This is a genomic window from Actinoplanes sp. 13, assembly GCF_056134165.1.
On sequence record NZ_JBVYOQ010000009.1, the window covers coordinates 54,566 to 112,236 of the forward strand.

General features: G+C 71.3%; 48 protein-coding genes and 1 riboswitch (2 of these 49 running past the window's edge). Of the genes, 24 read left to right on the forward strand and 24 right to left on the reverse strand.

Going from position 1 to position 57,671, the window contains the following annotated elements; genetic code table 11:
• The 3 genes from AC0NH5_RS19855 to AC0NH5_RS19865 all read left to right on the forward strand — a co-directional run.
• Positions 1-395, forward strand: the final stretch of a protein-coding gene (locus AC0NH5_RS19855; RefSeq protein ID WP_474405839.1) for a hypothetical protein. Its footprint begins 838 nt before the window's first position; 395 of the gene's 1,233 nt are visible here — the last part of the coding sequence; the start codon falls outside the window, past its left edge; its stop codon occupies positions 393-395.
• A 258-nt stretch (positions 396-653) separates the two neighbouring features.
• On the forward strand, positions 654-1,757 hold the full coding sequence (locus AC0NH5_RS19860) for an LLM class flavin-dependent oxidoreductase (RefSeq protein WP_474405842.1): 1,104 nt from the start codon (positions 654-656) through the stop codon (positions 1,755-1,757).
• Positions 1,754-2,368, forward strand: coding sequence for an FMN reductase (locus tag AC0NH5_RS19865; protein WP_474405844.1), 615 nt, complete (start codon positions 1,754-1,756; stop codon positions 2,366-2,368). Before AC0NH5_RS19860 ends, AC0NH5_RS19865 begins: the two co-directional genes overlap by 4 nt.
• A 137-nt stretch (positions 2,369-2,505) precedes the next feature.
• Here AC0NH5_RS19865 and AC0NH5_RS19870 read toward each other — a convergent pair whose 3' ends face one another.
• Complete coding sequence (locus tag AC0NH5_RS19870; RefSeq protein ID WP_474405846.1) at positions 2,506-5,532, reverse strand: tetratricopeptide repeat protein; 3,027 nt, start codon at positions 5,530-5,532, stop codon at positions 2,506-2,508.
• A gap of 172 nt (positions 5,533-5,704) precedes the next feature.
• Here AC0NH5_RS19870 and AC0NH5_RS19875 point away from each other — a divergent pair, with 172 nt between their 5' ends.
• Together AC0NH5_RS19875 and AC0NH5_RS19880 are read left to right on the forward strand one after the other, a co-directional pair.
• Positions 5,705-6,319 (forward strand): alpha/beta hydrolase, encoded by a 615-nt coding sequence (locus tag AC0NH5_RS19875; protein WP_474405849.1) that lies wholly within the window; start codon positions 5,705-5,707, stop codon positions 6,317-6,319.
• A gap of 123 nt (positions 6,320-6,442) precedes the next feature.
• The gene (locus AC0NH5_RS19880; protein ID WP_474405851.1) at positions 6,443-6,727 is read left to right on the forward strand and encodes a hypothetical protein; all 285 of its coding nucleotides are present in this window, start codon (positions 6,443-6,445) and stop codon (positions 6,725-6,727) included.
• A gap of 8 nt (positions 6,728-6,735) precedes the next feature.
• Here AC0NH5_RS19880 and AC0NH5_RS19885 read toward each other — a convergent pair whose 3' ends face one another.
• On the reverse strand, positions 6,736-7,551 hold the full coding sequence (locus AC0NH5_RS19885; RefSeq protein ID WP_474405853.1) for a CE1 family esterase: 816 nt from the start codon (positions 7,549-7,551) through the stop codon (positions 6,736-6,738).
• A 79-nt stretch (positions 7,552-7,630) separates the two neighbouring features.
• On the opposite strand from AC0NH5_RS19885, the gene AC0NH5_RS19890 reads away from it, so the two are divergent.
• On the forward strand, positions 7,631-8,215 hold the full coding sequence (locus AC0NH5_RS19890; RefSeq protein ID WP_474405856.1) for a TetR/AcrR family transcriptional regulator: 585 nt from the start codon (positions 7,631-7,633) through the stop codon (positions 8,213-8,215).
• Positions 8,216-8,572: 357 nt separating this feature from the next.
• Here the strand turns inward: AC0NH5_RS19890 and AC0NH5_RS19895 are convergent, their stop codons facing one another.
• The 3 genes from AC0NH5_RS19895 to AC0NH5_RS19905 form a co-directional block, all read right to left on the reverse strand.
• Positions 8,573-10,069 (reverse strand): Nramp family divalent metal transporter, encoded by a 1,497-nt coding sequence (locus AC0NH5_RS19895; protein ID WP_474405858.1) that lies wholly within the window; start codon positions 10,067-10,069, stop codon positions 8,573-8,575.
• A gap of 222 nt (positions 10,070-10,291) precedes the next feature.
• A complete protein-coding gene (locus AC0NH5_RS19900) occupies positions 10,292-11,170 on the reverse strand; it encodes a S41 family peptidase (protein ID WP_474405861.1) in 879 nt (292 codons plus the stop codon).
• A gap of 185 nt (positions 11,171-11,355) precedes the next feature.
• On the reverse strand, positions 11,356-12,660 hold the full coding sequence (locus AC0NH5_RS19905; protein WP_474405863.1) for a carbohydrate-binding protein: 1,305 nt from the start codon (positions 12,658-12,660) through the stop codon (positions 11,356-11,358).
• Positions 12,661-12,817: 157 nt separating this feature from the next.
• Between AC0NH5_RS19905 and AC0NH5_RS19910 the strand changes: the two genes are divergently transcribed.
• Complete coding sequence (locus AC0NH5_RS19910) at positions 12,818-14,269, forward strand: hypothetical protein (RefSeq protein ID WP_474405866.1); 1,452 nt, start codon at positions 12,818-12,820, stop codon at positions 14,267-14,269.
• A 10-nt stretch (positions 14,270-14,279) separates the two neighbouring features.
• Here AC0NH5_RS19910 and AC0NH5_RS19915 read toward each other — a convergent pair whose 3' ends face one another.
• Both AC0NH5_RS19915 and pgi read right to left on the reverse strand, forming a co-directional pair.
• Positions 14,280-15,347, reverse strand: coding sequence for a winged helix DNA-binding domain-containing protein (locus AC0NH5_RS19915; RefSeq protein WP_474405868.1), 1,068 nt, complete (start codon positions 15,345-15,347; stop codon positions 14,280-14,282).
• Positions 15,348-15,367: 20 nt separating this feature from the next.
• Positions 15,368-16,996 (reverse strand): glucose-6-phosphate isomerase, encoded by a 1,629-nt coding sequence (pgi, locus tag AC0NH5_RS19920; protein WP_474405871.1) that lies wholly within the window; start codon positions 16,994-16,996, stop codon positions 15,368-15,370.
• A gap of 105 nt (positions 16,997-17,101) precedes the next feature.
• On the opposite strand from pgi, the gene AC0NH5_RS19925 reads away from it, so the two are divergent.
• Positions 17,102-18,430, forward strand: a complete 1,329-nt coding sequence (locus AC0NH5_RS19925) for an SWIM zinc finger family protein (protein WP_474405873.1) — start codon at positions 17,102-17,104, stop codon at positions 18,428-18,430.
• A gap of 428 nt (positions 18,431-18,858) precedes the next feature.
• Here the strand turns inward: AC0NH5_RS19925 and AC0NH5_RS19930 are convergent, their stop codons facing one another.
• Positions 18,859-20,424, reverse strand: a complete 1,566-nt coding sequence (locus AC0NH5_RS19930; protein ID WP_474405876.1) for a CBM96 family carbohydrate-binding protein — start codon at positions 20,422-20,424, stop codon at positions 18,859-18,861.
• A gap of 174 nt (positions 20,425-20,598) precedes the next feature.
• Between AC0NH5_RS19930 and AC0NH5_RS19935 the strand changes: the two genes are divergently transcribed.
• Positions 20,599-21,756, forward strand: a complete 1,158-nt coding sequence (locus tag AC0NH5_RS19935) for a dipeptidase (RefSeq protein ID WP_474405879.1) — start codon at positions 20,599-20,601, stop codon at positions 21,754-21,756.
• 64 nt (positions 21,757-21,820) lie between these two features.
• Here the strand turns inward: AC0NH5_RS19935 and AC0NH5_RS19940 are convergent, their stop codons facing one another.
• Positions 21,821-23,356, reverse strand: coding sequence for an APC family permease (locus AC0NH5_RS19940; protein ID WP_474405882.1), 1,536 nt, complete (start codon positions 23,354-23,356; stop codon positions 21,821-21,823).
• Positions 23,357-23,708: 352 nt separating this feature from the next.
• Between AC0NH5_RS19940 and AC0NH5_RS19945 the strand changes: the two genes are divergently transcribed.
• Complete coding sequence (locus AC0NH5_RS19945; protein WP_474405884.1) at positions 23,709-23,975, forward strand: hypothetical protein; 267 nt, start codon at positions 23,709-23,711, stop codon at positions 23,973-23,975.
• A 149-nt stretch (positions 23,976-24,124) separates the two neighbouring features.
• On the opposite strand, the gene AC0NH5_RS19950 is transcribed toward AC0NH5_RS19945, so the two are convergent.
• Positions 24,125-24,796: a response regulator gene (locus tag AC0NH5_RS19950; protein WP_474405887.1), complete on the reverse strand. Its 672-nt coding sequence runs from the start codon at positions 24,794-24,796 to the stop codon at positions 24,125-24,127.
• Positions 24,784-26,028: a sensor histidine kinase gene (locus AC0NH5_RS19955; protein ID WP_474405888.1), complete on the reverse strand. Its 1,245-nt coding sequence runs from the start codon at positions 26,026-26,028 to the stop codon at positions 24,784-24,786. The genes AC0NH5_RS19950 and AC0NH5_RS19955 overlap by 13 nt, the downstream gene beginning before the upstream one ends.
• A gap of 131 nt (positions 26,029-26,159) precedes the next feature.
• On the opposite strand from AC0NH5_RS19955, the gene AC0NH5_RS19960 reads away from it, so the two are divergent.
• The 3 genes from AC0NH5_RS19960 to AC0NH5_RS19970 are packed head-to-tail and all read left to right on the forward strand — an operon-like array spanning position 26,160 to position 30,079.
• Positions 26,160-27,071, forward strand: coding sequence for an ABC transporter ATP-binding protein (locus AC0NH5_RS19960; RefSeq protein ID WP_474405890.1), 912 nt, complete (start codon positions 26,160-26,162; stop codon positions 27,069-27,071).
• Positions 27,068-27,841, forward strand: a complete 774-nt coding sequence (locus AC0NH5_RS19965) for an ABC transporter permease (RefSeq protein WP_474405893.1) — start codon at positions 27,068-27,070, stop codon at positions 27,839-27,841. Before AC0NH5_RS19960 ends, AC0NH5_RS19965 begins: the two co-directional genes overlap by 4 nt.
• Before the next feature lie 57 nt (positions 27,842-27,898).
• Entirely contained in the window at positions 27,899-30,079 is a 2,181-nt protein-coding gene (locus AC0NH5_RS19970) for a peptidase M6 immune inhibitor A (RefSeq protein ID WP_474405895.1), read from the forward strand.
• On the opposite strand, the gene AC0NH5_RS19975 is transcribed toward AC0NH5_RS19970, so the two are convergent.
• Positions 30,052-30,756 (reverse strand): cyclase family protein, encoded by a 705-nt coding sequence (locus AC0NH5_RS19975; RefSeq protein ID WP_474405897.1) that lies wholly within the window; start codon positions 30,754-30,756, stop codon positions 30,052-30,054. The two genes, AC0NH5_RS19970 and AC0NH5_RS19975, sit on opposite strands and share 28 nt — an antisense overlap.
• Before the next feature lie 83 nt (positions 30,757-30,839).
• Between AC0NH5_RS19975 and AC0NH5_RS19980 the strand changes: the two genes are divergently transcribed.
• The 3 genes from AC0NH5_RS19980 to AC0NH5_RS19990 all read left to right on the forward strand — a co-directional run bounded on the left by AC0NH5_RS19980 (position 30,840) and on the right by AC0NH5_RS19990 (position 35,472).
• Positions 30,840-31,601 (forward strand): MerR family transcriptional regulator, encoded by a 762-nt coding sequence (locus AC0NH5_RS19980; RefSeq protein WP_474405898.1) that lies wholly within the window; start codon positions 30,840-30,842, stop codon positions 31,599-31,601.
• On the forward strand, positions 31,598-34,210 hold the full coding sequence (locus AC0NH5_RS19985; protein WP_474405899.1) for a VIT domain-containing protein: 2,613 nt from the start codon (positions 31,598-31,600) through the stop codon (positions 34,208-34,210). Before AC0NH5_RS19980 ends, AC0NH5_RS19985 begins: the two co-directional genes overlap by 4 nt.
• An 80-nt stretch (positions 34,211-34,290) precedes the next feature.
• Positions 34,291-35,472, forward strand: a complete 1,182-nt coding sequence (locus tag AC0NH5_RS19990) for a ricin-type beta-trefoil lectin domain protein (RefSeq protein ID WP_474405901.1) — start codon at positions 34,291-34,293, stop codon at positions 35,470-35,472.
• 437 nt (positions 35,473-35,909) lie between these two features.
• On the opposite strand, the gene AC0NH5_RS19995 is transcribed toward AC0NH5_RS19990, so the two are convergent.
• Complete coding sequence (locus AC0NH5_RS19995; RefSeq protein WP_474405902.1) at positions 35,910-36,332, reverse strand: DUF2000 family protein; 423 nt, start codon at positions 36,330-36,332, stop codon at positions 35,910-35,912.
• Between the two features lie 50 nt (positions 36,333-36,382).
• Between AC0NH5_RS19995 and AC0NH5_RS20000 the strand changes: the two genes are divergently transcribed.
• Complete coding sequence (locus AC0NH5_RS20000; RefSeq protein ID WP_474405903.1) at positions 36,383-37,171, forward strand: helix-turn-helix domain-containing protein; 789 nt, start codon at positions 36,383-36,385, stop codon at positions 37,169-37,171.
• Positions 37,172-37,398: 227 nt separating this feature from the next.
• On the opposite strand, the gene AC0NH5_RS20005 is transcribed toward AC0NH5_RS20000, so the two are convergent.
• From AC0NH5_RS20005 to AC0NH5_RS20015, 3 genes are all read right to left on the reverse strand, one after another.
• Positions 37,399-39,999, reverse strand: a complete 2,601-nt coding sequence (locus tag AC0NH5_RS20005) for a molybdopterin-dependent oxidoreductase (RefSeq protein WP_474405904.1) — start codon at positions 39,997-39,999, stop codon at positions 37,399-37,401.
• Entirely contained in the window at positions 39,996-40,781 is a 786-nt protein-coding gene (locus tag AC0NH5_RS20010; protein WP_474405906.1) for an FAD binding domain-containing protein, read from the reverse strand. The genes AC0NH5_RS20005 and AC0NH5_RS20010 overlap by 4 nt, the downstream gene beginning before the upstream one ends.
• 73 nt (positions 40,782-40,854) lie before the next feature.
• A complete protein-coding gene (locus tag AC0NH5_RS20015; RefSeq protein WP_474405907.1) occupies positions 40,855-42,765 on the reverse strand; it encodes an ATP-binding protein in 1,911 nt (636 codons plus the stop codon).
• A gap of 371 nt (positions 42,766-43,136) precedes the next feature.
• Between AC0NH5_RS20015 and AC0NH5_RS20020 the strand changes: the two genes are divergently transcribed.
• Together AC0NH5_RS20020 and AC0NH5_RS20025 are read left to right on the forward strand one after the other, a co-directional pair.
• Positions 43,137-43,739, forward strand: coding sequence for a DUF6230 family protein (locus AC0NH5_RS20020; RefSeq protein ID WP_474405909.1), 603 nt, complete (start codon positions 43,137-43,139; stop codon positions 43,737-43,739).
• A gap of 13 nt (positions 43,740-43,752) precedes the next feature.
• A complete protein-coding gene (locus tag AC0NH5_RS20025; protein WP_474405911.1) occupies positions 43,753-45,159 on the forward strand; it encodes a DUF6114 domain-containing protein in 1,407 nt (468 codons plus the stop codon).
• On the opposite strand, the gene AC0NH5_RS20030 is transcribed toward AC0NH5_RS20025, so the two are convergent.
• A complete protein-coding gene (locus AC0NH5_RS20030; RefSeq protein ID WP_474405913.1) occupies positions 45,146-45,532 on the reverse strand; it encodes a DnaJ family domain-containing protein in 387 nt (128 codons plus the stop codon). The genes AC0NH5_RS20025 and AC0NH5_RS20030 overlap by 14 nt on opposite strands.
• Before the next feature lie 104 nt (positions 45,533-45,636).
• Here AC0NH5_RS20030 and AC0NH5_RS20035 point away from each other — a divergent pair, with 104 nt between their 5' ends.
• Positions 45,637-45,906, forward strand: coding sequence for a DUF2277 domain-containing protein (locus tag AC0NH5_RS20035; RefSeq protein ID WP_474405916.1), 270 nt, complete (start codon positions 45,637-45,639; stop codon positions 45,904-45,906).
• Positions 45,907-45,994: 88 nt separating this feature from the next.
• Here the strand turns inward: AC0NH5_RS20035 and AC0NH5_RS20040 are convergent, their stop codons facing one another.
• Together AC0NH5_RS20040 and AC0NH5_RS20045 are read right to left on the reverse strand one after the other, a co-directional pair.
• Positions 45,995-47,350, reverse strand: coding sequence for a sensor histidine kinase (locus AC0NH5_RS20040; RefSeq protein ID WP_474405918.1), 1,356 nt, complete (start codon positions 47,348-47,350; stop codon positions 45,995-45,997).
• Positions 47,351-48,031: a response regulator transcription factor gene (locus AC0NH5_RS20045; protein ID WP_474405921.1), complete on the reverse strand. Its 681-nt coding sequence runs from the start codon at positions 48,029-48,031 to the stop codon at positions 47,351-47,353. It lies immediately after the preceding gene.
• A gap of 152 nt (positions 48,032-48,183) precedes the next feature.
• Here AC0NH5_RS20045 and AC0NH5_RS20050 point away from each other — a divergent pair, with 152 nt between their 5' ends.
• The gene (locus tag AC0NH5_RS20050; protein ID WP_474405923.1) at positions 48,184-49,362 is read left to right on the forward strand and encodes a LolA family protein; all 1,179 of its coding nucleotides are present in this window, start codon (positions 48,184-48,186) and stop codon (positions 49,360-49,362) included.
• 334 nt (positions 49,363-49,696) lie between these two features.
• Here the strand turns inward: AC0NH5_RS20050 and AC0NH5_RS20055 are convergent, their stop codons facing one another.
• The 5 genes from AC0NH5_RS20055 to AC0NH5_RS20075 form a co-directional block, all read right to left on the reverse strand.
• Positions 49,697-50,791, reverse strand: coding sequence for a hypothetical protein (locus AC0NH5_RS20055; protein WP_474405925.1), 1,095 nt, complete (start codon positions 50,789-50,791; stop codon positions 49,697-49,699).
• A 54-nt stretch (positions 50,792-50,845) separates the two neighbouring features.
• Entirely contained in the window at positions 50,846-52,162 is a 1,317-nt protein-coding gene (locus tag AC0NH5_RS20060) for an ATP-binding protein (protein WP_474405927.1), read from the reverse strand.
• Positions 52,163-52,323: 161 nt separating this feature from the next.
• A complete protein-coding gene (locus tag AC0NH5_RS20065; RefSeq protein WP_474405928.1) occupies positions 52,324-53,292 on the reverse strand; it encodes a C40 family peptidase in 969 nt (322 codons plus the stop codon).
• A 16-nt stretch (positions 53,293-53,308) separates the two neighbouring features.
• Positions 53,309-53,438: riboswitch (cyclic di-AMP (ydaO/yuaA leader) on the reverse strand.
• A gap of 82 nt (positions 53,439-53,520) precedes the next feature.
• On the reverse strand, positions 53,521-54,417 hold the full coding sequence (locus AC0NH5_RS20070) for a M56 family metallopeptidase (RefSeq protein WP_474405931.1): 897 nt from the start codon (positions 54,415-54,417) through the stop codon (positions 53,521-53,523).
• Positions 54,414-54,761, reverse strand: coding sequence for a BlaI/MecI/CopY family transcriptional regulator (locus AC0NH5_RS20075; protein ID WP_474405934.1), 348 nt, complete (start codon positions 54,759-54,761; stop codon positions 54,414-54,416). Before AC0NH5_RS20075 ends, AC0NH5_RS20070 begins: the two co-directional genes overlap by 4 nt.
• A gap of 72 nt (positions 54,762-54,833) precedes the next feature.
• Here AC0NH5_RS20075 and AC0NH5_RS20080 point away from each other — a divergent pair, with 72 nt between their 5' ends.
• The 3 genes in view from AC0NH5_RS20080 to cydC are tightly spaced (at most 10 nt apart) and all read left to right on the forward strand, a layout consistent with a single transcriptional unit that may run on beyond the window.
• On the forward strand, positions 54,834-56,270 hold the full coding sequence (locus AC0NH5_RS20080) for a cytochrome ubiquinol oxidase subunit I (protein WP_474405936.1): 1,437 nt from the start codon (positions 54,834-54,836) through the stop codon (positions 56,268-56,270).
• Between the two features lie 10 nt (positions 56,271-56,280).
• Entirely contained in the window at positions 56,281-57,261 is a 981-nt protein-coding gene (cydB, locus tag AC0NH5_RS20085; protein WP_474405938.1) for a cytochrome d ubiquinol oxidase subunit II, read from the forward strand.
• Positions 57,258-57,671, forward strand: partial view of a thiol reductant ABC exporter subunit CydC gene (gene cydC, locus AC0NH5_RS20090; RefSeq protein WP_474405940.1) — the beginning only. The gene runs 3,252 nt beyond the window's last position; only the first 414 of its 3,666 coding nucleotides appear in the window; the start codon lies at positions 57,258-57,260; its stop codon lies off the right edge, out of view. Before cydB ends, cydC begins: the two co-directional genes overlap by 4 nt.

The window sequence follows — 57,671 nt, forward strand, 5'->3', positions numbered from 1 at the left end:
TCAACGCCTACGACGACTCGTCACCGCTCGACGATCACCACCCGCAGATCAACGGCTCGGGGTTCCTCGCCAGCTCGCACCACCTGCTGAAGGTCGTCAACCCCAGCTTTCCGACCGACCCGGACAAGTCGTTCATCTTCGTCTCCTACGGCAACCGGTACGACTACTCGCACCGGCCGACGCGCGGCGTGCTGTTCAAGAACCCGCTCGCCGCGACGTGGAGCTCCACCAAGACGCAGCAGCTCTACGACTCGAGCCACTACGACCAGGCCAACCCGAGCAGCATCGAGCGGGAGCCCGGCTGGTACTGGACGCTCGGCTTCAACGTCAACAAGAGCCACCCGGACTACGCCAAGCTCCAGTGGGTCCGCAGCGTGCGCAGCGATTTCGAGTAAGCGATCCGGCATCACCCGCGGGGCCCGGCCGTATCGGCCGGGCCCCGCGCGGCGTTGCCAGGAGCTCAACCCGGCAGCTCAGGCCGGCGTCGCCACCGAGGTCGCCGAGTGGCCCCGGGACCTGACGTGGGCGTACTCCCGCAGTAGCCGTTGATCTGTGACTCCCGCCGCAGCACAAGTTGTTTGAATCTGAAATAGTTGCCGCATCAAGCACGTTGTGCGGGGCAGTACCGAAGTCCGGGACGACAGGAGCGGGTCATGCAGTTCGGAATCTTCAGCGTCAGTGACATCACGACGGACCCGACCACGGGGCGGACCCCGACCGAGGCCGAGCGGATCAAGAACATCGTCACGATCGCGAAGCACGCGGAAGAGGTCGGCCTCGACGTGTTCGCGCTCGGCGAGCACCACAACGAGCCGTTCTTCTCCTCCTCGCCGACGACCACGCTCGCCTACATCGCCGCGCAGACCTCGACGTTGCAGCTCAGCACCGCCACCACGCTGATCACCACGAACGACCCGGTGAAGATCGCCGAGGACTTCGCGATGCTGCAGCACCTCGCGGACGGCCGCGTCGACCTGACGCTCGGCCGCGGCAACACCGGGCCGGTCTACCCGTGGTTCGGCAAGGACATCCGCGCCGGCATCCCTCTCGCCATCGAGAACTACGCGCTGCTGCACAAGCTGTGGCGCGAGCACGTGGTCGACTGGCAGGGCAAGTTCCGCACCCCGCTGCAGAGCTTCACCTCCACCCCGCGCCCGCTCGACGACGTGCCGCCGTTCGTCTGGCACGGCTCGATCCGCAGCCCGGAGATCGCCGAGCAGGCCGCCTACTACGGTGACGGCTTCTTCGCGAACCACATCTTCTGGCCGCCGTCGCACACCCAGCGGATGGTCCAGCTGTACAGGCAGCGCTTCGAGCATTACGGCCACGGCTCCGCCGACCAGGCCATCGTCGGCCTCGGCGGCCAGGTGTTCCTGCGCAGGAACAGCCAGGACGCGGTCAAGGAGTTCCGGCCGTACTTCGACAACGCCCCCGTCTACGGCCACGGCCCGTCGCTCGAGGGCTTCTCCCGGGAGACCCCGCTGACCGTGGGCAGCCCGCAGCAGGTCATCGACAAGACGCTCGGCTTCCGCGAGTACGTCGGCGACTACCAGCGCCAGCTGTTCCTGATCGACCACGCCGGACTGCCGGTGAAGACCGTCCTGGAGCAGCTCGACCTGCTGGGCTCCGAGGTCGTACCGGTGCTGCGCAAGGAGTTCGCCGCGCTGAAGCCGGCGCACGTGCCGGACGCGCCGACGCACGCCTCGCTGGTCGCCGCCCGCACCGCCCGCACGGAGAAGGAAGAGGTCACGGCATGAAGCAGCGCACGCTCGTCGTCGTCAGCGCGGGCCTGAGCCAGCCGTCCTCCACCCGCCTGCTCGCCGACCAGCTGGCAGCGGCCGCGGGCCGGGCCGCCGCCCAGCTCGGCGTCGCCCTCGACGTCCAGGTCGTCGAGCTCCGCGACCTGGCGCACGAGATCACCGACCACATGCTGACCGGTTTCGCGCCCACGTCGCTGCGGCAGGCCCAGGAGGCGGTCGCCGCGGCCGACGGCCTGATCACCGTCACGCCGGTCTTCACCGCCAGTTACAGCGGCCTGTTCAAGTCCTTCTTCGACGTGCTCGACAAGGACGTCCTGACCGACAAGCCGGTGCTGCTCGCGGCCACCGCCGGCACTGCGCGTCACTCGCTGGTCCTGGAGCACGCCCTGCGGCCGCTCTTCGCCTATCTGCGGGCCGCCGTCATCCCCACGGCCGTCTTCGCCGCCAGCGACGACTGGGGCGCGAACTCGGTGGAGGGCCCGTTGCGCGGCCGCATCGATCGCGCCGCGGCCGAGCTGGCCCGCGAGATCGACCGCCGGCAGCCGGCGACGGTGGCTGATCCTTTCGCGCTCACCGCGAGCTTCGAGGACATGATGAAAAATCTGTGAGGGTACGGCCCAGCAGAGTTCCCCAGCTACGCAGTGGCCCGGGTGCGACACCGGGCCGCTGCGCCGCTTCCGGCCGAGCTGCCGTCCCCGGCCTCGAAGCAGCCCGGTCACGCTGAATCCACGCGAACGAGAAAAATCTAGGGTCGCGAGCCCGGGAGATCCCGGGAGACCGGCTCGGCCGCCTCGACGTAGGTGGTCACCAGGGGCACGACGGCGCGCAACTCGGCCGCCTCGTCGGCTCGCCCCGTCTGCTCCAGGTGGTGAAGCAGGAGCACGAAGGCCGCGATGCTTTTCCGGCCGACCGCTGTGCGCAGGAAGCCCTCCGCCTCCGCGGAGCGCCCTTGCGCGTCGAGGAGCACGGCCAGCCGGTTCAGGGCGGCCGTGCTGCGCAGTCGGGCGGCGCGGCGGTACCACTGCTCGGCCTTGTCCGCCTGACCCCGGGCTTCGCTGCGGACACCGAGGGCGCACATGGCGTCGGGGTGGCCCCGGCGGGCGGCCTCCCTGTACCACCATCGGGCTTCTCGCGTCTTTCCGCGCCGGTCGAGAGCGACCGCGAGATTGACCATCGCCTCGAGGCTGCCGTCGACGGCGCCCTTGCGCCACCACCGCACGCCCTCCCGCTGCCGCCCGAGGCGATAGAGCAACGCCCCGAGGTCGTTCTTCGCCGAGATGCTGCCCGCGTCAGCCGCCCGGCGGAGCCAGCGTTCGCCCTCCTCGTTGCGTCCCGCCGCCACTGATCGAGCCCCGAGCCGGGTCATCGGCTCGAGCCGGCCCGCCGCCGCCGCTCGCTCCAGCCACTCGCGACTCTCCGGCTCCCGGCCGGGAACGCGGCGCACGAGCCACCACAACCAGTATTTCGCGTCGGGGCTGCCGGCCTCGGCGGCACGCAGCAACCATCGCTCAGCCTCGTCCAGACGGCCCTGATAGGACAGCGTGACGCCGAGGGCGACCATCGAGTCGCGATCTCCGCCCTCGGCGGCGGGCCGCGCCGAGGACTCGACGAGCCGGTCGTGCAGACGGGCATGGCGGAACTGATAGGCCGCACCGACCCGTCGCAGGATTCCCCGCCGGTAGGAGTCGTCGAGGAACGCCATGAATCGCAGCGGCAGGCCGTGCCTCGCGTGGACCAACCGGGAGGCCGAAAGCTGCCCCCAGGCAGTCGCGCACAGGGTGACCACCAGCGCGAACGAAGCGGCCGTCAGCATCGCCGCGCCCAGTGCCGGGACGTTGGCCGGGGCGAAGGGCGTCGGCAGGGTCAGCAGCATCGTCACGACGAGCGCCATCACTGTGCCACGTGTGAGAGCGGCGTACCGGTCGCCCCGTAGAGCGGCCCGGGCCTCCGTCGCGGCGATCGGCGGAGCCGCCTCGTCCCTGCGGGGAAGGCCGAGGACGAAGAGCACGAAGAGCACCATCAGGACGACGGTGGCCAATGCGGGAAGCGCCGCGCCGGCGAGAGCGGCTTGCAAAGAGGAGGCATCCGGCGAGGGCTTGCTCCAGTAGGCGTAGATCGAGTTGCCGGCCCCGCCGACCGCGACCCCGGCGAAGGCGTAGGCGAGATATGGGGCGAACACCACTGGCCGGAGTGCTCGGCGACCGTCGTCGACACTGAGAGCCTGCCGCCACCGCAGAGGCAGGCTGGTGGCGGCCGACCACGCGACCGGCATCGGTGCGGGCAGCACCATCACTCCCAGTAAGGGCAGGCCGAAAGCGGCGAGGCTCAGCACAGTGAACGTCGTCGCGGTGACGATCCGGCCGGGCTCGCCCACCCACACCGCAAAGACGAGGCAGACCAGAGCAGCGGCGGAGCAGTACGCCGCCAGGACCACCGCCGTGGCGACCGGCCGGAACCGCGGCAGTTGCCACCATTCGATCTCGCGTAGCCCATGGTTCTGGAACTCCTGCGCAAGCCGGCCCAGGCGTCGGCGAGCCTCCTCCGCCGTCCAGTCGAAACGCGGGCGCGACGACGTGCCGTCCGCCGGGCCTGGTGGTCGGGCGTGGTAGGCCGAGATGACCAGCTGATCCAGCAGGCGGTTCTCGATGGCCGTCCGGTCGGTGACACGGAGCAGCTCAGCGGGATCCCAGTCGCCGCCGCGGTAGGCGGCGCGGGCGAGGCTGACCATCAGCGCGGTGGACAGCGCTCGGGCGAGCGGGCCGTCGGGCTGCTCCCGCATCTGCTCGATGACCGGCGCCCAGCGAGTGGCGGCCGCGTCCGGCGTGGACAGATAGGATGCGACATCATCGAGATCGAGCGGATCGATCTCGATCACCGCGGCGCTGCCCAGAACCGTTCCGTCCTCGGCGACGGCCGCTTCGTACTCGGGGCCCCGGCACGTCAGCACGAACGGCCGGTCGTTGGCGAAGGCCCGTTCGATCTCGGCGATGGCGCCCGCGTGGTGGGCGGGGGGCAGCTCGTCGAAACCGTCCAGGACCGGCAGCACCCGGCCGCCGGAGACGAGTTCCTGGCCGACGCCCGGCCCCGCGGCGGAGATGCCCGGGTACTCCTCGGCCAGTCGCCGGCCTAGCCAAACCATGAGGTGTTCCTGGAGCGGATTCCACGACGAGAGCGACAGCAGCACGGGCACCGGCTCCACCGTGCCCTCGCCTCGGCGGAGCAGGCCCAGGGTGAGCAGGATGGCCAGAGCCGTCTTCCCGGTTCCGGGAGCGCCGAGTACGACAAGCTGACGTCGGGGCAGCGCCCGGTACCGTTCGACGATCTCGGTGGCGCTGCCGTGCAAACGGACCCGCGTCGGCCGGCCCCCGACACCGTCGCCGGCGACCGCTTCGGGGGCGGGAGCGACGGGACGCGCGGTGGCGGTCCACCGCACCGCGATGGGCGCCGGCTGATACAGGCCGCGCAGGCCCGCCTCGTCACTCCATTGGTCACGGACCGCGGACGCCAGAATGGCGGCGCAATTCCGCAGCCGCTCCTCGCCGGGGATCTCGTCGGCGTTGCGACTGCCACCGACGAGCCAGAACAGGCCGGCCAGGGTCAGGACGAAGGTCAGGACGGCGAGGTATCCGGAGACGACGCTGGCGACCTTGTCGAGGGTGTCGAGCCGGTCCGAGCCCCCGTGCCGTCCCCACAGCAGAACGGCGCTCAGACCACACAGCGCGGCGAGGGACACGAGCCGGCCCCGGCGCGGGCCGGTGCGACGGCGATCCACCACTCCACTGTATTAAGCCGGGGACCGGTCGCCGTACTCCGATCGGCCGGACCTCGGGTCTGGTGGGCCGTGCACGCGAGCCGCGAGAATGTCCCACCGCTCGCGCCCGGCGGGCGCCCTGCGGTCCGGACCCGGGTCGCGGACATCGGGGAAAGATAGTTGACTCGTCGGCATGTCGATATGGACCAGTGAACTCGCCGGCACGCTGCACCACGAGAGCATCGACTCGGCGGTGCTGCGCGACAACCCGCTCGGCGACCCGCACGTGCGCCCGCTCTGGGTCTATACGCCGCCCGGCTACGAGCAGGGCGACACGCGGTACCCGAGCATCTACGTCATCCAGGGCTACACCGGCCAGGTCACCATGTGGGGCAACCGCCAGGCGTTCCGGCAGCCCTTCATCGAGACCGCCGACGAGGTTTTCACCCGCAAACCCGGCTGCATCCTCGTCTACGTCGACGCCTGGACGGCGTACGGCGGATCTCAGTTCGTCGACTCGCCCGGCACCGGGAACTACCACTCGTACCTCTGCGACGAGATCGTCCCCTGGGTCGACGCGCACTACCGCACCATCCCCGGCCGCGAGTCCCGTGCCATCACCGGCAAGTCCTCCGGCGGCTTCGGCGCGATGATCACCCCGATGCTGCGGCCCGACCTGTTCGGGGCGCTCGCGACCCACGCCGGCGACGCGCTGTACGAATACTGCTACCTCAACGAGTTCGCCAAGGCGACCCGGGCGCTGCGCGATTATGACCACGACATCCAGGTGTGGTGGAAGGACTTCTAGTCCCGGGTCGCCTTCACCAAGGAGGAGGACCTGACACTGAGCCTGGTCCTGGGCTGCACCGCTGCGTTCTCCGCCGACCCCGACGGCACCCCGCGGCTGCCCTTCGACGCGCGCTCCGGTCAGTTGATCCCGGAACTCTGGGACCGCTGGCTCGCCTGGGACCCGATCCGCATGATCGACCAGTACGCCGCCCAGCTCCGCTCCCTGCGCGCCGTCTGGATCGACGCCGGCACCCGCGACGAGTGGTTCCTCGACCTGGGCGCCGAAGCCTTCCGCGCCGGCCTGGAGCGCGTCGGCGTCCCGGACGAGAAGATCGCCTTCGAGCTGTTCCCGGCCAAGCACGGCGGGATCGACTACCGCTATCCGCTGGCGGTGGCCTGGCTCGCCGACCGCCTCGAACGGGACTAGGGCTTCCTTCAGATCCCGAAGAACTGCGCGATCGCTGTGGCGGCGTGCACCTTGGTGGCGGTACGGCCCATCAGCGCCGGGGACGGCTTCGGACCCGGAACGGTGTGACCACCGCCGTGCACGGTGTACAACGCCACCGGCGCGTGCCCGTCCTGCCGATGGTCGATCCGGCTCACCCGCGGCCCGGCACTCCCGCCCGGCACCTCCGTGACCACCGGCGGCGCGGTGATGCCGTTGCGGGCGGCGAAATACGCGGCGGTTTCCGGTGCGGACAGCATCGCCCCGCCCACCCGGAACACGATTCGTGCCCAGGGAGCCATCTTCCCGCCGCCGTACGGCACGATCCGGTCGCTGGTGCCGTGGAACAGCACCACCGGCTTCGGGACGACCGGCAGCCCCGGCACCAGGAAGTTTTCCGGCGCCGGCTGCTGGGCTGCGATGACCGCGCCGCCGGCGATCAGGTCGGGGCGTTCGTGCAGCAGCCGGATCACCATGCCGCCACCGTTGGAGTACCCGGCCGCGTAGGTCTCCCGCCCGTCGGCGACGCGCTTCACGACGGCCTCGGCGAAGGCCACGTCGTCGATGTCGTGGCGGCGGGCCGGGAAACGGTTGTTCTTGCGGGCGTCGTTCCAGTTGCCCCGGTACCCGTCCAGGTAGGCGACGGCGGTGCGGCCGAGCTGGTCGAACGCGTTGCCGGTGAACCTGCGGAAGACCTCGGCGTTCTGGGTGGAGCCGTGGAAGGCGAGCAGCAGGCGGTCGTAACCGTCGTCCGGCGCGACCAGCGTATAGCTGCGGGTCTGTCCGGCCACGTCGATGGTTTCCATGCGGTCCCCCCACTAAGCGGATGAGCTATCCACTTAAAGGTAGCATGTAGCGGATGAGCTATTCGGTTATCCTTGTCACGTGACGACTCCCTCACTCCGCAAGGACGCGGCCCGCAACTGGAAGCACATCGTCGACACCGCCCGGGAGTTTGTGGACGACGGTGTGCCGCTGCGGCTCAACGACGTCGCCCGCGCGGCATCCATCGGCGTGGCCACGGTCTACCGTCACTTCCCCACCGCGGAAGCGCTGCTGGAGACGGTCGCGCAACCGGGGCTGGAACGGCTCGCCGCGGCGGCCGACCAGGCCTTGGCCGCGGACGACGAGTGGGAGGGGCTCGCCGGCTTCCTGCGCGCGGGCATCGGTGTGCAGCTCGCCGACGCCTCCGTCCAGCCGGTCGTGGCCGCCGCCTCGCACGCGCTGCCCGTGACGGCCGAGCTGGTCACCCACCTGCACGCGGTGACCGGCCGGCTGCTCGACCGGGCCCGGACGGCGGAAGTGATCCGCGCCGGGATCACCCAGGACGACGTGGTCCGGCTGATGTGCGGCGTCGTCTTCGCCGCCGGAGTGCACGCGCGGGCGGACGAGCGGGCCGATCTGACCGGCAAGTACCTCGACATCGTCCTGGCCGGCCTTCGGCCTGATCAGGTCTCCGCCGGAGCATGAGAGGCATCGCGAGTGGGGGCTTCGACAGCGCCATGCCGAGAAGCTCCGGCGCAAGGCGCAAGGTGAATCCAGATCGGTGAGGGGACCACGACATCCAGGTGTGGTGGAAGGACTTCCAGTCCCGGGTCGCCTTCACGCCGACCAGCTCCGCTCCCTGCGCGCCGTCTGGATCGACGCGGCACCCGTGCCTGGGCACTAAGCGATCTAATCGGATATGGCCGGGTCCACGTGGGTCACCGTGCTGTGGTGAGGGCTGGAGCAAGGAAATCAATTTCTCAAGCGTGTCCGGAATGCTGGCCCGGACCAGCATTTCGAGCGCAACCAGCCCCTCGAGGGGCCCCGACCAGGCCATTCGGGTCAGAAGGTGACCAGCGGGTCCCCGATGAAGTCGGCGATGAAGTTGATGAAGAAGAAGCCGAAGAACAGCACGTTGAGCGCCAGGATCACGTAATGCCATGGCCTCGGGCGGGCCGGTTTCGGCAGGCGCGAGTTCAGGTACATCAGCATGAAGGGGTAGATCAGGGCGCCCAGGTTGGACATGTTCGCCGACCACTGGACCAGATTGACCGGCAGGGCAAGATGCAGGACCACCGAGATGATGACCAGCAGCGTGAGCATGAACGGGAAGTAGAACCTGCGCGGGTCGCCCTCGATCAGGCTGCGCAGCCGGGGGCTGGTCGCGTGGGCCGCGTCCGTCGTGACGCGGACCATCGCCTCGAAGATGCCCAGTTGGGTGCTGAAGAGGATGAGCACGCCGACGATCAGGGCGACGTAGAACAAGCCCTGCCCGTACTGGTCGCCGAGGACCGACGCGACGAAGGTGGGGATCTCGGCGGTGGTGGGGCGGCGGCCGGAGACCTCGACCGCGTGGGCCATCAGGATGGTGGGGAGCAGCATGCCGACCATCGCGCCGAGGAAGAAGACGCCCCACATGTCGATCAGCAGGAATCTGTACCAGCGGCGCCAGCGGCCGGCATTCTCCGGGGTGTCGGCGAACGTCACGCCGACGTCGAGCATCCGTTCCTGGGAGCCGCGCAGACCGGAGATGAAACCGGTCCGATAACCCATGCCGTAACCCTTGTCGCGGTAGTGGCCCATCACATACCAGTTCAGTCCGGAGGCCAGCGCGGTGAAACCGGCCAGGCCGCCCAGCTGGGTCGCGGTGATGCCGGCCGGGGGTGCGGCCGGGGTGAAGAAGCCGCGGATGCCTTCCCACCACAGTGCGAACGGCACCACGAACAGGTCGATCAGGACGAGCGCGATCAGGATCGTGCCGACCATCAGCCAGTTCGCCAGCTCCAGGGTGCGGCTGATCCGCTTGGCGAACGCGGTCAGCAGGAACACCACGACGAGCAGCGCGATCGCCCACAGCCGGGGCTCCTCCGCCCCGGGCGGCGCCACCTCGCCGTGCACCAGCGCGTAGACGCCCTGGCCGGCCGACGCCGCCCATCCGCCCGCGATGAACGCGAAGATCACTATGAACACCGACAGCGGCACCCAGAGCAGGTAACCCGGCGGCACCCGGCCCCAGCCGACCACCGGTACCTCGCCGGTGGCCAGCACGTACCGGGAGCACTCCACGTTGTAGAACGTCTGCAGCACGGCCGAGACCACGATCACCCAGCCCACGCCGACGAACCCGAACTGGCCGACGGCCTGCGGCCCGAGCAGCCACTCGCCGCTGCCGATCGAGATGCCGAGAGCGATCAGGCTGGGCCCCACCACGTACATGAAAAGCTGGCGTGGCCCGATCCGCGGAACCCGGAACACCTCCTCCGGCTCCGGCAGGTCACCCACCGCCAGGTCCGGCCGGCTGCGACCCAGGGCATAGCTGCGAACGGTCTCCTGACCCATGACGCGCCTCCTCGGGCGAGAACGCCGATGGGCTCCCAACCTTCGCCTTCCGCCGCGCGGAGGCAAGACCGCGGCGCAAGAGGTGCGGGATCTGGAAACTCTGATCGATACCGGTCGATTCGACAGCCATTATTCAGTACGAACCAGACCGGTCCCGTGGCCACCCCGCGACCTGCCTGCCGGGTCCGGACCGCAGGGCGCCCGCCGGGCGTGAGCGGTGGGTCACCCTCGCAGGCTCGCGTGGACGGCCCGCTCCAGGGCCGCTTCCGCCGCGCACGCGATGTCGGGCCGCACACCGTCACCTTCCCAGTTGCCGCCGGTGACGGTGTCGAACACGGTGGCCTCCGGCAGCATGCCCCACACCTGACGGGTCAGCTGCACCGGCGTGACATGGTCGGCCGCGCCGCGGGTGGACTCACCCACGACGGTCGCCCGGCCCCGCGCCTGCAGGTGATAGGCCAGCGCCTCCGCCGACGAGTACGTCCGCGAGCTGACCAGCACGAACAGCTCCTGGTCCAGGGCGCTCCCGGCCGGCCGCGCCGACGTCCACCACTGCCGGCGCCGATCCCGGTAGACGACCTCCGACAGCTGCCGCGCCTCGTCCCCGAGCAGCATCTCCGCGATCAGCGCGACCGTGCCCGGGTCGCCGCCGCCGTTGCCGCGCAGGTCCAGCACCAGCCGCGTCGCCCCGCGCCCCAGCGCGAACGCCGCCTCCAGGTAGGGCTGCGCGTGCTCCACCGGGTCCAGGGTGTCCAGCCTCAGCACGAACGCGCCGCCCGCGAGCCGGGCCACCTCGCCGACCCCGCCGGCCCGGGCCCGCACCTCCCGCGGATCGACCGCCGGCCACCCCTTCGACTCGGTGTCCGGGTCCGCCGCCCCGGTGTCGGCGAACAGCAGCTCCAGGTGCCGCGAGTGCACCTGCGCGCACGCTTCGACGGCCCGGCAGCTCGCGCTGTCCAGCGGTTCCGGCCGGTCCGCGAACGTCGCCTCCAGATCGGCCACCAGGGCATCGAGGCGCGGGCCGGCCGGCATCAGCCGGTGCAGCCATCCCACCAGGAGCCGGGTGAATGCCGTGACGCTGACAGCCTGCTCGTCGACCATGATCCAACGGTAGGGGACCGCGGGCCCGGCGTCCCGGCTCCCGGCTCTGCCCTCAGCAGAGCCGGGCACCCCGCGCACGGGCCTACCGCTCACCGGCGAAACCGGACCACGCCGGAAAGGGCGCCGCCGGCCCGGGGACGGCCCGGGCCGGCGGCTTGCAGCGGTGTTCCAGCAGGAAGAAGCAGTCAGCGGCCCTGGAGCCGCTTCACGTTGTCGCCGAAGGTCCAGCCCTTCGAGCCGTCCCAGTTGATCGACCAGGTCATCAGGCCCTTGAGGCCGGGGACGCTGTTCCACGCCTGGGTCACCAGGGCCGGCGTCATGTAGCCACCGCCCGCCCCCGGCTGCGCGGGCAGGCCGGGCACCTGCTTGTCGTACGGGATGCGGATGGTCGTGCCCTGGATCGTCAGGCCGCTGGCCAGGCACTGGGTCTGAACCGTGAAGCCCTGGACGGTGCCGGCTGGGTAGGAATCACCGGAACAGCCGTACATCGAACCGTTGTAATACTGGACGTTCAACCACCACAACCGGCCGTTGTCCAGGTACTTCTTGATGATCGGCAGGTACGAGCCCCAGATCGAGCCGTAGACGACGCTGCCGCCGGTCACGTATGCGGTCTCCGGCGCCATGGTGAGCCCGAAGGTCGGCGGCATCGCGGCTAGCACCCCGTCGATGATCCGGATCAGGTTGGCCTGCGAGGTGGACAGCTGGTTGATGGATCCGCTGCCGGTGAGGCCGGTCTCGATGTCGATGTCGATGCCGTCGTAGTTGCCGGCCTTGAGGATCGGCACGATGGTCTGCACGAACCGGTCGGCGACGGCGCTGGAGCTGAGGTCGACGCCGGCGGTCGCGCCGCCGATGGACATCAGGACGGTGGCGCCCTGCGCCTTGGCCGCGCAGATCTCGGCGGGCGTGGGCACCTTCACCCCGGCGTCCATGCCGTTCTCCCAGAGCACGGTGCCGTCCGGGCGGATCACCGGGAAGGCCGCCATCAGCACGTTGTAGCCGTGCTGGGTGATCCGGCTGTCGTTGACCGGGATCCAGCCCATGCCGGGGTGCACACCGTTGGCGGCGCCGTCCCAGTTCTCCCAGTAGCCCTGCAGCACCTTGCCGGCCGGGCGGCCCTTGACCGCGCACGCGGGCTGACTGACTGTCGGCGTAGGAGTTGGCGTGGGCGACACGGTGGGAGTGGGCGACACGGTGGGAGTGGGCGACGGGGAGCCGCCTCCGCTGCAGGAGCCGAGGTCTCGCCACAGGGTCGGGGTCGCGGCCGGGTTCCAGCCGGTGCCCGCCCACGCGGTGTGCGTGACGATGGCCTGATAGAGGTGGGCCTGATAGGTGACCTGCTGCCCCGCGGTGTACGAGACGCCCTCGGCCCAGTTCACCGACGAGCAGGCGACAGCGGCCGCCCCCGCCGGCGAGAAGGCCATCACGGACCCGGTGGCGACGACCATCCCGGCGACGAGCACCATCAACCCGCGTCGAATTCTCATGGCCACATAGTGGCGTTCACATCTTTGAATATCAAGGGTTGTTAACTGTTAACGGTAGTCGCCGGGTGGAATCTGCGGCGGAGTGTCTTCCGCTTGACAGGCCGCCCCACCGGCACGCGCTAGCTTCGTGGCAACAGCGGTGCGCCCGGGAGCAGCCATGGGTTATCGCGAGTCGGAGAATCAACGCCTGGCACGGGTGTACAACGCCACGCGCAAGCGCATCCTGCTGCTCTACTGGTGGGCGCTCTTCGGGGTGTGCCTGCTGCTCTTCCTGTTCTCCGCCGCCCAGTTCTTCAACTGGCGGGACGAGCAGGTGCTCGACGCGCCGCCGGGCGCAGTGGCCCTCTCCTTCGGGAAATCGCGGATGCCGGTGACCAGAACGGTAGTCGCCGACCTCGATACCTCCCGGAAGGCCGGCACGACGGGTCTCGCCGCCTGGCTGGAGCGGGACCCCCTCAACCGTGCGGAACAGTTTCCCGCCCAGCAGATCATCATCAGCGCGACCCCGGTGACGCCGACGACGGTCGTGGTGACCGTCACGGCCGATCCTTGGGCACCCGAACGCGTCGAGTCCGGCGTCTACGCCGAGACCCTCGTCGTGGCCGGCGAAGCGGGCACCGCGGAGATACCTGTCCTGATCGGTGTCGGTCAACGAAGTGGCCGCTGGGCGCTCACCGCCTTCACCACCCTCGTTCTCGGCGCAGGCCTGGGGCTGACCGTCAAGTGGATCACCGAGCGCCTCACCCCGCAGGCGGCGTTGTACCGCAGACTCTCGTCGCTGCGCCGAGCCATGGGCTGGGTCGTGGACGGTCGCGACCTGCCGCTCACCGCCCGGCTGCGCGTGGAGGAGATCGAGGATCTGATCATTCGCCAGGATCTCGGTCACGCCGAGGAGGCGTTCGGGAATCTGGAACCGCGGCGGGACGAGGTGGCGGTACTCACCAGCCAGATAAGCGTCCTGTACGACCAGATCGACAGCCAGGTGGCGGCCATCCGAAGAAGCGAGGAGGTCTCCGGGCTGAACGACTCGGACCTGGCTCTCGCTGAGGCGGTCGTCGACGAGGAGCACCGCAGCCTGATGGAGGCGCAGTCCATCCCCTGGCCGGAGGACGCGGAGCGGACGAAGACCTGTCTCCAGGACCTCCGCAACCGGTTCGTGCTGGCCGGCCAGGTGATCCACTCGTTTCTCCGTGAACCGGAGAACACCGAGTTGCGGCAAGCGATGCGGCACCTGCAATTCGGCCAGTACGACGACGCCGAGACGAGATACCGCGCACGTGACGCGTGGACCGGCGGACCAGCCGAGCCGAAGCGGACGACGACCACACTGGGCAGACGCCGCAGAGTACGGCTCAAAACGCGCAGGGAGCCCATCATGTCCCCCTGGTTCCGGCTGGCTCGGCCACTGGCCGGGATCGCGTCAGTGGTCGTGGTGGCCCTCGTCGGACTGAAGACGCAGTACCTCGACAACCCGGGGTTCGAGAGCAACGTCTCGGCCTGGGTCGGGCTCGGGCTGTGGGGACTCGCGATCGAGCTGAGTGGGGTCGCGATCGTTGACGTCCTCGCCCGGCTGGGCAGCGGCACGCCCGTACCGGGACGGCAGGTCTGATGCCAGGTCGTTATTGCTCGAGCCGCAAGGCAAGTCCGAGGTACGCAGCGAAGCGTTCCCAAGCCGGGCGAGCGTCCTCGATGTCGAAATCGGCCAACGGGTGGACGGTCACGGTGACCGCCTTCTTGCCGATCGTGCGCTTCCATGTGGCCATCACGCGTCCGTCGCGGACCAGGGTTGACTGGAAGACGCCGTTGTTGCCGGGTACCACCGCCGCCAGCTGAACAGGCGTCGCCATCATCGAACGGTCCTTGTAACCCAGCAGATATTCGTCGAAGCCGGGCAGTGCCCACCAGCCGGTCACCGGGCCGGCGTCGAGCGCCTCCGGGTCGGCCCACATCTCGGTGCCGTCGACGCCGACGCGCGCGAGGGACGCCGCCGCCACGCCGGCGCGGGCGTCGGTCATCGGGAGGCTCGTCCAGCCCGCGAAGTCCTTGACCGTCGCGGGGCCGTGGGACCGGAAGTAACGCTGCGCGAGGATCGCCAGGCCCTCCTCGCGGGACGGGCTGCGCCGGGCGGCCGGCACCCACTCGTCGAGCAGGACGAACGTCTGTTCCTTGCCCACGTTCGGTGCGATGGCTGTCAACGAGCGCTGACTCGCGTACCACAGCAGATGGTAGCCCCGCTGACCGCTCACATCGATCCCGCCCGCGGAGAGCGCGGCCAGGCACCCGGATCGCGGCAGCCGGCCGCCGCCGGCCGGAATCGCGGCAGCCAGCAGCTCCAACGCCCGGGTGGCGGTCTTCTCGTCGAGACCGAGGTGTTCCCAGCGCTTCGCGACGGCGGTGAGCTGGCGGACGCCGGTGAGGTCGAGCATCCAGTGCGCGTCGGCGGACGGCACGAGATGGACCGTGCCGCGCATCGGCCAGGTGCGCACGACGGCGCGCTCCTCGGTCGCGGCGACGACGTCCGGCAGGGTCCGGCCGGGCAGCCGCACGCCGAGCGACCAGAGGACGCTGTTGAGGTCCTGCGCCTGCATGGCGCCGAACCACTCGACGACGTCCGCGACGGTGTCCCGCGTGGCGGAGCCGAGCAGCAGGCTGGTCAAGCGGAGGCTCAGTGCCGTAGACGTGTCCACGGCACCGAGCCTATGAAAGGTCAGCGCCCGCGCGCTGCCCGGTACCGCTTGATCAGGATGTTGGTGGACGAGTCGGCATCGTCGGCCGGGGCCTCGCCCGAGGCCAGCTTCGGCGCCAGCTGGTTGGCCATCACCTTGCCGAGCTCGACACCCCACTGGTCGAACGAGTTGATCTCCCAGATCACGCCCTGGGTGAACGTGATGTGCTCGTAGAGCGCCACGAGCTGCCCGAACGTGGCCGGGGTGAGCTTCTCGGCGAGGATCGTGGTGGTCGGGTGGTTGCCCTGCATCACTCGGTGCGGCGCCACCTTGGCGTCGGTGCCCTCGGCCTGCACCTGCTCCAGCGTCCGGCCGAACGCGAGCGCGCCGGTCTGGGCCAGGAAGTTGGACATGAACAGGTCGTGCATCTCGCCGATGTCGTGGTTCGGCACGCTGAAGCCGATGAAGTCCGCCGGGATCAGCTTGGTGCCCTGGTGGATCAGCTGGTAGAAGGCGTGCTGGCCGTTGGTGCCGGGCTCGCCCCAGAACACCTCGCCGGTCTGGAAGGAGACCGGCTCGCCGGACAGGCGCACCGACTTGCCGTTGCTCTCCATGGTCAGCTGCTGCAGGTACGCGGCGAACCGGTGCAGGTACTGCGCGTACGGCAGGACCGCGTGCGACTGGGCGCCGAGGAACGTGTCGTACCAGACGTTGATCAGCCCGAGCAGGGCCGGCACGTTGCGCTCGATCGGGGTGCTGCGGAAGTGCTCGTCGACGGCGCGGTACCCGCTCAGCATGTCGGCGAAGTTGTCCTTGCCGACCGCGATCATGACGGACAGGCCGACTGCGCTCGGCAGCGAGTAGCGGCCGCCGACCCAGTCCCAGAAGCCGAACATGTTGTCGGTGTTGATGCCGAACTCGCTGACCTTCTCGGCGTTGGTGCTGACGGCGACGAAGTGCTTCGCCACAGCGGCGTCATCGGTCAACGTGTTCAACAGCCACGACCGGGCCTCGCGCGCGTTCGTCAACGTCTCCTGGGTGGTGAACGTCTTCGACACGATGATGAACAGCGTGGTCGCCGGGTCGAGGTCCCGGGTCTTCTCGTAGAGGTCGGTCGGGTCGATGTTCGACACGAACCGGCACTCGATGTCGCGCTGGGAGTAATCCTTCAGCGCCTCGTACGCCATCACCGGGCCCAGGTCGGACCCGCCGATGCCGATGTTGACCACGGTCGTGATGCGCTGCCCCGTGTGCCCGGTCCACTCCCCCGAGCGCACCTTCTCGGCGAACGCGCCCATCCGGTCCAGGACCTCGTGCACGTCGGCGACCACGTCCTGGCCGTCGACGACCAGCGACGCGTCCCGTGGCAGGCGCAGCGCGGTGTGCAGCACAGCGCGGTCCTCGGTGACGTTGATGTGCTCGCCGGCGAACATCGCGGTGATCTTCTCGCTCAGCCGCGCCCGCTGGGCCAGGGCGAACAGGGCGGACAGCACCTCGTCGGTGATCAGGTTCTTGCTGTAGTCCACGTACAGGCCGGCGACCTCCGCGGCGTACCGCTCACCGCGCTGCGGGTCGCTGCCGAACAGGTCACGCAGGTGCACCGCCGAGAACTTCTCCGCGAGTCCCTGGAGGCTCTGCCATTCGGTGCTGTCGGAAACGTGTTCGCTCATCTCTCCCACTTAAGTCTTTTCGCCCATCGTGGCACGGAGCGCCGCCGCGCGCCGGAGTTGGGGCGGGTCTCGAAAATGTCGTACCCGATCCCTAGGTTCTCCGGCATGGTTTCCGCGGCGTTCTCGTACCTCGGCTCGTCGGCCCTCGACGGCGGTCTCACCCTGCAGACCTCCGGCGGCCCGGCCGCGCACCCCCGCTTCTTCACCGGCTTCCTCACCGACCCGGGCGCCGCCGCGACCGGTCTGCTGGCGGTGGCCGAGGTCGCCCGGACCCGCTATTTCCGGCCGGCCGGCCCGGTCAGCCTGGACCCGGTGGTCACGGCCGGCTCCGACCGGCTGCGCTTCGAGTCCTTCTCCGGCTGCTGCGGCGTCTACGCCCGGATGGACCTGCTGCCCGCCGGCCTGGACGGCGAGATCGTCGCGCACGGCACCACCAACGTCGACGTCAACCTGCCTCTGCAGCGGGCGTTGACGCGGGTCGGGCGCACCGACCCGCTGCACGTCGCGGTCGGTCCGGACGATCTCACCGTGACCACCTTCGACGGCCCGCTGGTCGAGCGGAAGGTGCCGTTGCCGTCCCGGTGGCTGCGCGGCTTCGCCGAGGCGCAGGTGCTGACCGCGCGTTTCGACCCGCGCGCCGAGATCGGGACGGCCGAGGCCCGGGTGCTGCTCAACCGGCTGCCGGCCAGCGACAGATCGGTGCTCTGGGCGGTGCCGGCGGGCCGTTCGCTGCGCCTCACCTCCCGGCCCGCGCCGGGCGCGGTCTGCCTCCCGGGCGCCGGGCGGCTGGCATCCCTGAAACCCTTCCTTCGGTACGCGCGAACGCTGCGCGTCCACGGTCCATCCGTGTCCGCGGGCAGCGGGCCGGTGGCCAGCACGTGGGAGCTGAGCTTGCCGTCACTGCGGCTGTCGCTGACCCTGTCGCCGGAGCCGTACCGCGGGTTCTCCGGCGAGGGTGCGGTGCTGGAGTCGCTCGCCTCCGACCAGGCCGCCGACGACGCCGACCTGATCAGCGCCCTGCTCTCCTGGGACCCGGCCATCGACGTGGACGCGCTGGCCACCGCGGCCGGCATCGACGCCCGCCGGGTGCGTGACGCGCTGACCCAGCTGGGGGCGGCGGGGCGGGTCGGCTACGACGTGGCCGAGGCGGGCTACTTCCACCGCACCCTGCCCTACTCGGCGGACGCGGTGGAGAAGATGAATCCCCGGCTCGCCGGCGCCCGGGCCCTGGTGGCGGCCGGCGCGGTCACGGCCGGGCCGCAGGTCTCGACGGTCCGCAGCGGCGACGAGGTCTATCAGGTGCGTAACGCCTCGTCGTGCACCTGCCCGTGGTGGGCCCAGCACCGCGGTGACCGGGGCCCGTGCAAGCATGCGCTCGCCGTCCGCCTGGTGCGTGCCGCGTCGCCGGAGGCCGTCGAGGCGGTCGAGGCGTGACCCTCGCGTGGGAGCGCTTGGACGAGCTGGCCCTGGCCCGGGACCTCGACGGCATCGGTGCGCTGCTGCTCGCCACACCCACCCACGTGAACGGCAGCCTCGACGCGTCTGTCCTGGCCACTCGGCCGGCCCGGGCGGAGGCCGACGGCTGGGAACCGTGGACCTGGACCTGGAGCAGGCGCTGCTCTGCACGACCTGCTGGAACTGACCACCCAGGTGGCCCGGGCGACGGGTGCTCGTGGCCGGATCGCCGCGCTGGCACCGCTTGCCGGGCGGGGCGGCAGCTCTCGGCTGGTGGCGGAGGCGAAACGCTTGCAGGCAGTCCTCACCGGCTGACCGGGCGGCACAGGGAAAGGAAACGCCGCCCGGCGGGGGACCGGACGGCGTTTCCCTTTTTCAGGGGAGGAGCAGAGCTTCTCGGTGCGTGATCAGCGGAGCTTCACGTTGAAGATCGGGCTGGCGGCCAGCTTCTTGAAGGAGGCCAGGCTCGCCGGGGTGCTGTTGATGCTGATGTCGCGGTTGCCCTCGTCGTCGGCCTTCGTGTCGAAGTGCACGATCGCCTTGATGCCGGGACGCTTGACCAGCTCGGGCAGGACGCTGTTGTAGACGGCGGTCTTGTCGGTGGGCTTGCCGATGCGGTGGTAACCGCCCCACTCGGCGATCATCAGCGGCTTGTCGGCGTGCTTGGCCCGCGCCCAGTCGTAGAAGCCGAGGCCGCCGCCCTTGGGGGCACGGTCCAGCAGGTCACCGAAGACGCCGTAGTGGTAGTAACCCTTCTCGACCGAGACGTACGAGTCCAGGCCGATCCAGTCGACGATGTCGTTGCCCGGGTAGAGGTCCTTCCACCAGGTCTGCGCCATCCACTTCTCGTTGCCCATGTAGGCGAGCACGTTGACCACGTTGGTCACGCCCTGCTGACGCAGGCGCTGGATGGTGTGGCGGTACATCGCCGCGAAGTCCTTGGCCTCCCAGCCGGAACCGGCCTTGGCGACGACATCGTTCTCCGGCTCGTGGTTGAGCACGAGGAAGGCCTTCTTGCCGTACGTCTTCATCCGCGCGGCGAACGCGTCGATCCGCTTGTTCTGCTCGCCCTTGGCGACCTTGGCCCAGGTGGAGCCGTACGCGACCTTCCAGTTCAACAGCAGCACGCGGGGGTTCGCGGCGTCGTTGGTCATGGCGATCTCGGCCTTGGTCGGGAACACCTCGTTGCCCTTGTGGTACGTGTGGAAGATCGTCGCGGTGCGGCCGCTCAGCTTCTCCCAGTTCTTGTGCTCGAGGTCGCGCGGCTTGCTGGTGAAACCGCCGGCCGCGCCGCCCCACAGCACGCCGCAAGAGGGCACGAGCTTGGCGTCGGTGACGCAGTTGGCGTAGTCGCCGGCGGCGACCGGGGTGACCGGCTTGGCCGGGGTCACGGCGGCCGGGGCCTTGCCGTCGGTGGTGACGACCAGCTCCGGGCCGCCGCCGGCCTTGTTCTCGGCCGACTGGAAGCGGACGGCGCCGTTGGTCAGCGACGAGGTGACGGCGAACGAGTAGGTGCCGGGGCCGGTGATCTCGGCGCTCAGGTCGAGGCCGACCCGGGTGTCGGTGGAGGCCGGGGTCGCCGAGGCGACCGCGAGGCCCAGCTTCGGGGCGTTACCGGAGGTCAGCTTCGCCTCGGTCCACGAGTTGTTCACGACCCGGGAGATGGTGACCTTGCCCGACGGCTTGCCGGACGGGCTCAGGAACAGCCGCGCCTTCTTGACGTCGGTGCCGGCCGGAACCGTGAACTTCAGGAACGCGGTCTTCGTGTCGCCACCCGACTTGCCGGCCACGAGCTTGTCGGCCGAGCCGAACGCGGCGGTCTTGCGGGCGCTCGAGGTGTAGCTGTCGTCTGCGGCCTGGATGGCCAGCTCGGCGTCGGCCGCGGCAGCGGCACTGGGCACCATCACAGCGGCGGTGCCGGCGATTACGGCGGTCAGAGCTGTCACAGACTTCGGCAGCTTGGCGCGTCGCATTTAAGAACTCCCCCGGTTTGTCCAGCCGTTGTCGGCCGGGCATGTGAAAGAGATTCCAGGGCGACGGGTGCGCGCCAAGTGCCCGTGCAGGTGCCACCCGGTTGCGGCTCAACCGCCGCCATCCGGGCGGATTCGCTTGCACCCAGGGACGACTGCCGGTAGCCAGGAGGAATGATGCTGATCTTCGACGGCCACAACGATCTGCCCATGCGGCTGCGCGAGTGGCACTCCTCCGGCGTGGCGGGGCTCGAACAGGAGCGGCCGCCGCTGCACACCGACCTGCCGCGGTTGCGGGCCGGCGGGGTCGGCGCCCAGTTCTGGTCCGTGTTCGTGCCTTCGGACCTGCCGGAGCCCCGCGCGGTGGTGGACACGCTGGAGCAGATCGACCTGGTGTACCGGATGGTGGCCGCCTACCCGGCGGACCTGGAGATCGCCCGTACCGCGGCGGACGTGGAGCGCATCATGGCGGCCGGGCGGATCGCCTCGCTGATCGGCGTCGAGGGCGGCCACAGCCTGGCCGGATCCCTCGGCGTGCTGCGCGCGCTGGCCCGGCTCGGCGTCCGTTACGTGACGCTGACCCACAACGATCACACCGGCTGGGCGGATTCGGCGGCGCAGCCTCCGGCGGTGGGCGGCCTCACGGCACAAGGGCGGGCGATCGTACGCGAGATGCAGCGCATCGGCGTCCTCGTCGATCTGTCACACGTCGCCACCGAGACGATGCACGCGGCCCTGGACGAGGCCGTCGCCCCGGTGATCTTCTCGCACTCGGGGGCGCGCGCGGTCACCGACCATCCCCGCAACGTCCCGGACGACGTGCTGTCCCGTCTGCCCGCGAACGGTGGGGTCATCCAGTTGACGTTCGTGTCGTACTTCGTCTGCGCGGCGCTCAACGAATGGCAGGAGGCCGCCACCGCGGAGTGGCAGCGGCTGGGCCTGCCGCCGGACCCGTGGACGTGGCCCCGGTCGCCCCGGCCGGGCGAGGATCCCGCCGCGGTGCCGGTGACATGGCCGGTGGACGTGGCGGCGGAGCCGGCCTTCCGCGCGTGGCTGGCGGCCCATCCCAAGCCGGAGGCGACCGTGGCGCAGGTGGCCGACCACGTCGAGCACGCCCGGGAGGTGGCCGGGGTGGATCACCTGGGGCTCGGCGGGGACTACGACGGCACGTTGGAGGTGCCGCCCGCGCTGGCGGACGTGTCGACGTACCCGCGGCTGCTCGACGAGTTGCGTGACCGGGGCTGGGCAGAAGCCGAGCTGCGCAAACTCGCGTCGGGCAACGTGCTGCGGGTGCTGCACGAGGCGGACCGGATGGCGGCCGGCGCTTCGGGGTGATCCCGGTTCTCCATCGACGCCACCTTCACTGGTCACGCCGGCCGTGATCGCGGTCCCACGCAGGTCAGGCGGGATTGTCGGGGCCGACCGGGGGCTCGGTCGGCGCTTCGGCCGCGCCTTCCGCCGCGCTTTCCGCCGCGGTGGAGTCGGTGGGATCAGGCGAGGACGGCGGGCGACCGGTTCCGATCACCGCATACACATCCGGGCGCTGCTGGCGGAGGGTCCTGCCCCAGCGCAGGCCCACCAGGTAGAGCACCAGGAACGCGAGCGGCGGGGACCACACCTTGAGCAGGTTGTCGGAGTCCAGCAGGATGCCGAACGACACGACCGTGAGCAGCAGGATCAACGTGAGGAAGATCAGCGAGATCCACGGGGCGATCGCGCTGCGCCAGCGGGTCTCGCCGCGGTCGCCGCCCCGGAAGTAACGGACCACGGCGACCGCGGCGATCACCATGAGCACCAGCACACCCAGACCGCCGGACACCGTGCCGAAGAAGAACAGGTCGGTGGTGGGGTTCCAGCCGGCGACGGCGAACAGCAGCAGCACGACCAGGGCCAGCGCGGACTGCGCGACCGACGCCGTGACCGGGACGTCGTCGCGGGTCCGGGCCAGCTCGCCCGGCAGCACACCTTCACGGGCGACCGTCAGCGCATAGCGCGCGACGGTGTGGTGGAAGGCGAGCATCGCGGCGAACAGGCTGGTCGCGAAGAACACCCGGGCCAGATCGATCACGGCGGCCGGAAGGTAGGGCTCGGGCAGGAAGAAGAACAGGTCGTCCAGGTGGTCGGCGGCGATCGCGATGATCTGATCGGGACCGGCGACGACCGACATCACCCAGGCGGTGCCGCCGTAGAGGACGGCCGCCACCAGCAGGGTCAACCCGATCGCGCGGGCCACGGTGCGGCGCGGATCCTTCGCCTCGGCCGCGTAGACCAGCGGCGCCTCGAAGCCGACCATCCCGGCGACCGCGGCGACCAGCAGGGCGACACCGCCGGCGCTGGCGATCAGCGCCGGGTTGAGCGTGTCGACCGTGACCGTGCCGCCGGCCGGGTTGCCGAGCATGGCCGCGTCCAGGATCAGCACGATCAGCACTTCCGCGCAGACCAGGACGGTCAGGATGCGAGCGTTCAAATCAATGTTCAACCGGCCGAGGACTGCGATCAGCGCCCAGCCGGCCAGCGCCCAGATCACCCACGAGATCTCCAGCCCGAACGTTGCGGCGGCATGGTGGGCGGCCACCCCGAACGCGCCGTAGAGCCCGATCTGCATGGCGTTGTAGGCCAGCAGCGCGACGAACGCCGTCCCCACGCCGGCCGGCCGGGACAGGCCGGCCGCCGCGTACGCGTAGAAGGCGCCGCTGTTCGGCACATGCCGGGCCATCGCGGCGAGCCCCACCGCGAAGACGCCGAGCACGGCGGCGACCAGCATGTACGCGACCGGGATGCCTTTCTCCTGGACCTGCCCGTAGCCGAGGGGCAGCGCCCCGGCCACGACGGTCAGCGGCGTCATGGCGGAGACCGCGATGACGAAGATCGGCCACGTGCCGAGCCGGCGCTCGGGAGTCGTGGCCTCCGCGGGGATGTGGCCCGGCTCGGGCATGTCGCCTCCTATCGACGGGATGACCGCCTCCCATCATGTCGTCCACAGCGGACCAGCGATATAGAGACTTCTCGATCATGTACGCCCATGGGCTCCGCTCCATGCGCTCCACCGCCGGTCGTCACACGCCCCCGGGCAGCACCAAGCGGGGTGCAACGCCGCCCGGCCGCCCCGCCGCGTCCCGCCCTCGCGCGCCCAGCCCCGCGCACCCGCCTTCGCATCCGCCCTCGCGCACCCGCCCTCGCGCGCCCAGCCCCCGCCCTTGCCCGCGCCGGGCTGCCCCGGTTTGCGAGGACCGCCTACCGAGTCGCCTTCGCGTTTGCTGGGGCGACCCGCGGGTAGGCTGCCGTCCATGCCGATCGGACCGCAGCCTCGAGGCCGTCGCGGCACCGTCGAGGAGCCGTACTCACCGTTGAACCTGCGCCTGGCGCTGGCCGCGTTCGGTCTCGTCGTGTGCACCGTGCTCTCGGTGCTGCTGTTCCGGGCAGGTTGGACCGTGCCGGGCTGGCTGCTGGCAGCGTGGGCCGTCGCCGCGGTGATCGACATCGTGGTCGTGCAGATGCGCCGCCGGGCCCGCTCCCGCGCCGAAGGTGGGCGCGACCACTCCCTCTTCGAATAGAACCCGGCCGACGCCGCTCGCCGCCTCCCGCCCTCGCCGCCTCCCGGCCTCGCCGCGTCGTCCCCTGCCCTGCCGCCTCTCCGGCCCTGCCGCTTCCCCTGCCGCCGTCATTCCGCGGCCTCGGTCGCCGGCCTTCCGCCGTTGCCGCTTCAGGCGAGACCGGCGTCGTGCACGAGTAGTGCCACCTGCACCCGGTTGTTGAGATCAAGCTTGGTGAGAACCCGCGACACGTGCGCTTTCACCGTCGCCACCGACATGTAGAGCTCCGCCGAGATCTCCGCGTTCGACTTGCCCTGCGCGACGGCGAACGCCACCTCCCTCTCCCTGGCGCTGAGCCGGCTCAGCTGCTCACCGGCGTGGCCCCGGTCCGGGGGTCCGGCCGAAACGTGCGCGATCAACTGCCGGGTCACGCTCGGCGAGAGCGTCGCCTCACCCCTGGCCACCCGCAGCACCGCCTGCTTGATCTGTCCCGGTGGCGTGTCCTTGAGCAGGAAACCGCTCGCCCCCGCCCGAAGCGCCCGCAGCACGAACTCGTCAGCGTCGAACGTGGTGAGCACCAGCACCTCGGGCGCCCCCGGCCGGCCACGGAGGGCCTCGGTGGCGGCCAGCCCGTCCACGACCGGCATCCGGATGTCCATCAGCACGACATCGGGCCGGTGCGCGGCGATCGCGGCGGGCACCTCGGCGCCGTCGGCCGCCTGCCCGACCACGGCCACCTCACCGTCCCCGGACAGGATCATGGACAGGCCCGCCCGGACCAGCGGATCGTCGTCGACGATCAGCACCCGGACCGGAGCCGCACCCTCTTTCACTGCGTCCACGGCAGCCACGCGGAGAGCACGAAGTCGCCGTCGTCGAAACCGTGGCTGAGACGGCCGCCGGCCAGGGTCGCGCGCTCGGCGAGACCGATCAGGCCCACTCCCGTGCCGGGGATCGGCGTCTCGGGAGCGGACACCGGCATCGGATTGCGCACCTCGATGGTCACTCCCTCGCCGGGGGCACCGCCGACGGCGACGCGCACCCGGGCGCCCGGGGCATGCTTGCGCACGTTCGTCAGTCCTTCCTGAATGATGCGGTACGCGGCACGAGCCGTCGCCACCGGCACGTCCTCCGCGACGATCGCCACGTCGAGCTGCAGCTTGATTCCCGCGGCCCGGGACTCGTCGGCGAGCGCCGGCAGGGCGCTCAACGTGGGCTGCGGCCGCTCCGGTGGACCGGCCTCCTCCGACTGACCCTCGCGCAGCACCCCGATCACCGCCCGCAGATCCTGAAGTGCCTGGTGTGCGCTCTCCCGAACCACGGCCGCCGCACTTTCGATCTCGGCGGCCGGCGCGTCCGGCCGGAACTCCAGGGCGCCGGCGTGCAGGCTGAGCAGGGAAATCCGGTGGGCCAGCACGTCGTGCATCTCCCGGGCGATGCGGGTGCGTTCCACCACCCGCGCCTGGGCGATCCGCAGTTGCTGCTCGGACTCGGCCCGCTCGGCCCGGTCGCGCCACGAGACGATCAACTGGCGGCGGGAACGGACCAGCATCCCCCACAGCGCCACGATCACCAGGCCGGCGTTGCCCCACCAGTAGGTCTCGGTGAAGTCGCCGTTCACCGTCGGCCGCAGCAGCGAGAAAACCGCCCCGGTGCCGAACGCGGCCAGCAGAAACGTCGCGAGCATGCCGAACGAGCGGTGCACCGCGACCGTGAACAGCACGATCGTCAGAGCAGGCCCGCTCGCGACCGAGAACAGTGAGAGCACCAGGCAGTAACAAGCCAGCGGGATCAGGAACCGGCGGCGCCACCAGAGGGCGATCCCGGCGATCATGCCGAGCAGACCGTCGACGACCGCCAGCCACGGCGGCGTGTTGCTCCATTCCTGCATCATGATCGATCTGTCCTGGAACAGGTCGAAGGTGGCCCACGCGGCGAAGCCGAAGCCGATCACGAAGCAGAGGGTGTCGACCACCCAGTCGCGCGTCGAGCGCCGGGCGGGAACCGGTCCGGCCGGGTCCGCCACCAGCGCGGACGGCCACAACCAGCGGTACTCCGTCAGCGCCCTGCCCACGGCCCTGACGATATCCGCCGCCCGCACCGGGCCGATACCGACCAAAGTTGTAGGCCGGACATCGACGAAGGTTTGCGAGCGTCGACCACTGACCGAAGCGCGGGCCGCCCGCCGGACGCGAGGCTGATCCCATGATTGAGGTCGAGCAACTCACCAAGAGGTACGGAAGCCACCTCGCCGTGGACGACGTGTCGTTCGTGTGCGAGCCGGGCACCGTGACCGGCTTCCTCGGGCCCAACGGCGCCGGCAAGTCGACCACGATGCGCATGATCGTCGGACTCACCCCGCCCACTTCGGGCCGGTCGACCGTGGCCGGCACCCCGTACCGGCGGCTGGGCAACCCGGGGCGGCGGGTCGGAGTGCTGCTCGACGCGTCGGCCCAGCACGCCGGGCGCACCGGGCGCGAGGTGCTCGCGCTGGCGTCGATCACGATGGGCCTGGACACCGCCCGGGTGCCGGAGCGGCTGGCCAGGGTGGGGCTGGACAGCACCGCGGCCAAGCGGCGGGTGCGGGCGTACTCGCTGGGCATGCGGCAGCGGCTGGGTCTCGCGTACGCCATGCTGGGCGACCCGGGCGTGCTGATCCTCGATGAACCGGCCAACGGCCTGGACCCGGAGGGCATCTTCTGGATGCGCGGTCTGCTGCGCGACTTCGCCGACCGCGGCGGCACGGTGCTGCTCTCCTCACATCTGCTGCGCGAGGTGGAGGCGGTCGCCGACCGACTGGTGGTGATCGGCGGTGGACGCATCCTCGTCCAGGGTGACAAGGACACGATGCTCGGTGAGGCCGGCACCCAGGTGCGCGCCGCCGATCCGGCCGAACTCGACACGCTGCTGCGGCAGATGGGCGTCACCGGCACCAAGTCGGCGGACGGCAGCATGCTGGTCCCCACCGACCCGCAGACCATCGGCAAGGCCGCCGCGGCCGCCGGCGTGGTGCTGCTGGAGTTGCGGCCGGCCGGCGCCGGTGGCCTGGAGGAGATGTTCCTGCGCCTGACCGGCAACGGCAAGGGCGCTGCCGAGATGCAGGAGGTCGTCCGATGACCGTCATGACCGAGACTCACGCCCCGGCCCACAGCGACACGGTGCCGATGGGCCGCCTCACCCTGGTCGAGCTGCGCAAGCTCGCCGACACCCGGGCCGGCTTCTGGCTGCTGCTGATCATCGGCCTCGCCACCGTCGCCACCTCGGCGATCCTGCTCGGCTGGGCGCCGGACGCCGAGCAGACGTACTTCGAGTTCTTCACCTTCGGCCTGCTGCCGTCGGCGGTGCTGCTGCCGGTGCTGGGCATCCTGTCGGTGACCAGCGAGTGGTCCCAGCGGACCGCGTTGACCACGTTCACCCTGGTGCCGGCCCGCGCTCGGGTCATGGTGGCCAAGATCCTGGCGGCCACCCTGATCGCGATCGCCGCGACGGCGGCGACGGCGGCGCTGGCCGCGGTAGCGAACGTGATCGCCGGGGCGCTCGGCGGTGACGCCACGTGGGCGCTGGACTCCTCGCTCATCTGGCAGAGCCTGCTCCTGCAAGTGATCTTCGTACTGATGGGCATCGGCTTCGGCGCTCTGCTGCTCAACACTCCCCTGGCGATCGTCATCTACTTCGCGCTGCCGACCGTCTGGAGCGTCCTGAGCGGGGTCATCGTCAAGCTGCGGGACGTCGCCGGATGGCTCGATCTCAACGTCACCTCGCAGGCGCTCTCGACGCCCGACGCCACCGGCGGCGAGTACGCCCGGCTGGCCGTCTCGACCGCCGTCTGGGTGATGCTCCCGCTGGTCATCGGCTTCGTACGGGTGCTCCGTCGGGAGGTTTCCTGATCCGCAACGACGGGTGTTGGCGTCACGGACTGGCGATCGCCTGTAGCGTCGCGAGACGTGACGCGCACCCTTTTTGCGAGCTTCGCGGCAATAACCGTTACCATCCCGTTCCTTACGGGTCTGTCCGCTGCCGGCGCCGCACCGGTCGAAGGTCTGACCACAGGCGCGGCACCGGTCGAGGGTCTGACCGCAGGCGCGGCACCGGTCGAGGGTCTGACCGCCGGCGCGGCGATGGTCACGCCGCCGCCCGTCCCCGGTCCCAGCCAGTCCGCCGCCAGCCCCGTCGAGGACGTGTCGGGGGTGATCCCGGACCGCCTGACGCTCAACGGGCAACCGCTGCCGCCGGCCAGTTACAAGCCGAAGCCGGCCCCCCGGCGTGCCGCCGCGGAGACACCGCCGGTCGGAACGGTGCGCAGCTGGGCCGGACTGAACGTGGTCGAGAACGATGTGTACCGCAAGGATTACCGGTTGCGCGCGGTCGGTGAGCACATCGAGGTGTGGGTGGCGACCGACCTCGCCTTCCCGGAGGGCGACTGCCGCGGCAACGCCACCGAGATCACCGATGCCCAGCTCGACGGCCTGATCCGTGAGTTCGACGGAAACATCCACCCCAAGGAGACGGCGGCGTTCAGCACGCCGCCGGCTCGGACCGGCACCGACGCCGGGCTGCCCGGCGACTTCACCGGCACGGGGAACCGGACGGTGACGCTGGTCGACAACATCCGCGACCAGAATTACTTCGATTTCCCGGAACGTGCCACGTACGTCGCCGGCTTCTTCTCCGAGCAGCTCAACGAACTGTTCGACCGCAACGTGATCACGATCGACGCTTACGACTGGGCGCATCAGACCGGCCCGGACCCACAGCACGAGCCGACCGACGACCTGTGCACGAGCCGCCCGGCCCGGCCGCACATGTACGAGTCGACGTTCGCTCACGAGTGGCACCACCTGCTCAGCTATTACACGGACCCGGTCGAGCAGATGTGGCTCGACGAGGGCCTGTCCGAATACGCCCAGACGCTCACCGGTTACGTCGATCCGAGCCTGAACGTGTACCGCCGCGGCTTCGACAATCACCTCGCCTGTTACCAGGGATTCGGCGGCGTGAAGACGGCGTACAACCCGAACCCGCGGGCGTGCAGCGCACCGGCCAATTCGCTGAACCTCTGGAACGAGGGCGGACCGGACGAGGTCCTCGCCGATTACGGCATCGCCTATCAGCTGATGCTCTACCTGCGGGATCGTTTCGGCGCGGAGATCATCACCGCGTTGCACCGGGACACCGCGAACAAGGGTTTGGACGGGATCACCGCGGCGCTGCCGAAGGGCACCAGCCTGCACGACGTGCTGCACGACTTCCAGATCATGACGCTGGTGGACAAGGCCGTCGACCAGCGGGGCGGCGTGATGAAGGGCCTGCCCCGCGAGCGTGTGACCTCGGCGAGCCTGCGCTCCACGGTCAACGTCTCCGATCCGTCCGCCCACGGTGCGCCGGGCGCCGCCCCCAACGGCGCCGATTTCGTCCGGCTGCCCCGCGCGCTGCGCTCGGTCTCCTTCCAGGGCGCCGCCACGCTGCCACCGACACCGCTGACCTGGACGATCGACAGCGACATGCTGTTCTCCGGCAACGAGTCGTCCACCGACGCGGCCGCCGTGCGCGCCGTCGAGGTGCCGGCGGCCGATCCGGTACTGCGGTTCACCACGACGTACGGCTTGGAAAAGGATTTCGACTACGGGTATGTCATGGTCTCCGCGGACGACGGCCGCACGTACCAGCCGGTGAGCGGGGACCGGACAGCCCCGGGGCCGCTGGGGGCGGCGATCACCGGCCAGGCAGCGGACATCACCCTCAATTACGACCTTTCCCGGTACGCCGGGGAGAGCATTCTCGTCGGTTTCCGGTACGTCAGTGACGCGGCCGTGAACCTCGGCGGCTGGCACATCTCCGACGTCCGGATCGGCGGCACCGCCGTGGACAGCGCGACGCTCGCCGGTTGGCGGTCCCCCACCCAGGTCCGGCCCACGCCGGTGCACAACTGGCACGTCGCCCTGATCGGCCTGGGCAGAGCCCGCGCCAAGGCGGTGCCGCTGGAGGACTTCGACAAGCTCGCCACCTATCCCAAGGTGGTGGCGGTCGTCGCTTACGACGAGCCGACCGGGACCGTCACCCAATACGCCCCGTACACCCTCACGGTGAACGGTGAACGCTATCCGGTCGGCGGCAGCACACCGTAGATCAGCGCTGTCGAGCCGGAGCCGGCCCGGTTGATCTGCCCGCCGCACAGGACATAGGCACCGGTGGCGGGCATGTCCGCGAGGTTGGCCAGCACCTCCAGGCTGATCCGGCGGCGCCGGTAGACCAGCTTGGAGACGGTGAACTCCTGATCGGTGCTGACGTCCGGGCTGAACGCGTCCGTCCCGGTGCCGCCGCGCTCCCCCAGCCGCCCCGTGTCGATCAGCCAGCGGACCGTCTCCGGCGCGAACCCGGGATGCCGCGCGAAGCCCGCACTGCCGAACCTCGCCTCCCAGCCGGTCCAGATGATGACCACCGACTCGTCCGGGATCCGGCCGTACCGCCCCTCCCATTCCCGCAGGTCGGCGACGGTCACCGCATATGCCGGGTCGGACGCGCAGGCCGCCCGCACGTCGATCCGCACCGCGGGCCGGAACAGATCCGCCGGATCGAGCTGGTCGGCGAGACGCTCCCCGGCGTGGAAGTGCCCCGGCGCGCCCCAGTGCGTCCCGGTGTGCTCGCCCGCCCGGACCGCCTGCAGGTGATAACCGTCGCGCTCCAGCGTCGCGATCGTCGTCAGCTCGAACGGCGGATCGCCGGGATAGACGCTCATCCGCGCCGGGTCGTTGACGTGCGACAGGGAAACCAGCCGCAGCCTGCCGAGCACGCTCTCGAACACTTCGCCTCCCGTTGCCGCCAGTTCGCATACCGGCACCCTACCGGAAGTTGACAGTGTCATGATGACAGTGTCAGTCTCTTGGCATGTGGACGATGGAGCAGTTGGTGGACCGGGTGCAGACGGCGCTCGCCGCCGAATATCCGGGCGCACCCAACGGCCGTGTCCGTGGGCTCCCTGACCGACGCTCCATCCGGTGGTATTCGACGATCGGCCTCGTCGACCGCCCGCTCGGCACTCGGGACCGGGTCGCCCTCTACGGCCCCCGCCACCTGCTGCAACTGGTCGCCATCAAGCGGCGGCAGGCGGCCGGGCGCACCCTCGCCGAGATTCAGGCCGAGCTCGCCGGCGCCTCCGACGAGGAGTTGTCGGCGGCCGCCCGGGTCCCGGCCGGACTGCTTGCCACCGACCCGCCACCGCCGGCGGCTGCACCACGGCACGGCTTCTGGCGACACACGCCCACCCCGCCTGCGCCCACCCTGCCCGCGCACTCCTTGCCCGCGCACTCCTTGCCCGCGCACTCCCGGCCTGCGCCCACCCGGCCGGCGCCCGCCGACCAGCCTGCGCCCGCGGCTCCGGAGCCCGCCACCCCGGTGTCGGCCGCGCCAGGCACCACGACACGGGACCTGCTGGCCGAAGCCGTCCGCCGGGAGCGGAAAGCGTGGGGCGACCGCCCGTCCCCCGCGGATGCCGGCTTCGTGCTCAACGGCGTGCCGCTCGGCATGGGCGTGATCCTGCTCGTCCCGCAACCGATCGACGACCTCGACCAAGGCGAGCTCGCCGCGGCCGCCCGACCCCTGCTCGACCTGCTCGCGTCCCGTGGGCTCACCGATGGGAGAAATGAATGATCATTTCCGTTGATCCGATGGGCACGGCGGAGCTCGACCGCCTCCGGGACCAGCCGGACGCCGGCCTGGGAACGCTGCGCACCGAGCGGGGAAATCTGCCGCTGGACCGGCTCGACGTGCAGGCGAGGATCAGTGGCCTCGTCGTGCGGACCGAGCTGACCACCGAGTTCGTCAACGCACACGACACCGCGCTGGAGGCGACCTACGTCTTCCCGCTGCCGGACCGTGCCGCCGTGACCGGCATGTCGATGACCGCCGCCGACCGGACCGTCGTGGCCCGGCTGCGCGAGCGCGCCGACGCCCGCGAGGAGTACGACCAGGCCATCGCGGCCGGGCAACGCGCCTCGATCGCCGAGGAGGAGCGGCCGGACGTCTTCACCATGCGGGTCGGCAACATCATGCCGGGCGAGCGCGTGGTCGTCCGGCTGCGCCTGGTGGGTCCCCTGGCCTACGAGGACGACGCCGCCACCTTCCGGTTCCCGCTGGTGGTCGCGCCTCGCTACGTGCCCGGCGCCCCGCTTCCCGGCCCGTGGGTCGGCGACGGCCAGCACCCGGACACCGACGCCGTCCCGGACGCGTCGCGCATCTCCCCTCCGGTGCTCCTGCCCGGCTTCCCCAACCCGTTGCGCCTGTCGATCGGCGTCGAGATCGACCCGGCCGGTCTGGCCCTCGGCGAGGTCCGCTCCAGCCTGCACACGGTCACCGAGGAGGACGGGCACCTGCGGATCGCCCCCGGCGAGCGCGCCGATCGTGACTTCGTGCTGCGCCTGGCATACGCGCCCGGCGGCGAGACGGCTGTCGCGGTCCCCGACGAGGAGGGTGACCGGGGGACCTACCAGCTGGTGGTCCTTCCCCCGGAGTCCGCAACCCCCGCCCGGCCGAAGGACGTGGTGCTGCTGCTGGACCGCTCCGGCAGCATGGGCGGATGGAAGATGGTGGCCGCCCGCCGCGCCGCCGCCCGCGTGATCGACACCCTCACCGCAGCCGACCGTTTCACCGTGCTCACCTTCGACCACCAGGTCGAGCGGCCGGACGGCCTCGCCGAAGGCCTGGTGGAGGCCACCGACCGGCACCGCTACCGGGCCGTCGAGCACCTGGCCCGCGCCGACGCACGCGGCGGCACCGACCTGCTCGCACCGTTGCGCGCCGGTTTGGCCCTGCTCGCCGACAGCACCGGCCGTGACCGCGTCCTGGTGCTGGTCACCGATGGCCAGGTGGGCAATGAGGACCAGATCGTGCGGGAGGTCGCCCCGCTCATCGGCGCCACCCGCGTGCACACGGTCGGCATCGACCGGGCCGTCAACGCCGGCTTCCTCGGCCGGCTCGCCGCTCTCGGCGCCGGCCGCTCCGAGCTGGTGGAGAGCGAAGACCGCCTGGACGAGGCGATGGAGCACATCCACCGCCGCATCGGCGCACCCGTGGTGACCGGCCTGTCGGTCACCGGCGAGGGCATCGATCTGCTCGGCGAGACGCGCAGCCCCGCCCGGCTCCCCGGCCTCTACCCCGGGGTCCCGCTGGTGGTGACCGGCCGATACACCGGCACACCGGCCGGCGCTCTCACGGTCACCGGGCGCACTCGGGACGAGCAGGAGTTCCGCACCGCCGTCGCGGTGCAACAACGGTCCGAGCAGGCGATCACCTCCCTCTGGGCGCGGGCTCGGCTGAGGGATCTCGAGGATGCGTACGCCGTGGGCAACCCTGCCCTGGAGAAGGAGATCGTGCAGACCTCGCTGCGTTTCGGGGTGCTGTGCCGGTTCACCGCGTACGTGGCGGTGGACGAGCGAGTGGTGAACGAAGGCGGCCAGAGCAAGCGGGTCACACAGCCGGTCGAGATGCCGTCCGGCTGGGAATCCCCGCCCCTGGCTGCATCGCAGCCCCCGATGTTCCTGGCAGGCTCGATGGCGGCGTCGCCGTTCGCGCCACCGCCCGCCGCTCCGATGGCGCCGGGCTCGCCGATGCCGCCCCGCCCACCGTCGATGCGGCCCCGTGGCGCCGCCCCGTTCGGGCTGTCCGGAACCCCGTCCGGACTGCCCGGCGGCGCCGGTAAACATGGCTCCTCGGTCGCCCGCTCCCGGCGCGCGCCGTTCCTCGACGCCAACGCCCGACTCGACGCCGACGCTCGAGCCGGTGCACCGCCCGTCGAGTCGATGGCCCCGCCGGCCCCCATGGAGTCAGCCGGCATGCTCTTCGACCCGGCCGGCTCGCCGCCCGAACTCGCCCAGTTCACCAGCCTGCTCGCCGTGGAGCTCGGCCGCCTGCGCGAAGCCGCGGGCCTGCCTGCTGCGGACCGGCGTGACCTGCTCGACGACCTCGCCAGCCGCCTTGCCGTGCTGATCGAAGGCCTGCCCGACAAGCAGTCCGACCTCGTCGTCGCATTCCGCGAGCTGGTCGGCCAACTCAGCGGCGCCGGCTCCCTCGAGGAGAAGTGGGCTGCCACGACGGACCTCATCGCGAAGTTCGCCGCCGATGCGGCCCCTGACGATCCTGGTGTGTCACCGGTCACAAGAGGCGATGGATCGACCAGCAGCGGGGATAACGCATCGACCAGCAACGAGGCGCCACCGGCGCCGGCCAAGAAGGCACGATCCGTCCCGTTCTGGAAGCGCTGAGGTCGGATCATCGACTGAACCGGCCCCCACGCACGTGCGTGGGGGCCGGTAAGTTGAGGCACCGTATTTGCCTACAGGGGGTGGCAGAGCCAGTGAGCGTGGGCTCAGCGGACGAGGACGCGACAACGGGCATCGGCTCGGCAGGCGAGACGACCACGCCCGGCTCCCGCCACGGCGACCATGCCCCGCGCGGCACCGAGCACGCTCCGCTCATCAACGCGCCCGCTCCGCTCACCAACGCCCCCGCCGCGCGGCACGACACGCCCGGCCCGCTGAACAGCGGCCGGGACCCGCACGGATGGCAAGGCGACAGCGGCTACCAGGGTCTGCCCAGCGACGGCCACGAGTCGCCGGACGACCGTGATCCGCTGCTGGTGCGGCCGTTCCTGCTGCAGGACGGTGGGCCGGGTGAGGTGGCGGCGTCCGCTGCTACCTGGCCGGCTGACCCCAGCCGCGAGATACCGACTCAGGTGATCCCGGCTGTGCCCGCGGCCCCGCCGTCCAGGTCCGCGCGCTCGCGTAACCGGCGCCGTCCGCTGATGCTGGCCGGCGCCGGAGTTGCCGCGGTGCTGGCGATCGCCGGGTGGGCTGTCATCCGCCCGGCGCTCGAGCCGACCGTTTCCACCTCGCTGCCGGATCAGCAGTTGCCGGCGATCACCGGCCCGGCGCGGACGACCAGTCCCGTGCCGACCGGTGACGCGGGCGTCGGCGGCGACGCTGACGACAGCGGCGGCCAGTCGGACGACGACGTGCGCCCCGCACCGCCCGCGACGACGGCTTCCCGCAGCGCTACGGCGTCCAGTGCGTCGCCGAGACCTACCACGCGGCCCAGCACCGGGAGCACCACCGCGGTGCCCGGGCCCCCGGCCGAGCTGGCGCCCACACTGTTGGAGGACACCCCGAAACCCCTGATCAGCGGCCAGGGCCTCTGCCTGGACCTGCGCGGCGGTGATGTCGAGGAGGGCGCCGAGGTCCATGTCGACGACTGCAACGGTTCCAGCCCGCAGCAGTGGGCGCTCACCGATGATCGGGCGCTCATGGTGAAAGACCTCTGTGCCTACATGCAGGGTGACGGGGGTGTCGAGCTGGCCCGGTGCGACGGCCGCACCACAGCGCAGTGGTCGCTCAACGACGACGGCCGGCTGATGAACGCCGCAAACGGACGGTGCCTGGCCGACCCGAACTTCGGTGGCCGGCCCGGCAATCGGGTCATCGTCACGTTCTGCGCCGGCACCCCGAATCAACGGTGGAGCTTCCGCTAGCCGCGCGGCGGCGCTACCGGGTGGGATGAGGAGCGGCCGCAGCGGGCAGCCGACGCCCTCGCGGGCGGCCCGCCGTGAGCGGCGCGCGAGGCCCGCCGTGGCCGGCGGTCGGACGCGGGCAACGGGTCGACGGGCATGGCCCGTCCGCCGCGCGTTGCCCGTCCGCCGCGCGTGGGCGGTCGCGAACGTGAGCGGTCGCCGCGCGTGGACGGTCGCGGCGCGGAGACGGTCGCGGCGCGGAGACGGTCGCGGCGCGGAGACGGTCGCGGCGCGGAGACGGTCGCCGCGCCGTGCATGGCCGTCCGCCGCGCGCGGGGCCGACGCACGTGCGCGGCCGACGCACGTGAGCGGCCGGGCGGTGGGCGAGGCACGTGGGTGGCCGGAGATCACGGGGCGACGAGGGCGGTCGGGGCGCAGGGGTTGCGAAGTCGTACGTGTCAGGGGTGCATGGTTGCGCCTTTGAGGATTTTGTCTGTGGCGTTCTTGGGGCCGTGGATGGCCAGGCCCACGAGGTCCAGCGAGGCGGTCGGGACGGCTCGGACGGCGGCCCGGTTGTCGGCGTCGTGGCCGGTGGTGAACAGGTCGGACGTGAAGATGGACATGGTGACGTCACGGGTCAGGGCGCGGGTGTGTGCCGCGGTGAGCAACTCCTTGCTGCCTTCGAAGACCAGCACGGGCTGGCGGAACATCGGCAGGTAGGTGACGTCGTCGGCGTCCTGGTAGGGCTCGCCGATCACCTCCGGTGACGCCGTGGAGATGCCGCTGACCAGGAACGCGGTGACGTTCAGCCGTTGCCAGCCGAGCAGGTCGTCGCGGAGCAGGACGGCGATCTTGGTGGTGAAGCGGGGCGCTGCGGTCATGCCGTTCATGGTTTCGCGGCGGCCCGGAGCAGGTCTTGTACGATTTTGACGTGCCCGGCGGGCCTCTGATCCGAGCCTGGCGACCGCCGCTGGCCGGGGTCGCCGAGGTGCTGCACGCCCGGTTCGGCGAGCACGCCTATCCGATGCACGCCCACGACACGTGGACCGTGCTGCTCGTCGACGACGGTGCGGTCCGGTACGACCTGGACCGGCACGAGCGTGGGGCCTTCGGTGACCTGGTCACCCTGTTGCCGCCGCGGGTGCCGCACAACGGTACGGCGGCGCGGCCGGGCGGCTTCCGGAAACGGGTGCTGTACCTGGAACCTGGGCAACTGCCCGACCGCCTGATCGGGGCGGCCGTCGACACGCCCGCCGTCACCGACGGTGACCTGCACCGGCTGGTTTCCGACGTGCACCGGCTGTTGCGCACTCCCGGCGACGAACCCGCCGCCGAAGGGGTTCTCGCCGTGGCCCTCGAACGTCTCCGCGGCCGCCTCGGCGATCAACTCCCGGAGCCGCCTGCCCGGGATGCCGCCCATCGGCTCCGCGACCTTCTCGAGGAGCACATCGTTGCCGGGCTGCCGCTGGCTACGGCCGCTGAACAGTTGCATTTCGCGGCGGCGCATCTGGTGCGCTCGTTCGGGCGGGAGTTCGGGATGTCGCCGCATCAGTATGTGATCTCGCGCCGCGTGGACCTCGCCCGGCGGATGATCCTGGCCGGGCAGCCGCTGCGGTCTGTGGCGGTGAGCAGCGGTTTCTATGACCAGCCGCACATGGTGCGGCACTTCAGGCGCATCCTCGGGGTGAGTCCCGGGCGCTTCGCCGCCGGCTCCCGCTGACATCCGGCCAACCCTCGCACAGGGTTACCACCGCCCTTGGGCCACGCGGCACACTGCCTAAGCCATCCTAGGAGGCTAGCCAATCGGCCGGGGACGCGGAGAAGACGGCCGATTGGCCTAGGGACGCGGAGAGGACGGCCGATGCCTAGGGACGCGGAGAAGACGGCCGAGTGCCGGTACGCGGAGAGGGCGGCCAGGCCGACGGGAAAGCTGAAGGACGGCGTGGCTCAGTCCTGCATCGCCTGCCAGATGCGGTCGGCGGTGAAGGGCAGCTCGGTCAGGCGAATGCCGATGGCGTCGCGGATGGCGTTGGCCATGGCGGGCGCCACCGGGTTGAACGGGCTCTCGCTCATCGACTTGGCGCCCAGCGGGCCGATGGCGTCGGAGGTCGCGGCGAAGTGCACCTCGGTGTGCGGGACGTCGGCGAAGGTGGGCAGGCGGTACTGGCGGAAGCCGGTGGTGGTGACCTGACCGGCGTCGTCGATGTCGACGTGTTCGGAGAGGGTGGCGCCGAGTGCCTGGGCGACGCCGCCTTCGATCTGGCCGCGCAGTTGGCCGGGATTCATCACGGTGCCGGCGTCGGCGCTGTGCACGCTGCGGAGGATGCGGAGTTCGCCGGTGTCCGGGTCGATCGCCACCCGGAAGAAGTGCGCGTTGAAGGCGACGGACCGCGGGGTGCCGTCGGAGTGGCCGTGCGCGGAGAGAGGCCCGGAGAAGCCGGGCGGGGCGGAGCCGCTGTCCAGGGCGACCCGCAAAGCCCGGGCCGCCCGCAGCACGGCCTGACCGGCGACCACCACCCCGGTCGACGCGAACGCCCCGGTGTCGTGGCCCACCGCATCGGTGTCGGACTGGCGGACGACGATGCGGGACGGGGGTACGCCCAGTTCGTCGGCGGCTATCTGGGCGTGCACCGTCGTGCTCCCGTTGCCGAATTCGGCGGTGCCGACCGCCACCTCGAACCGGCCGTCCGGCAGGCGCGTCACCGTCGCGTCGGCGAAATGGCCGCCGGGCGGACCCGCGGCGATCATCGCGATCGCCATGCCCTCCCCCACGAGCCAGCCGGACGGCACGTCCCCCGCCGAGGGAAACGCCGCTGCTGAGGGAAGCGCCGCCGCCGAGCGCATCCGGGCCAGACACTGATCGAGCCCGTACGACCCGATGCCGAGATCGTCCACGTGCGAGCCCGGCGCGGTCAGATCGTCACCGGGGCGCACCACGTTCAGCTCCCGGAACGTCACCGGGTCCATCCCGATGCGCCGGGCCAGCTCGTCCAGCACCGACTCCACGGCGAACGTGACCTGCCCGAGCCCGTAGCCCCGGAACGCCCCGGCCGGAACGGTGTTCGTGTAAACCGTGACAGCGTCGGTCCGCATGTTCTCGCACCTGTACACAGCGAGCGACTCGTGGCATCCGTGGTGCATCACCGAGGGACCATGATTGCCGTACGCCCCGGTGTCCACGACCACGTCCAGGTGCACAGCGGTGAGCACCCCGTCGGCCCGGCAGCCGGCCTTCATCGTCACGGTGAACGGGTGCCGGGTGGTCGCGCCGGAGAACTGCTCCGCGCGGGTGTACTCCCAGCGCACCGGCCGGCCCGTCCGCAGCACTGCCAGCGCCACCAGGTCCTCGACCAGCATCTCCTGTTTGCCGCCGAACCCGCCGCCGACCCTCCCGGCGATCACGCGGACCCGGTCCAGCGGCAGCCCGTGGAGGCGGGCCACCGCCCGGCGGGTGAGGAACGGGGTCTGCGTGCTGGTCCGGATCACCAGCCGGCCGCCGTCGTCGAGCCAGCCCACGGCGCCGTGCGTCTCGAGGCTGGCGTGCTGCACGCGCGGGGTCCGGAAGGTCGCCGAGTAGACCTCGTCGGCGGCGGCGAACCCGGCCGTCACGTCGCCGAGGGACGCGTGCAGCTCGCCGATCACGTTGGACCCGCCGGGGTGCAGGACGGGGGCGCCGGGCGCCAGCGCGGACGGCGGGTCGAGGACGAATGGCAGCACCTCGTACTCCACGCGCAGGCGCCGGCAGCCCTCCTCGGCGGCGGCCTCGGACGAGGCGATCACGGCCGCCACCCGCTGCCCGGCGAACCGCACCACCTCGTCCAGCACCCGGGTGTCGTAGGGGTCCTCGGCCTCGTTCTGGTGCTGGGCGGTGGAGAACAACAGGTCCGGGGCGTCCTTGTGGGTCAGCACCGCCTCGACGCCGGGCACGGCCAGCGCGCCGGAGGTGTCCACGGCGACGATACGGGCGTGCGGGTGCGGCGAGCGCAGGACCTTGAGATGCAGCACGCCGGGGACGTCGACGTCGAACGTGAACCGCGCCTGCCCCGTCACCACCTGCGGCCCGGCCGGGGCGCCCACGCTCGAGCCGACGGCTGTGCCGGGGACGGGTTCGCCGGCGACGGGACCCCGGCCGTTGATCGCATCGAGGATGGACCGGTAGCCCGTACATCGGCAAAGATTTCCCTTGAGGGACCGCGGCAGTTGCTCGCGTTGCGCCTCGCTCAGCGCCGCCGCCGTCATGATCATGCCGGCGGTGCAGAAGCCGCACTGGAATCCCTGCGCCTCGAGAAAATCTTGTTGTACGGGGTGCAGCGTGCCGGGTCCGGCCAGGCCCTCGATGGTGGTGACGCTGCGGCCGTGGGCCCGGAATGCCGGATAGACGCAGGAATGCACCGGATCGCCGTCGACGTGCACCGTGCAAGCGCCGCAGTCGCCGGAGTCGCAGCCCTTCTTGACGCCGAAGCAGCCCTCCTCGCGCAGGTAGGTACGCAGGCACTGGCCGGCTGCGGGCGCGCGGTCGTGTTCCTCGCCGTTGATCCTGATGCTCATGGCGCGAGTTCCGCCCGGATCTGCTCGGCGTAGAGCCCGGTCAGATGCCGCCGCCATGCCGGCCGGCCGTGCACGTCGTGCACATAGTCGCCGGCCGGGATCTCGGCGAGCGCCGCCGCCACCTCACCCGCCTGCGGCGGCGCGGGGAAGCGCAGGAGACGGGGCCGGCGGGTCGCCGCGGTCACGGTGAGTGAGAATCCCCTGGGGTCGGCCTGACCGATCAGCAGGACCGCGGACCGCCCGAAGCTGTGCAGAGAGCCGCGGCGGTACGCCGTACGCGCGCCGAGAGCACGCCGCGGAAAGCGCATCCAGCGCAGGTATTCCCCGTCCCGCAGCACGGTGGTCCCCTCCCCCGTCACGAAGTCGGCGGCCGGCACCCGTCGCTCCGCTCCGTCCGGGCCGACCAGCAGCAGAGTCGCGTCCAGCGAGACAGCCAGCGAGATCATCGGCCCAGCCGGCAGCGCCGCGCAGAGGTTGCCGCCGACCGTCGCCACGTTCCAGATCTTGAAGGACGCGAGGAAGGCTTCGCAGCACTGCCGGACGATGGCGTGCCCGCCGAGGCGTTCCCTCAGCTCGGCGATCGTGCAGGTGGCCGCCACCTCCACGAAGTCGTCACGCACCGTGAGTGGCGGCCAGCCGGACGCGGTCAGATCGAGCAGCCGGCGCAGACCCGGCCGGGGCTCGCCGAACAGCGCCGTCCCGCCGCCGAGCCACGCGTCGCCGGGCCGCCAGGCGCCGGGCGCGGCCGGGCTGACCACTTCGGTGACGGTGTGCAGGTCCACGTTCGTAAGTTACGCGCCCGGTGTTACCGATCTCGGCCGTGCGTTGACTTTCAGGTTTCGGACCGGGCCGGTTTCAGACCAGGGCCGGTGCGGGGACGGCCGGAAGCGTGATGGTGAAGGTGCTGCCCCGGCCGGCCACGGATTGGACGCTGATCGTGCCACCGTGGTCGCGGACGATGTCGCGGACGATGGCCAGCCCGAGACCCGGGCCCTGAACCGCCTGGTCCATGGCGTTGCCGGCGCGGTGGAACGGCGTGAAGAGCCCGGGGACGTCCTCGGCGGGGATACCGATGCCGGTGTCGGCGACCGACAGGACGATGGTCCGCTCGTTCGCGGCGAGGCGGCAGGTGACGCTGCCGCCGGGCGAGGTGAACTTGATGGCGTTCTCCATCAGCTTGCGGAGGGCGCGCTGCAACTGGACGCGGTCACCGCGGACCCACGCCTCGTCGCCGGAGAAGGAGACGGCGAGGTCCTTGGCGCGGGCGGCGTTGGTCAACTCGTTGTGCACGGTGCCGGCCACGGCGGCGAGGTCGAGGGGTTCGTCGGTGCCCGGCACGCCGTTGTCCGGGCGATCCAGCAGGACCAGGTCACCGATCGTGTCGTGCAGCCGGTGCGCGTTGCGCAGGATCGCGTCGAGGGAGCGCCGCTGCAGCGGCCCGAGGTCGTCGCCGTCCTCCAGGAGCATCTCGGTGTAGCCGAGGATGCTGGTCAGGGGCGTACGAAGCTCGTGCGTCACGGTCTGGATGAAGACATCCTTGCGCTGGTCGAGCAGGCGCAGTTCGCTGATCAGCCGGTTCTGCTGCCGTTGCAGGGCGAGTTGGCGCAGGGCCCGGTCGATCTCCCGGGTGACGCCGGCGAGCAGGCGGTGCTCGGCCTCCGACCAGGCGGCGCCGACCCTGGTGACCAGGAGATATCCGGGCTCGCAATCGATGTCGGCGCAGAGCGTCGCCGTGAAGGCGCCGCCCGGCCGGGTCACCGGTTCGCCGGAGGTGCCGCCGACCAGGTCGGCGACGGTGTCCGCGGGCAGTTCGGCGGTGCTGGACGGCCACCGCACCTCGACCTGGCCGGCGGCCGGGACGTCCAGACCGCAGTGCACGGTGTCGGCGCCGACAGCAGTGCCGATCAGGTCGGCGATCCGGCGTGCGGTGACCGACGGGTCGCGCATCTCCTGCATCTCGGCGGCCACGGCCTGGCGCAGCCCGGCCCGGGCGGCCCGGGCCTGTTCCGCGGTCAGCAGCGTCTCGGTCTGCTCGGCCAGGTCGTTGAGGGCGTCGATGACGGTCCGCATCTCGTCGGAGCCGACCGGCATCGCGCGCGCCGAACGGTCACCGGCGGTGAGCCTGCGGATGACTTCCCCGACGTGCCCGAGCGGAACGAGCACCTCCCGCCGGCCGGTACGCGCGATCGAGTAACCCAGTCCGAGAATGGCGATCACCAGGACCGCGGAAACGACGTGCAGCCGCACCCGGGCGTCGGCGTCGGCTGCGGTGGCGGCCGAGCGCTCCGCCCGGAGCGCCTGCTCGATCGAATCGTTGACCAGCCGCAACCGGTCGAAGAGACGCTTGCCGTTCTCGGCGCGGGCCGGGTCGGCGTCGGCGTGCCCAGCTCTGATGATCGGCTCGGCGTACTCGTCGAGCCATGCCCGCATCGCGCTGCGCTCCTGGGACAGCAGCTCCCGGACGGCGTTCTCATCGGTGTCCGCGCCGACCTGGTCGAGCGCGCTGAGCGCGCCGCGCCACCCGGTCCCGTACGGCTCCAGGAACAGCCGTTCGCCGGTCAGCTGGAAACCGCGCACCGCTGTCTCGGCGTCGGTCATCCGCTGCAGCACCCGGTCGTTGGCGAGCTCGGCGCGGGTCATCCGCTCCATCATGTCGTCGTGGTCGTCGCGCAACCGCCCGCCCACCCCGAACTGCACCAGCAGGAACGCCAGGAACAGCAGTAGCAGAGCGGCGAAGCCCACGTTGAGCCGTCGCTGCACGCTCATCAGCGGCACACCCTGCGACGAGCCCTCATGCCCTTCCAGATCGGCAGGCCGGTGCGGTGACCTAAGCCACACACAGGTCAAAGTTGCGCCGCCACACAGCGTGATCTCAGAGCATTCGTTATCCATCCGTGACATTGCTGTTAAGCGATACCGCCGGTAACGGGTACTTCGCCGAGTCGCTCCAGAATGTCCGGAATGCCGAGCTGCGATCACCGAGAGTCAACTTTATCGATGTGAGCTGGGTTACTGACCGGTAAACCAGGGTCTTGAAGTCGCTCGTCTCCAGCGGCAACATCTCCGGCACATTACGGCCGCGACATCGACGCACCTCGCTGGATGGGCGCCGGCCGCAGGCATCTCTAGGAGGTTCCGTGGAGGACGCGCAGAGCGGCCGCACGAACTGGCGCCGCTTCGCGGTGGCGGTGGGTGTGCCGACAGTCGTCGCCGGTGGCCTGGTCGTGGCGCTCGCCGAAGGTGCCCTGGCGGCGAATTTCACCATTTCCGGGAAGCAGTTCAAACTGGCCGCCGCCAAGCTCGAAGGCACCGGCTTCACCCAGTACAGCGGCGAGCTGGAGACCCGGGACGGCAAGGTCCCGGCCGCGATGTCCGGCATCGAACGCGCCACGCTCAACGACCTCTGCCAGTCGGTGGCGGTCGGCCCGGTCACGCTCCGGATCGAGGCGGGCACCGACGCCGAGCATCCGGTCGAGGCGACCAACCTGCTGATCGGGATGTCCGAGCTGGGCGGCGACGCCACCTTCGAGAACATGCAGATCGGCCTGGACGCCGCCACCCTGGACGCGGCCCAGGACAAGGCGCACGGCGCCCCGGGCGGTTTCGGGCAGCAGGCCACCAAGGTCACCATCGTCAACCTGCGCCAGCAGGCGTACTACACCTCGGCCTCGACCTTCACGCTGAACGGGATGAGCCTCAAGCTCCACGTCGGCGGATCGCACGAGTGCTACCCGGACTGATTCGAGGCCGATCGTGTTGTGCCAGGCATGGGCGAACGAGTTCCTGATCCGGTTCCGGACGTGGCGGCGCGGCCGGCCGTTCTGGGCCGGGTTGTTCCTGGTGCTCTCCGGCCTGGAGCTGTTCCTCAGCGCCAACATGGAGCTCGCGGACCTGCGGCTGCACATCGGGCCGCAAGGGTTCCTGTCCTACCTGCTGCCGGTGCTGATGCTGGTCTGCGGCGCGCTGGTGTGGTTCAGTCCGGCGCAGCGGCTGTTCTACGGGATCGTGGGGACGCTGACCGCGCTGTACTCGTTCGTGGGCCTGAACCTGGGCGGCTGGTTCGTGGGCATGCTGCTCGGGATCGTGGGCGGTGCGCTCGCGATCGCGTGGGGCCCGCCCGCGGCCGGGTCGCCCGCGGATGCCGACCCGCCGGTCACGAAGTCTCCGGCGGTCAGTGATCCGACGATCGTTCCCGGTCTGGACCCGGACCGGCCGGTGCACCGCAAGGCGTTGATCCTTCTGGCGCCGCTCGCTCTGTCAGGAGCCCTGGTCGCGGTGACCGACAGGCCGGCCGGCGCGGCGGAGTGTCCCGAGGGCCTGCCGTCGGTGTCGGTGACCAGTGCCGCACCCCGGAAGAGCTCGCCGGCCGCTTCCAAGCCCGCCAGGAACAGGTCGTCCGCGCCGGCCCCGACCGCCTCCCGGTCCTCGGCCGCATCGCCCTCCGCCACGCCGTCAGCCACGGAGGAGGAGGGCACCGGCTTCCCGATCCTGGACGGCATCGGGGACGTCGTCGAGGACATCGGTGAATGGTTGGATCCGGACAAGGAAAGTCCCTCCCCGTCGCCGAGCAGTTCGCCCGGCGCGCGGCCGGCTTCCCCGCAGCCGTCGGCCTCCCGCTCCGCCTCCGCCTCACCCGCGGCCCCTGCTTCGCGCTCGGCCTCAGCTTCACCCTCCGCTTCGGCCTCCGCCTCGCCGGACGAGATCCCGTGCCTCGGTCCGCGCCAGGAAGGCCTGGTCGCGTCCGCCGACGGCCTCCCCCGCGCCGCGGTCAAGCCGGGGCTCATGAAGGTGGGGTCGCTGACCATGTACAACTCGACCTACGAGGGTGTCACCGACCTGCCGACCGCGAACGGCACGGTCCGGGCGCTGCGCTTCGTGATGGACAAGGCCGTGAACAGGCCGTTCAGCCTGCGGATCGACGAGCCGGGCGACGCCACCACGCTGATCAGGAGCGACGAGCTGATCACCGACGGAAACGTCGAGTTCTACTCCCCGCGGTTCGCCGGGAAGCTGTTCGGGCTGATCCCGGTCACCTTCACCCCGGAGCAGCCGCCGCCGCTGACGCTGCCGGTGCTGTGGTTCACCGACGTGACGATCGACCTGGCCTACGTGCAGTGCGACGTGCTGACCGCGGACCCGCTGGACATCACCGAGTTCTGACGGCCTTCCACTCGGCGACGATCCGCTCGACGTCGATCGGCGGCAGGACCACCGGCGGACCGTCGATCAGCCCGCGCCGGGCCCGGTCGATCCGGTCGTTGAGGTCGGCAACGTGGTCCCTCAGCGCCTGCTCGTAGCGGAAGCCCTGCAACGCCTCGGGCAGATCCTCGACCGCTCGGCGCAGGGCGAGACCCGCCGGGATCACACCGGCGGCGCCGCCCTCCCTGCGCAGCCAGTCCTTGACCCACCAGTCCTCGTCGTACTCCTCGCCGTGACCGCGCAGGGGCCGGCCGGCGCCGGGCAGATTGTCGAACTCGCCGCGCTCGGTGGCCTCGCGCAGCTGCCGGTCGATGGCCGACTCGTACCAGTGCATGCCCTCGAGATTACCGGGGCGCCGGGCACCCGCCGGGGGCCGAAAATGTCGGTGGGGTGGCATAGGTTGACCGGCAAAGGAGCCGAGCGACCAGGGAGCCCGACGTGTGCCGGAACATCCACCAGCTGCACAACTTCGAACCGCCCGCGACGGCCGACGAGATCCACGCGGCGGCGCTGCAATACGTCCGGAAAGTGGCCGGCAGCACCCGGCCGTCGCAGGCCAACCAGGCCGCGTTCGACCGGGCGGTCGCGGCGGTGGCGGCGGCGACGGCCGAGCTGCTCGGCGAACTGGTGACCACGGCGCCGCCGAAGAACCGCGAGGAGGAAGCGGTCAAGGCACGGGCGCGCGCGGAGAAGCGCTACGCCTCCTGACCCCGCACCGGCGGGGAACAACGGCACGGCCGGCGTGCGGGCGGTGCACGCGCCACGGGCGGCGTGCGGGCGGCGCGAGGGGCGTGGGTCAGGTGGCGGCCGGGAGGCGCACCTCGGCTCTGAGGCCTGGGTCCGCGTCGCCGAGGGTGACCGTTCCGCCGTGCCGGCGCACCAGCTCGCGGACGATGGCCAGCCCCAGCCCGGAGCCGCCGGCGTCGCGGGCGCGGGCGTCGTCGAGGCGGGTGAAGCGCTGGAACACCCGGTCACGGTCGGCCGCCGGGATGCCCGGCCCGTCGTCGATGACCACGATGACCAGGTCGCCGCCGTCGGCCCCGGTGCGCACCGTCACCCGATCCCGCTTGTGGCGCACCGCGTTGTCCAGCAGGTTCGCCACCACGCGGGCCAGGGCGTCCGGCTCGCCGACGAACGGCAGCGGCTCGCCCGGGTCCTCGTGTTCCACGTCGGGGTAACGCTCGGCGGTCTCACCGACCAGCTGGCCCAGGTCGAGGTTCTCCACCCGGCCGGCGACCACGCGGCCCGTGCCGTCGTCCTGCCGGGCGAGCAGCAGCAGGTCGTCGACCAGCCGGGACAGTCGCTGCACGTCGGCGAGCAGGTCGTCGGCGAGACCCGGCCAGTCGGTGTCGTCCGGCAGGCGCTGCGCCACCTCCAGCTCGGTGCGCATGTTGGTGAGCGGGCTGCGCAGCTCGTGCGCGGCGTCGGCGACGAACGCCCGCTGCCGGGCGCGGGCCGCGTCGAGCCGGTGCAGCATGCCGTTGAGGGTGATCGCGAGCCGGTGGACCTCGTCCCGGGTGTCCGGCACCGGCAGCCGGCCGACCCGGGTGCCGCCGGTGATCTCGTCGGCGCCCGCGCGCAGCGCCTCGACCGGGCCGAGCGCCGCGCCCAGCACCCGCCACATGATCGCGGCCAGCAGCGCGACCAGCAGTGGGAAGATCACCAGGAGGGTGATCCGCAGCAGGTGCACGCTCTGGGTGATCTGGTCGGTGGAGCGGGCGACCAGGATGCGCAGCGGCGCGGTCGGCGGGCCTGCGGTGATCTTGACGACCCGGACCTCGCCGTCATATCCGAGGCGGGTGCCGGGGATCCGCACGCTGCGCCCGTCGGGCAGGTCGCGCAGTTCGTCGTCGTACAGAATGGGTGTCATCCGGTCGGCGGTCGCGGAGACCGCGATGACCCGGTCCTGGGGGTCGAGGACCTGCACCTGCACACCCGGGTTGACCTGGATCACGCTGGTCAGCGAGCCCTGGTCGACGAGCCGGCGGACACCCTCGGCGGTGTCCATCGACTCGGAGTGCACCGAGCGGGTCTGGGCGTAACCGAGGACGGCGACCAGCAGCATCCCGCCCGCGGCCAGGCCCAGGATCAGCCCGGCGGCCGACACCAGCAGCAGCCGGGCGCGCAGGCTCAGCTCACGGATGCGGTGCATCTAGTCGCCGGTGCCCGCCGCCGGGGCCACCGCCAGGCGGTAACCGGCGCCGCGCACGGTCTCCAGACGGTCCCGGCCGATCTTGCGGCGCAGGTAACCGACGTACACCTCGACCGCGTTCGGTGCGGTCTCCAGCGCGGCGTCCCACACGTGGTCGAGCAGCTCGGTCTTGGACACCACGTGACCGGGCCTGCGCATCAGGTATTCCAGCAGGGCGAACTCGCGGGCGGTCAGGGTCACCTCGCTGCCGGCCACGAGCACCCGGCGCTCCGCGGGATCGAGCTCGACGTCGCCGAAACTGAGGACGACCGGGCGGGCCTGCGCGCCGCGGCGCAGCAGGGCACGCAGCCGCGCCAGCAGCACGACGTACGAGAAGGGTTTGGTCAGATAGTCGTCGGCGCCGCAGTCGAGGCCGTCCGCCTGGTCGTACTCGCCGTCCTTGGCCGACAGCATGAGCACCGGCAGCCAGTGCCGTTCCGCCCGCAGCTGGCGCACCACCCGATAACCGGAGAGACGCGGCAACATCACGTCCAGGATCATCGCGTCGTAACCGCCGTGGCGGGCCATCTCCAGGCCGTCCTGCCCGTCGGCGGCGACGTCGACCGCGAATCCCTCGGCCTGCAGGCCACGGCGCAGCGCCGCGGCAAGCCGTGCCTCGTCCTCAACCACCAGCAACCGCACCCCCACACCTTGGCACGCCGTGTCCCGCATCCGGGACCCGCTCTCAGCGGGTTCACAGTCCGCCCCTGCGGGGACCTCCCCTAGGGGGCCTTCTCAGCGGGATCACAGCGGTCCCGGCGCACCATTGCTGCAGACAACAGGAGGTGGACATCGTGTCTGTGTTCAGGTCCAGGCCGGCACTGCGCTGGCTCGTACCGTCGGCCGCGGCAGTTCTGGTCATCGGGGGCGGCGCGGCGGCCGGAACCATCGTGGCGAGCGCCGAGCCGGCGTTGCCCGAGCGCACCGCCGCCCAGCTGCTCGTCGATCTGCAGAGCGCCGATCCGGAAGGGCTCTCCGGCACCGTGGTGCAGAGCTCCGACCTCGGACTGCCCGGCATCGCCGGTCTGCTCGGCCAGGCGGCCGGCAACATGTCCGGCAGCGGCGGCGGGCTGACCAGCCTGATCGCCGGCAGCAACACCGCCCGCGTCTGGTACGCGGGTGAGGACAAGGTGCGGGTGGCGCTGGTCGCCACCGACGGCCAGACCGACATGATCCGGAACGGCAAGGACGTCTGGATCTGGCAGAGCGCCACCAACGAGGGTACGCACGCGACGCTCCCCGCGGACAAGAAGGACGCTCCGGAGGCGCTGCCGTCCGGCATCCCGTCCTCGCCGCAGGAGGCGGCCGACGCCGCGCTCGCCGCGATCGACCCCACCACCAAGGTGGAGACGACCGGCGCCGCCGAGGTGGCCGGGCGGGACGCGTACGAGCTGGTGATCAGCCCGAAGGACACCAACTCGCTGGTGGGTCAGGTCCGGCTCGCGGTCGACGCGACCGAGCACATCCCGCTGCGCGTGGACGTGTACGCGAAGAACACCACGAAGCCGGCTTTCCGGGTGGCGTTCGAGCAGATCAGCTTCACCGTTCCGGACGCCGAGCAGTTCGCGTTCAACCCGCCGCCGGGCGCGAAGGTCGAAGAGGCCGGCCAGGTGCTGGGTGGCGACGAGGCCAAGCCGGGTGCGGTCAAGCCGGGTAAGCCCGGGGCGGTCGAGCCGGGCCGGGCGAAGGACGAGGCCGAGGCGCGCAAGGCTCTCGGTGAGCAGGGCGAGCCGAAGGTCATCGGCAAGGGCTGGACGTCGATCGTCACGGCGCAGCTGCCGAAGCAGGAGCAGAAGCCGACCGAGTCCGAGGACGCACAGGTCCAGGGCTTCCTCGACACGATGCCGCGGGTCAGCGGCGAGTGGGGCAGCGGCCGGCTGCTCAGCGGTGCGCTCTTCAGCGTGCTGCTGACCGACGACGGCCGGGTGTTCGCCGGGGCGGTCACGCCGAAGGCGCTGTACGCGGTCGCCTGATCCATCGTTCCCCGAAGAGCCTCGCCGCCTCGTGCGGCGGGGCTCTTCGCCTTTCCCGCTCGCCGGCTGGTCCGCGACGCCCCAACCTCTGTGTGAAGTTCGGGTGCGATTCGCACCCGAACTTCACACACCCGGGCTGCCCCGCGGGCGGGAGAGCTGTCCCGCGGCGCGCGCAACAGCGCGGGCAGCCGGCCGGGATCGGGCGGGCTCAGGTCACAACGCCGGCAGCCGGCTGGAATCGGGCGGGCTTAGGTCACAACGCCGGCAGCCGGCCGGGATCGGGCGGGCTCAGGTCAACAACGCCGGCAGCCGGCTGGAACCGGGCGGGCTGAGGTCAGGGGCGGTCGGCTCGGCCGGTCAGCAGGAGCACGGTCAGGGTCGCGAAGGACAGGGCGAGCAGCGCCGGGTGGGGTGTCAGCGCGTAGAGAAGGATGCAATTGACGGTCGCGGTGGCGGAGAGCAGGCCCGCGAGGACGGCGTGACGGGTTCGGGCCGGGAGCAGGCGGAGGCAGCGCCACGGGAGGCGGCCAGCTGGGATCAGCACCCGGGCGGCGAAGAGGATCAGCACGACGGCCACGGTGGCCGCGGCGGCGCGGGCCATGATCAGCATGGCGGGCCAGGCGACGGCGGCCGCTGCGAGGACACCGGTCAGGAGCAGGCCGGCGGCCAGGCCGCGGCGGAAACCGCCCAGCAGGCCGCGGATCGGCCACGTCATGGCGGTGGTGTCGAGGCGCGCGGGGTGGTCGGCGGCCAGCCCGCGCAGGCCGTCCATGGCCGAGCGGACGTGCAGGCGCTCGGCGTCGAGCAGCGAGATCAGCCAGCGGCCGTCGGGGTTCTCGGGGTCACGGGCGAGGGCGGCGCGGGTTGCCGCACGGGCGGCTTCGCGGCGGCCGGCGTGCCGTTCCACGTCGGCGAGGGTGAGCAGGTCGGTGACCGAATCCGGGGCGAGGGCGAGAGCGCGACGGGCGGCGTCGCGGGCCCGGCCGAAGTCGCGGCGCAAGGTGAGAGCGCGGGCCAGCACGCGGTGGGCCGGCGGATGCCCCGGGTCGAGGCGGACAGCCTCCTCGGCTTCGGCGACGGCGTCGGCGAGGGCATCGGCGGCGGTCCCGGCAGCGGTGGCGGTCCCGGTGACGGTGGCGAACTCGGCGGCGGTCCCCGGCATCCGGGTGCCGGTCTCCGGTGACAGGGGCGACATCAGGCACTCGGCGCGTTCGATGTGGGTGATGGCCAGGTGCGGGCCGGCAGCCACCGCGGCTCCGGCGGCGGCCAGGGCGTCGGCGCGGCGACCCTGGAGGCGGAGCAGCCCGGCCAGCAGGGCGAGCAGCTCGGGGTCGGCGGGCACGTCGATCAGGCCGGCCCGGACCGCTTCTTCGGCCTCGCGGAGCCGGCCCACACCGGCGAGGAGCCGGGCCCGGGACGCTGGATTCACCACGTCACGCCGGCGGGCCGGGTGCGGGCATCACATCGGCGGGCGGGGCGGGTATCACCGCACCTTGCGTTTCTTCAGGTAGGCGGCCAGGTCGTCGTACTCGCCGCTCTCGTTCGCGAACATGGCGACGTTGCGGGCGGTGGCGAACCAGGCGTCGGTGGAGGGGCGCACCTCACGGGCGGCGGTCAGCATGTCGGACTGGTTGATCATGCGGATGTCGCCGGTGGTGATGGAGTCGCGCATCGCGTACTCGGCGGCGGTCTCGCAGAGGTGCGCGAGGTCGGCGCCGGAGAAGTGCTCGGTGGCGGCGGCCACCTGGGCCAGGTCGATGCCGGCGACCGGGCGGTCGCGCAGGTGGTACTCCAGGATCGCGGCGCGGGCGGTGGCGTCGGGAGGAAGGACCAGCAGCGTACGGTCCAGGCGCCCGGGACGGCGCAGGGCCGCGTCGACGTCCCACGGCGCGTTGGTGGCGGCCAGCACGAAGACGCCGTCGTTGCCGCCCTCGACGCCGTCCAGCTCGGTGAGCAGCTGGTTGACCACGGTGCGCATGGACGACTGGAGCTGGCTGCGCTTGTGGCCGAGGGCGTCGATCTCGTCGAGGAACAGGACGCAGGGCGCGTGGCCGCGGGCCGACTCGAACAGGTCGTGCAGGTTGCGCTCGGAGGAGCCGATCCACATGTTCAGCACGTCGGTGATGCTCAGCGAGATGAACGAGGCGCCCATCTCGCCGGCCACCGCGCGGGCCAGGAAGGTCTTGCCGCACCCGGGCGGGCCGTAGAGCAGCAGGCCGCCGCGGAGGCTCTTGCCGAACAGCGTGCGCAGTTTCGGGTTGCGCAGCGGGCCGAGGAAGGAGACCTCCAGGCGCTTCTTCACGTCGGCCATGCCCCCGACGTCGGCGAGGGTGATCGTCGAGCTCTCCACGTCGAACATCCGGTCGGCGTTGCTGCGGACCGGGTCGGGCTCACCGTCGGCGGTGGCGAACCGGGGCGGGACGACGTCGCCGAACTGCTCCTCCAGGGCCGCCCAGTCGAACCCGCCGGGCGGCGGGGCGGAAGCGGGCGGCAGGGCGGCAGCGGGCGGCGGGGCGGCAGCGGCGGGCGGCGCGGTGGGGGCGACCGGCGGCGGAACGGGAGCAGCGGGCGGCGGCGGAGTGGGATCGGCGGGCCGGGCGGCCGGGCCGAGAGCGCGCGCCATCAGCTGCTGGGCGGTGCTGTTGCCGGGTTCCCGGGCGAGAATCTGGGCGGCGTGAGCGATCGCCTCGGCGCCCCGGCCCGCGGCCACCAGCATCTCGGCCAGGTGCAGCCGCAGCGGAAGGTCGTCGGGGCGGGCCCGCACCGCGGCGGTGAGGCTGTCGATCAAGGCGTCGCTCATGGAAGGCGATTATGCCCCGGCCCGGGAGCGGGATGCGCCTGACGGCCCGGTGCGGGCATGGATGGCCGCGACCTTCCCCGGGACGGAACGCGTGGCGCGTACCAGAAAAGACGAAACGGCCGCGGCCCGAAAGCGACCGCGACCGTTTGCAGCAGGCTTGATCAGCCTGGTCGGCGATAGCCGGCGATCGGGCCCCGGTCGATCGACGCCATCCGCACGTGGTCTCCCGTGTGCGGGGCGTGCACCACCTTGCCGCCGCCGATGTAGAGGGCGACGTGATGCAGGTCCGAGTAGTAGAAGACCAGGTCACCCGGTTTCAACTCGGCTCTGCTGACCGACCTCGTCGAGCCCCACTGGGCTTTCGTGTAGTGCTCGAGGTGGACGCCGACCGATCCCCACGCCTCCTGTGTCAGGCCCGAACAGTCGTAGCTGTTCGGTCCGTTGGAGCCGAAGACGTAGGGCTTGCCGATCAGGTCGCACGCCTTCTGGGCCGCGCGACCGCCCTTGTCGTTGGTGTACGTCACCGGGCAGGGCCCGGTGCGCAGCGGCCCGTCGTCGACGTCCGCGGTGCCGTACGCCCGGATCCGCAGCTTCTGCAGGTCGTCGATCTCGCCTTCGATCGTCTTCTTCCGCGACGCCAGGTCGGTGTCGCGGACGGCGATCTCGGACTCGAGCTGGTCGACCTTCGCCTTGTCGGCGGCGTACTTGTCACGCAGCCGCGCCACGTCGGCGATGGACTGCTTCTGGTTGAACGCCAGCTGGTCGAGGAGGGTGAGCCTCTCGGCCAGGCCGGTCGGTGAACCGCTCATCAGCATCGCGTTGAGCGTGCTCGGCGGACCCTGCATGTAGGCGTCGACCGCGAGGCCACGGACCTCGACCATCGCGGCGTCCACCTGGGCCTGCAGCGGCGCCAGGGTCTTCTCCAGCTGCCTCTGCTGCTTGCGCAGCTTGATCAGCTTGCCGTGCACGTCGTTGTACTGCTCGATGACGGGTTCGAGCTTGTTCCACTCCTCGTCGATCTGCTTCTCGACACTGGAGGGCGTGGGCTCGGCGTGGGCCGCGGCCGGTCCGGTGAGGACGAGCCCGGCGGCGGCCACGACGCAGGCGAGCCCGCGCAGCAGACGTTTCACGTAGGTGCGTTGTCCTTTCTTCCTGCTCAGCCGCCGACCGGGTTAGCTGACGGGTTCGGGCGGGAAGGACACCCGGCCGTTTGCACGGCTTCACCCCGGTTACCTGGGTCCCCGACATGCGTGTCGCATTTAGGCGGTGGTCCGTCAGATCGGCCGGGTTGGACGACGGGGGGCTGCCGGACCGGGCACCACCGTACTCGGATCATGGGTGTGACTGGAAGCGCGGGATCACCTGATCGGCCACGCATTGAGGGCCGCGTCCAGCCAGGGCACCACGAGGATCACGGTGGGTAACACCAGCAGTCCGGCTGCGGCACCGGCGCCGGCCACCGTGAGCAGGGTGGACGTGTGCGCCGGGCCGTCCAGGCGGGCCAGGCGCCGCCGCCGGGACTCCCCCGCCGGGTCCGCGGTGACCCCCTCGGTCAGCGGGACGGCGTCGGCCAGGCGGGACAACGCGGCCCGCAGCGGCTGGGGCCCGGTGCGGCGCCGCGCGGCGTCGTCGGCCACCATCTCCAGCAGCAGGTGTACGGCGTCCAGCGGCTTCTTGCTCCGCAGATGCCGAGGGACCGCCTGGTAGAAGGCGGTGAACGACTCCATCACCAACTCGTGGTGGTGCCGCAGGTGGGCCCGCTCGTGGGCCAGGACCGCGTCGATCTGCGCGGCGTCGAGGACCCGTAGGACGCCGTCGCTGAGCACGACGCGCGGGGACCGGCCGGGCACGCAGTAGGCCAGCGGGAGCGGGCCGTCGAGGACGCGCACCTCGTCCTGGCGCTCCATCCGGTCGAGCAGGTCGACCAGCGTGCGGTGCCGGGCGCGCCGGGCCCGGGCCCGGTAGCTGACCTTGCCGAGCGAGATCAGCAGCCGGATCACGATGATGGCGGCCACCGCGAGGGAGAACAGGAGTGCGGCCACCGTCTCCGGGTGCCGGGCGCCGGCTGCCCGGGTGAGCTCCTCGGGAGCGGCGAGCACGACGCCGAGGGCACAGAGCACCGCGGTCAGGGTGAGCGACTGCCAGAGCAGCACCGCGGCGACCGGGGCGCGGTCGGGCCAGCGGGCGCTCGCCAGGATGCCGGGCACCACCAGGGAGAGGGTGAGCCCCAGCGCGCCGAGCAGGAGGGCGGTCACCTCTCGGTGGTGCGCTTCATCGCCGCTTCGATCGCTTCCGGGGGCAGCTGCCCGAGGAAGTAGGCCAGGGCGGCGTCCTGGTCGGGGCTGGCGCTGAGCGCGTCCAGCATCAAACCGGCGGTCATCTCCTCGCGGGTCTGCGCCGGGGCGTACCGGTATGCCCGGTCGGCTTTCTGCTGCAGGACCAGGCCCTTCTTGGCGAGCCGGTCGAGGACGGTCATCACGGTCGTGTACGCCAGGTCGCGGTCCCGGCTGAGCAGCTCGTGCACCTGCCGGACGGTGAGCGGCTCGCGCGCGTCCCACAACTTCGTCATGACCTCGCGTTCGAGGTCCCCCATCGCCATGTGTCCCATCCTACTGCACCGTGTCGTACTACACGACGTAGTATCTACTACGAGACGTCGTAGGGGGCTGTCATGGATGTGCTCGACCTGACGCGACTGCAGTTCGCGGTCGTGACGATCTACCACTACCTGTTCGTGCCGGTGTCGATCGCCCTGGCCTGCACGGCCGCGGGACTGCACCTGGCCTGGATGCGGACCGGGCGGGAACGCCTCCTGCTGCTGACGAAGTTCGTCGGCAAGCTGCTGATCGTCACGTTCGCGGTGGGCGTGGTGACCGGGCTCGTGCAGGAATTCCAGTTCGGCCTGGGGTGGAGCGCGTTCGCCCGGTTCTACGGCGACGTGTTCGGGCCGACCCTCGCCATCGAGGGGATGCTCGCGTTCTTCCTGGAGGCGACGTTCCTGGCGCTGTGGTACTTCGGCTGGGACCGGCTGCCGCGCCGGCTGCACGCGGCCACCATCGTGGTGGTGGCGGTGGGGACGCTGCTCTCGGCGTACATCATCCTGGCGGCCAACTCCTTCATGCAGAACCCGGTGGCGTACGCGCTGGACCCGGACACCGGGCGGGCCCACCTGACAAGCTTCACCGGCCTGATGACCAACGAGGTCGTGCTCGCCGCGTTCCCGCACACCATCGGCGGGGCCGCGATGGCCGGCGGCGGGCTGCTGATGGCCATCGGGATCTGGCGGGTCGCCGCCGACCCGGCGTTCCGGACGCTGTCCCGGATCGGGGCGTGGACCATGCTGATCGGCGGCGCGGTCACCGCGATCAGCGGCGACCACCTCGGCAAGGTGATGACCTCGGTGCAGCCGATGAAGATGGCCGCGGCCGAGGCGCTCTACGAGACCACCACCGGCGCGCCGTTCTCGATCTTCGCGATCGGGTCGCTCGGGCAGGACCGGCCGTTCTTCACCATCGAGATCCCCGGACTGCTGTCGTTCCTGGGCACCGGGTCGTTCGGCGGGACGGTGCAGGGCATCGACGACCTGCAGGCGGAGTACCAGGCGCTGTACGGCGCCGGCGACTACGTGCCGATGATCCCGGTGGCGTTCTGGACCTTCCGCCTGATGATCGGGGTCGGCGTGCTCGGGATGATCCTGGCGGCCTTCCACCTGTGGTCGTCCGGGCGCGCCTTCCGGGTCCCGCTCATCTCCCGGCTGCTCCCCCGTTTCCTGCGGCCCGGACAGGGGACGCCGGGGTGGCTCCGGCGGTTCGCCCTGCTGGCCCCGGCGCTGCCGGCCGCGGCCAACACGTTCGGGTGGATCTTCACGGAGACCGCGCGGCAGCCCTGGCTGGCGTTCGGGATCTCGAAGACGGCGGACGGGATCTCGCCGGGACTGACGTCGGCGGAGGTGATCGTGTCGCTGGCCGGATTCACGCTGATCTACGGGCTGCTGGCGGTGGCGTGGTGCCGGCTGGTGCTGTTCCTGTCCCGCAAGCCGCTCGACCCGCCGTCCTCGCCCACGACCGACGCCGGCGCCGACGCCGCCGAGCCGGTTCCGGCCTACTAGGAGACCTGCTGTGATCACCTTCTGGTTCGTGGTCCTCGTGCTGGCCTGGGTGCTCTACTTCGTCCTCGAGGGATTCGACTTCGGGGTCGGGATGCTGAACCCGGTGCTCGGCCGGGACGAGCACGAGCGCGGCGCGGTCATCCGCACGGTGGGGCCGTTCTGGGACGGCAACGAGGTGTGGCTGGTCGCCGCGGTCGGCGTCACCTTCGCGGCGTTCCCGGACTGGTACGCGGCCCTGATGTCGGCACTCTACCTCCCGATGGTGCTGATCCTGCTGCTGCTCGCGGTCCGCGGGGTGGCCCTGGAGTTCCGCGGCAAGCACGACTCGACGTCCTGGCGGCGGCGCTGCGACCTGCTGCTCGCCGGCAGCTCGGCCGGGATCGCGGCCCTCTGGGGCGCCGTGCTCGGCATCCTCGTGCACGGGCTGGCGCTCGGCGCGGACGGCGAGGTCACCGGCACGGGACTCGCCCGCAGCCTCGGGCCGCTGGTCACACCGGCGGCGGGACTCGGCGCGCTGGCCGGGCTGCTCGGGGCGGTGCTGCTCGGCGCCACGTTCCTGGCGCTGCGCACCACCGGGCCGGTGCGGCGGCGGGCCCGCGACCTGGCCCGGCACACCGGCACGGCGGGTGCGGCCGCCCTGCTCGTCACCGGTGTCAGCACCGGCTCGCGGGTGGTGCTCCTGGCGGCGGCGCTCGTCTTCGTGGCCGGCCTCCAGGCGCGGCGCCACCGGGAGGCGACAGCGTTCGCGGCGGTCGCGGCCGGGGTGGTCGCGGCGGTCGTCTCGGTCTTCACGGTGCACGGGCAGGTGGTCCTGGCCAGCACGCTCGACCCGGCGTGGTCGCTGACCCGGGAGTCGGCCGCGGCCGGGCCGGAGGCGCTGCGGATCCTCACCGTCGCCGGCGTGCTGATCCTTCCCGGGGTGCTGGTCTATCAGGTCTGGTCGTACTGGGTGTTCCGGCGGCGGGTGGCCAGCGAGCGGGTGCCGTCATGAGCGTGGCGACCGCGGCACCCGCCCGCGCCCCCGGCCCCGCGGCCGAACCCGCTCCCCCGGCGCGGCGGCGCGGGCCGGTCGACCCGCGGCTGCTGCGGCACGCTCGCGCGAGCCGGGCCGGAGTGGTGTGGCTCGCGCTGATCGGAACCGGGCAGGCGGCGGCCACCCTCGCCGTCGCGGTCGCGCTGTGCGGGATCGTCACCGGCACCGGAACCGTCGCGGTCGTGGCCCTGGCCGCAGCGTTCGCGGTCCGGGGCGCCCTGGCCTGGGCGGAACAGGTGGTGGCCCGGCGCACCGCGGCCCGGGTGACCGACGAACTGCGCCGGTCCCTGCTGCGGGCCGTCGTGCGGCGCGGGCCCGGCTGGGTGGCGTCGTTCGGGGCCGGGCGGCTCACCGCGGTGCTGGGCAGC

Excerpts from the sequence above, each read along its gene's own strand:
- AC0NH5_RS19860 (WP_474405842.1), top strand. The coding sequence starts at position 654 with ATGCAGTTCGGAATCTTCAGCGTCAGTGACATCACGACGGACCCGACC.
- AC0NH5_RS19865 (WP_474405844.1), top strand. The coding sequence starts at position 1,754 with ATGAAGCAGCGCACGCTCGTCGTCGTCAGCGCGGGCCTGAGCCAGCCG.
- AC0NH5_RS19875 (WP_474405849.1), top strand. The coding sequence starts at position 5,705 with ATGTCGATATGGACCAGTGAACTCGCCGGCACGCTGCACCACGAGAGC.
- AC0NH5_RS19885 (WP_474405853.1), bottom strand. The coding sequence starts at position 7,551 with ATGGAAACCATCGACGTGGCCGGACAGACCCGCAGCTATACGCTGGTC.
- AC0NH5_RS19895 (WP_474405858.1), bottom strand. The coding sequence starts at position 10,069 with ATGGGTCAGGAGACCGTTCGCAGCTATGCCCTGGGTCGCAGCCGGCCG.
- AC0NH5_RS19900 (WP_474405861.1), bottom strand. The coding sequence starts at position 11,170 with ATGGTCGACGAGCAGGCTGTCAGCGTCACGGCATTCACCCGGCTCCTG.
- AC0NH5_RS19905 (WP_474405863.1), bottom strand. The coding sequence starts at position 12,660 with ATGAGAATTCGACGCGGGTTGATGGTGCTCGTCGCCGGGATGGTCGTC.
- AC0NH5_RS19910 (WP_474405866.1), top strand. The coding sequence starts at position 12,818 with ATGGGTTATCGCGAGTCGGAGAATCAACGCCTGGCACGGGTGTACAAC.
- pgi (WP_474405871.1), bottom strand. The coding sequence starts at position 16,996 with ATGAGCGAACACGTTTCCGACAGCACCGAATGGCAGAGCCTCCAGGGA.
- AC0NH5_RS19925 (WP_474405873.1), top strand. The coding sequence starts at position 17,102 with ATGGTTTCCGCGGCGTTCTCGTACCTCGGCTCGTCGGCCCTCGACGGC.
- AC0NH5_RS19930 (WP_474405876.1), bottom strand. The coding sequence starts at position 20,424 with ATGCGACGCGCCAAGCTGCCGAAGTCTGTGACAGCTCTGACCGCCGTA.
- AC0NH5_RS19935 (WP_474405879.1), top strand. The coding sequence starts at position 20,599 with ATGCTGATCTTCGACGGCCACAACGATCTGCCCATGCGGCTGCGCGAG.
- AC0NH5_RS19940 (WP_474405882.1), bottom strand. The coding sequence starts at position 23,356 with ATGCCCGAGCCGGGCCACATCCCCGCGGAGGCCACGACTCCCGAGCGC.
- AC0NH5_RS19945 (WP_474405884.1), top strand. The coding sequence starts at position 23,709 with ATGCCGATCGGACCGCAGCCTCGAGGCCGTCGCGGCACCGTCGAGGAG.
- AC0NH5_RS19960 (WP_474405890.1), top strand. The coding sequence starts at position 26,160 with ATGATTGAGGTCGAGCAACTCACCAAGAGGTACGGAAGCCACCTCGCC.
- AC0NH5_RS19965 (WP_474405893.1), top strand. The coding sequence starts at position 27,068 with ATGACCGTCATGACCGAGACTCACGCCCCGGCCCACAGCGACACGGTG.
- AC0NH5_RS19980 (WP_474405898.1), top strand. The coding sequence starts at position 30,840 with ATGTGGACGATGGAGCAGTTGGTGGACCGGGTGCAGACGGCGCTCGCC.
- AC0NH5_RS19985 (WP_474405899.1), top strand. The coding sequence starts at position 31,598 with ATGATCATTTCCGTTGATCCGATGGGCACGGCGGAGCTCGACCGCCTC.
- AC0NH5_RS19995 (WP_474405902.1), bottom strand. The coding sequence starts at position 36,332 with ATGACCGCAGCGCCCCGCTTCACCACCAAGATCGCCGTCCTGCTCCGC.
- AC0NH5_RS20005 (WP_474405904.1), bottom strand. The coding sequence starts at position 39,999 with ATGAGCATCAGGATCAACGGCGAGGAACACGACCGCGCGCCCGCAGCC.
- AC0NH5_RS20015 (WP_474405907.1), bottom strand. The coding sequence starts at position 42,765 with ATGAGCGTGCAGCGACGGCTCAACGTGGGCTTCGCCGCTCTGCTACTG.
- AC0NH5_RS20030 (WP_474405913.1), bottom strand. The coding sequence starts at position 45,532 with ATGCACTGGTACGAGTCGGCCATCGACCGGCAGCTGCGCGAGGCCACC.
- AC0NH5_RS20040 (WP_474405918.1), bottom strand. The coding sequence starts at position 47,350 with ATGCACCGCATCCGTGAGCTGAGCCTGCGCGCCCGGCTGCTGCTGGTG.
- AC0NH5_RS20060 (WP_474405927.1), bottom strand. The coding sequence starts at position 52,162 with ATGAGCGACGCCTTGATCGACAGCCTCACCGCCGCGGTGCGGGCCCGC.
- AC0NH5_RS20075 (WP_474405934.1), bottom strand. The coding sequence starts at position 54,761 with ATGGCGATGGGGGACCTCGAACGCGAGGTCATGACGAAGTTGTGGGAC.
- AC0NH5_RS20080 (WP_474405936.1), top strand. The coding sequence starts at position 54,834 with ATGGATGTGCTCGACCTGACGCGACTGCAGTTCGCGGTCGTGACGATC.